Here is a 57671-nt window from a genome sequence, read left to right on the forward strand (position 1 = left end):
TATCAGGCTCCACTTCTGATTTAGATTCCAATGCCATCGATGCTGCTGGCAAAACGAACCTAATTACAATTACTAGCGCACAACCCGATGATCTGACTATCGACCTCGGCTTGTACCCTCGCGGCGAGATCGGCAACTATGTATGGCTTGATCGCAACCGCAATGGGATTCAAGATGAGAACGAGAAGGACGGCATCAATGGCATTCAGGTGAAATTGTACAAGGACAATACGTCAGGCGTACCAATTGCAACGGCAACTACCGCAAATGATGGCAACGGAAAACCTGGCTACTACCTGTTCGACCACTTGCTATCGGGCAACTATTTCGTACAATTTATCATTCCTGACGATTATGAGAAAACGATCGAAGGAACAACCGCTGGATCAGGAAACGATTCCAATGTAACGAACAACAGCGGAATAACACAGCAAATCGTTATTGGGGAATCCACACGCTGGATTGATCACACGATTGACCTTGGATTAGTCGCCAAAGGAACCATCGGCAACTACGTCTGGATTGATCGGGACAGCAACGGCAAGCAGGATGAGAATGAGCAAGACGGCGTCAACGGTATCAGAGTGAAGCTTTACGATCAAAACAAGGTGCTCCTTGATGAGACCGTAACGGCTAATGATACTTCTGGCAAGCCTGGCTACTACTTATTCGAGCAGCTGACAGGCGGCAACTATTTCGTGAAATTCGAAGTGCCGACTATCTTTGATCTTACCAAGGCTGGCGCAGCAGGCACTACGAGCGCTAACGATTCGAATCCGACGGTAGATGGCTTTACCAATGTTATTTCCATAGGCGCGACGGCTCCTAATGGCTGGCATGACCTAACCATTGATTTAGGACTAATCGGTATCGGTCGCCTTGGCGATTATGTGTGGCATGACCGCAATCGTGATGGCATTCAAAACGAAGATGAGTCAGATGGCATCAATGGCGTCGTAGTTAAGCTCTACAAGGATTCCCCTACTGGAACTCCGATTGCTGAAACGACTACAGCCAATGATACTACCGGCAAGCCTGGCTATTACAGCTTCAAAGAACTGCTTGAAGGCGACTACTACGTACAATTCGTTCTACCGACTGACTATGTGAAAACAAAAGCGGAAAGCGGCGGTAATAACGGAACCGATTCGAATGCAACAGACAGCACCCACACCACTGCAAAAATCGAAATCGGTGAGGCATCGGGCTGGATCGATGCCAGCATTGATTTGGGTCTAATTGCAAAAGGCGAAATCGGTAATTATGTATGGCTGGATCTGAACCGTGACGGCATACAAAACGAAAATGAAGCACAAGGCATTAACGGCATTGAAGTAAGACTATTCAAAAACAATGCTTCCGGTACGCCATATGCTGTAGCTACTACTGCAAATGACAAAAACGGAAAAGCTGGTTACTATCTTTTTGAAAATCTGCGCGAGGGCGACTATTATGTTCAATTCGTCATTCCTGTTGATTACGAAAAGACAGCTGCTGGTAAAGATTCTGACAAGGCTGTTGATTCTAACACAACGGATACGATGGGCATCACATCTGTGATAACCATTGGTCACGCCGCTGGCTGGATCGACCATAGTATCGATTTAGGCTTGATTGCTAAAGGTAAAATCGGTAACTACGTATGGTTTGATTCCAACACCAACGGAAAACAAGATGAAGCTGACAACCGCGGAATGAACGATGTTTTGGTGAAACTGTATGATGCTAACAAAACATTCATTACAGAAACCAGAACAGCAAATGATGTGGACGGCAAACCAGGCTACTACTTGTTCGATCAATTGATAGGCGGGCAATATTATGTCCAATTCGTTATTCCAGCCGGCCATATGGCCACCTATGCTGAAGCAGACGGAACTACGCCAGCAAATGATTCAAACAAAAGGGTAGACGGTTATACCGAAGCTATCATTATTGGAGAGAGTGCTCCTAACGGATGGGAAGATTTGACGATTGATTTAGGCCTGTACTTTACGCCGAACCCACCTGTCATTCCTACAATTCCTCCAGTGCTTCCTCCGGTAACGCCAGGACCTGATCCTGTAGATCCTGAGATTCCTGGAGAAACGGAAGAACCTTCAATACCTCAGCCTAGCCAGCCGCCAGTTGAGCACGAGACAACTGAGCAGGACAAACCTGTTGAAGGCAGCGTCGATGTTCCTAAAGACAGCAAACCAAGCATCGGCCAAAAGCCGGAGCATGGCGTTGTTACGATCGACGAAAATGGCAAATGGGTGTATACTCCTAACCCTGGTTACACCGGTAAAGACAAGTTCTCCATCATTGTGAAAGACAAAGACGGAAATGAAGAAGAAATCTTCTTTGAAATTGATGTCGAAGTTCCTCTTGGCGGTGTAGACAGCAGCACACCTCCAGTTACTACGCTTCCAAAGACCGGCGAGCAGAGCTATCTGCTTATGCAGCTGCTCGGATTTGCCTTCATTCTACTAGGTGCAGCACTTGGCTTCAAACGCAGAAAAATGTAATGCAAGCAAAAACGCCTTCGGCGTCCTTTAGACGCAGAAGTAGCTTTGACGGTGAAACGGCTGTCGCCGTCCTTTGGCGGCGCAGCGCGTTTCATTCCGAGAAATGTAGAGAAAGTATGGCCTAAGGCTATACTTTCCCAGATTATAAAAAGCCCGTTGAACGATATCGTTCAACGGGCTTTTTATCTTTTGACAGCTTTTTTTCAACAAAACCTGTGGCAGTATTGTCCATGCGATCACTTGAAGCTTTCTGCCCTCTCAGCCCGATCACCGCGCCTGTTTGAGGCATGATAGCTTCTGAGCAGCTCAAGCAATGAAGCTGGTCCAGCAGAGGCATAATAGTTCGCCTGCTCGTCCGGAGCTAATATAACGCCAAGCTGATGATGCTCACCTGTAAATCGTGCGCGCTGCGCAAACTTGATTTCTCCCGCTAGATTCAGTACTTCCAGCTTGCAAAAGGCAGAGTTTTGTACAAGAGCCTCATACAGCTCTTCTTTTGTTTTCACACGTATACCATTAACCTTATGCACAATCTCGCCTGTAACAAGTCCCATTGCTGCAGCCGGCGTTCCAGGCACAATGCCCAGGATACGCAAGCCACGGGAATCATGAACGTACAATGGAGACTGAGCCGCTTCTATGGCACGACTACGCCATATAATCGCTTCATGCAGCAATAAGGAGGCGACCCCTGCGAGCGGCAGGAGAAGAGGCTGCCACCAAGCTAAAACAGCCGCAGCCGCCAAGCCTATGCTATATAATAGCAATCCTTTAGCCGCATGATTGGCTTTATCTCTTGGCAATAAGGAACGCGTCATCTCTGTAAACCCGATAATCATCGGTAAAGCCACAAACGTCCAGCCCTGCGACCCATCGGCGCCAAACAGAGGTGTCCAAGGCAGCGTTAATGCAGATGCACTGCCTGCAACACTAGGTACCAACATTAATAGCGGAACAGGCCAAAAGCCTTGCAGCATATAGCCTCCGATCAACTTTCCTCGCTTGCCTTCAAGAAACAAAGGCGTTGCCAGCTTCGCTCCTTGCCAGCGTACAAGAATCGCTTCTGCCAAATGTAAGATTGCAACCAGCACAAGCAATCCCGCTGCATCAATTCCCGCAAGGGACGCTGCCATTGATCCTAGCCAATCGGTTCGATCGGACAAAGTGGTCCAGCCTATCAGCCATTGCAGCAGCGTGATGACACCCGCACTGTAGGCAAAGCATAAATATCGTATTCGTGCGAGCATGAGAACAGCCGCTGTAGCCCAAAGCCAAATGACAGCTTCGCCTGTCAAGGCTGCACCAATGAATACTCCGGCAGCGGAGACGAAAATACCCACCAATAAACCAGCAGCAAGCGCTTTAATAACTAAGCTCGGCCAATGGTGCAGCTTTACCGCAAACATTTGCCTCTCCATCCTGATCTGCCTTGTATACTGTAAAATAATAAATAACACCGCAATATAATAAAATGGCTGTGCCACCAATTGAACAGCCGCTTGTCCGAGCCTCTCCAGCACTTCCATCGCCGTTTCCAAAGCTAACACTCCTTCTTACGTTCCGCATTTCCTTCCAAGCGCAAAAAAATAAAAGGCCGACTCCCTTAAACAGAGTCAACCTCTTATTCATTCGACGTGCCTGTATCATTTCCTGCCTACTGCCTTAATTGCTTCATGAAGCTGCGTATCATTTTTCTCATCCTGAATCCAACCAATGACCGCTTTCTCCAGCGCTTCACCAGTCAGCTTATCGACCTGTCCCGTAGCCGATAAACTGTGCTCCGTCTGAAATTTCTTAACGGCCTCTGTCGTTTCCACGCCGTAATAACCATCCTCACGCTTCGGCTCGTAGCCAAGGCCGTGCAGCATAATTTGTATGCTGCGCACTTGTTCACCCAGCATATCCTGCTTAAGCGTGTCCGGCAGGGTCAACCTAGCCACGGTGTATAAATCAGGCGGCTGCACAGTGATATCCGGCTTAATCCCATTTTGATGAATCCAATTGCCGTTTGGCGTTAGCCATTTGGCAATAGTCATTTTCAAGAGGCTTCCGTCACCAAGCGCCTTATTATAGCTCACCTGTACCGTACCCTTGCCGAACGAGGTTTCGCCAACAAGTTTGGCGCCTGCACTTTCCTGCAAGGCTCCTGCCAATATTTCAGAAGCGCTAGCACTTCCGTTATTCATCAGCACCGCTATCGGATAGTTCTTGCTTTGTCCCTTGGACAGCGTCTTCTCCCGATTCCCGTCGCGGTCTTCGACTTGAACGACTGTCGCTCCCTTAGGCAGGAAGTTCTGTGCAATATCAACAACAACAGGCAGCACCCCGCCTGGATTGTTGCGCACATCCAGCACAAGCCCCTTCAATCCTTGCTCCTCCAGTTTGGCAAGCTCCTGCTTAAAGCGCTCTGCCGTATGCAAGGAGAACTGCCTGATTTCGATAACACCTGTTCCATCCGGACGCAGGCTGCTATATACCGTCTCCACATCGATATCATCACGGATCAACACGAGCTGAATCGGATCTGAGAAACCTACCCGCTGGACTTGAATTTTAGCTTTGGTTCCTTTGGGTCCCCGGATTTTAGCTACTGCATCCTGTAAATTCAATCCGTCAAGCTTCGCACCGTTAACCGTAAGCAGAATGTCCTTGGCAAGCAAACCTGAACGCTCCGCCGGTGAGCCTTTAATAGGGGAAACAACGACAATTCGACCATTCTCCAGCGTAACCTCTGCACCGATGCCCGTGAAAGAGCCTTCGATGGACTCTGAGAAATGCTGAGCTACATCCTTCTCCATATAAACAGAGTAGGGATCATCCAGTGATGACATCATGCCACTAACTGCGCCGTCGAGAAGCTCGAGGCGATCGACTTTTTGGTAATATTTTGTTTCAATTAATTCCAGTACCGCGTTAAGCTTCGTCAGCTCATCCTCTTTCAGCCTGAAACGCTCACCCTCGCCAGCAGCGGAAGCCGTGAGTGCAGCCAGCGATGGCTTGTCCGGTTTAATAATCTGATCCGCAATCGTCAGTGTCACGAGTACGGATGCAATCATCGTCAGCATAACGAACGCGAATACTGTGCGTCCTTTGAAATGCACCTGTCTACACCCCCTTCTCAATTACATGGTCTTTGATTTAAGACCACCTTAGTATATGACAAATGGGTTAGAATTATTTGTATTATACGGTAAAGATGATCATTTCCCAGGTTGACGTTCTATAGTTCAAACAAGGCAGCCACAAGGGCTGCCTTTGATCTTGCGTTATGAGTTAGAACTATTTCAGATAGCTGCTTGGGTTTACAGGCGTTTGATTGACGCGCACTTCAAAATGGAGATGCGGGCCCGTAGAGTTGCCTGTACTGCCAACCTCGGCAATTTTCTGGCCTTTCTTCACCGTCTCGCCTTTTTCAACTTTGATCCCGCCATTGCGAATATGCCCGTACAGCGTCCAAAGCCCGTTGCCATGATCGATAATGACACAGTTGCCGTAGCTGCTCCACGTTTGGGCTACCAGCACTACGCCGCCCTCAGCCGCATAAATGTCGGTTCCTTGCGGAGCCGCAAAATCAATGCCAGTGTGCGTATGCTTTTTACCCGAAATCGGGTGAACCCGCGTACCGAAGTTTGAGCTAATTCGATAACTGTCCTTGATTGGCATGCCAAGCTTGCCACCGGTATAAGGGTTCGAAATTTTATTTTTCTCGGCATTCAGCTTCGATACCTTGGAAGCAAGAGCCATGAGCAGCTCCTCTTGTTCCTTGCTGATGCCCTCTAGCTCTTCAAGCGTACTGTCGATCTGCGACAGCTTATTGTCGAGCTCCTTAATATTAACGTTGTAGCTGGCAATCATCGTTTCCTTCTCTTGTTCCTTCTTCACGAGATGTGCCTCATAAAGCTCAAGCTTCGCGTAGATTGCCTTCACTTCTTCAAACTGCTTCTCTACCTCAACTTTTTTGAGGGAAACAAGCTCCTTCTCTTCTCTTTGCTCTGCCAAAATATCGCGGTCCTGCGATAAAATGGACTGGAGCGCATCGAAGCGGTCAATAAAATCAGTAAAGCTCGTCGCGCTAAGCAATACGTCCATATAAGAGACAAACCCATTCGTATACATAAGCCGCATCCGGGATTGCAGAAGCTCATCTCTCGTTTTCACACGCTCCTCTGCCTGTTCAAGCTCCAATCCGGTTTGCAGAAGCTCTTCTTCCTTGGCGTCGCTTTGTGCTTGCGTTTTTGTTTTATTAATGACGACATTATCAATCTCCGCCATCAGATTTTGAATAGAAGCTTCCGCTTCTGCTTTTTTCGTAACGATATCGCCTTTTTCGCTCTTTGCGTTCACGGCTTGCTTCTGTGCATTCGCTGCCTGCTGCTCGGCTTTCGCTGCGCGCCGCTCCGCTTCCTTCATTTCGGCCTTGGCAGCAGCAATCTGCTTCTTGATATCACTAAGAGAAGCTGCTTCTCCTCCGGTCGGCTGCAATACAAATACCGTCAGCATCATCATTACTGTTAATAATAACCATTTCCTCTTCTTCACGTTCGCTTCCACCTACACTTTCAAATACTTTCGTATCGAAATCGTACTGCCCCAAATGCCGATCAAGGTTCCAAGTACAATGAGCAGAGTTCCAGTCATCAAACCAGACTCTTGTATCGTGACGAGCTTTATCATCATGAGTGACAATTCCATTTGTGTAAATTTCACGAGTTGTGAATAGCCCGTTAATACAGCCGCCGTCGTAAGGGCCGAGCTTATAATGCCGATCAAGGCACCTTCAATAAAAAACGGCCAGCGGATAAAAGAATTGGTTGCGCCAACAAGCTTCATAATGCCAATTTCCCGGCGCCTTGCGATAATCGTCATCTTGATCGTGTTAGAGATCAGGAACATCGCGGTTACCGATAAGCCTATAACGATGACAATACCTATGTAACGAACAGCATTCGTAATTTTGAATAACGTTTCTACGGTGCCTTGTCCGTATTTAACTTTGGCAATAGGGATAAGCTCATCTGCTGTATTGATCGCTTCGATTTGCTTGGCAGCATCATCAATCGATTGCGGATCATAAACCTCTACCGTAAAGGAATCCGGCAGTGGATTTTTTTCATTTTCATAACCATCCAGCAAATCCTTGTTCTCATCACCCAAGTTTTTGCGCAGCAGCTCAAGCCCCTCTGCTTTGGACACAAACGTTACGCTTCTGACTTCTGTCAGATTTCCGATCTTGTTCTGAAGCTCCGTGATTTTTTCTTGTTCCACATTCAACTGCAGAAATACGCGAATTTGCACTTGGCTCTCAATTTGAGCAGCCATATGATTCACATTCAATGCAAGCAGCAAGAACATTCCGAGAATGAATAAAGATATAAAGATTGAACTCATCGAAGCGAATGACATCCAACCGTTTCGAATAATATTTTTGGCGCCTTCCCTCAGATGCCGAAGTATGGTTCTAAGCTTCATAGCCATACTCCCCTCTAGCCTCGTCACGAACAACGTTTCCATCCTCGATGGCAATGACGCGCTTGCGTATGGAGTTAACGATGTCCTTGTTATGAGTAGCCATTACGATTGTTGCGCCTCGAAAGTTAATCTCTTCCAAAAGATTCATGATACCGAGCGACGTTTCCGGGTCAAGGTTTCCTGTAGGCTCGTCCGCTACAATAACCGATGGGTTATTGACAATCGCGCGTGCAATTGACACCCGCTGCTGCTCGCCGCCTGAGAGCTGCGCCGGAAGGCTTGCATGCTTATGCTTTAGGCCGACGAGATCCAGCACTTCCATCGTCCGCTTCTTGATTATGCGTGTGGGTGCTTCGATAACCTCCATGGCAAACGCCACGTTTTCAAAAACCGTTAATTTGGGTAATAGTCTGAAATCCTGAAAAATAACGCCAATATTACGCCGGACAAAAGGAATTTTGCGCGGCTTCAGCTTGCCTATATTAAATCCGTTGACTGAAATTTGTCCTTTGGTCGGTACTTCCTCGCGATAAATCAGCTTCATGAATGTTGATTTGCCCGCGCCTGACGGTCCTACGAGGTAAACAAATTCGTTGCGATCTATACGAACAGAGACGCCTTTTAACGCATGCGTTCCGTCGATGTACGTTTTCCATATGTCTTGCATCTCAATCACATTATCACATCCTGTTTATAGTCAGTACTACTATTTCGACAGTTTGTGCTGAATTCCTTCATAAGGAGCAGCCTTTCCTCATTTTTCACAAATCTCATAATCAAAGGCTTTGTCGAATCGAGCTTCTGTTGCCCATTAGACAAATATGAGCAAGTCTTTGCATATACATGTAAGACTGTCTTTTTCAACCTATCGAAATAGGTTATTTTCTCAACGGAATGGAATTCTCTATTTCACCGCGAAACGGGCTTTTAACAGAAAGCTCGGCCACCGTCGTAGCGCCTAACACGTAGAAAGGAGTGATTCGTATCGTCAAACGAATACACATTACGATTATCCTCGTTGCCTCCCTGCTGCTCATAGCAGCTGTCGGCTGGGGATTTGTCTGGAATTACGCGCATCAAAAAACCGTCCCCAATGAGGTCGTAGCCGGAGGGATACCCCTCGGAGGTCTGCCGATTAATGAAGCGCTGGAGAAGCTTGAGAATTATGAAGATTCGCTGCTGCAGCGTACGATTACGATTCATACCGAAGCATCCGCAGATGACAAGAAACAGTGGACCGTAGAAGAACTTGGCTACAAAACTGAGTTTCAAGGCATCCGCGAAGCTTTAGCCAAGCTGGATGAGGGAGATAGTTGGGAACGTGCCCAATATCGCTACCATTTTCAAAAAACATATACGATTAGCCAACGCTGGAACCCTGATGCCTTTGATGCCGCAGTTCGAAAGCAATGGAGCTATATCGAAAAAAATGAAGCCAAAAATGCCACCCGTGCCATTACGGATGACGATAAGGTCGTTTATGAGCCGCATCTGGATGCGTACCGCCTTAATATCGAACCGTTGAAGGTGCAGGTTGATGAATGGGTCGTCATTAAGCAGGAGAAACTCGGAGCATCCGTGGAAAAAGCCTTTAAAGGCGTGCTACCGATTAAGGCGATTCATCCCGCCATAACGCTGGAGAAGCTGAAAGATGAGGGCATTGATCGTAAAATAATCGAATTTTCCACCGACTTTCGGACGAGTGCGGAAGGACGGGCACATAATGTCACCGTAACCGCCCAGGCGCTTAACGATTGGGAGCTCGCGCCTAATGAGATTTTTGACTATAGCAAGCTGATTGCAAAGGCTGAAGAGCTCTATGACTACCGGGAAGCACCCGTAATTCTAAACGGAAAACTGGTACCGGGGATAGGCGGCGGTATCTGTCAGGTATCCAGCACACTGTATAATGCTATATTGCGCACCGGCCTGGAGATTGTGGAACGTCGCAACCATTCCCTGCCTGTTGCCTATCTGCCCATTGGTCAGGACGCCACCTACGCGGGCGGGGCTATTAATTTCCGTTTTAAAAATACAACCGGCAAGCACCTCATCATCCGAACGGAAGTCGCAGACCGCAAGCTCACCATTAAACTGTTCGGCACTATGAACGAAAACGAGCGCTATGACATTGAATCGGTCACGCTCAAAACCATTGCACCATCCGTGCAGGAAAGCAGCAGTAACCGTTTATCCCCTGGCCAAAAAGTCACCATTGAAAAGGGCAAGCCGGGATATGTCGTCGAAACCTATCGGACACTGTTGCGTGATGGGAAAACCGTTTCTAAAGACCGCGTGTCGCGCGATACATACAAGGCACAACCAACGGTCATTGAAGTCGGTTCGATGAAAGGTGGCAACAGCCCTGCAGCAACCCCTACGCCACCCGCTCGTTCGCAAGAGCCTTTGCTTGAAGATGGGATTTAGCCGTAATGCTTAAGTATTCGGATTAATCTCCGCATTATGCTAATTAACGACCAATCCCTACAAAACCACTTTTATTGCAGAAAAAAAGCAGTTCAGCTTGGCGCCTACAAGGCGCCTCTGAACTGCTTTCCTATTTAAGATTGCTGAAAATGTATTATCTGCTGCGCTCCAAGTACTCGGTTACCCATGCAGCCGTTTGCTCTAATGCAAGCTCAGCGCGGCCAATAGCGTCCTGCACCTGCGTTTTCGCTGTACCGCCATAGACGTTACGGGCATTAACAACCTGCTCTGGCTGCAGCACGGCGTAGATCCGATCGTCGAACAGCGACGAGAATTTTTTGAATTCCTCCAGCGTCAGGTCCAGCAGGTATTTGTTTTGCTCGATGCAATACAATACCGTTTTGCCGATAACCTCATGCGCTTGGCGGAAAGGCAAGCCTTTGCCAACGAGGAAGTCCGCGATGTCCGTTGCGTTCGAGAAATCCTGATTCACCGCTTGGCGCATCCGGTCTTTGTTCACTTTCATCGTTGCGATCATTGGGGCGAACAATTGAAGTGCGCCTTGCAGCGTCTTCACGGTATCGAACATGCCTTCCTTATCTTCCTGCATGTCCTTATTGTACGCCAGCGGCAGCGACTTCAGTACGGTCAGCAAGCCAACAAGATCACCGTAGACCCGTCCGGTTTTGCCGCGCACAAGCTCGGGCACATCCGGATTTTTCTTCTGAGGCATAATGCTGCTGCCTGTACAGAAAGCATCATCAAGCTCTACGAAGTGGAACTCCGTGCTCGACCAAAGAATAAGCTCTTCGCTCATACGCGAGAGATGCATCATAATAATGGACGCATCAGCAAGAAACTCGACGATAAAATCGCGGTCGCTTACCGCATCTAGGCTGTTCTCATAGACACGGTCGAATTTCAACTGGCTCGCTACAAAATGACGATCGATCGGGAACGTCGTTCCTGCCAAAGCGCCAGCACCTAGTGGGAGCACGTTGATCCGTTTGTAGCTGTCCTGAAGACGCTCGATATCACGTCCGAACATCGATACATATGCCATCAAATGATGGGCGAACAAGATCGGCTGCGCACGCTGCAAATGTGTGTATCCCGGCACAATTGTATCAATATTCGCTTTGGCTTGCTCGATAAGCGCAAATTGCAGCTTATAGAGCATATCCACGAACTCGACTACGCGTTTGCGAAGCCACAAATGCATATCCGTCGCCACTTGGTCATTACGGCTGCGTCCTGTATGCAGCTTCCCGCCAACGGAGCCAACATCATCGATCAGCGTTTTCTCGATATTCATATGAATATCTTCATCCCCGATAGAGAACTCGATATCGTTGCGCTTGATGCGTTGAAGAACGCGGTGCAAGCCGTCTTTAATTTTCTCAACGTCATCAGCAGGCAAAATACCTTGTTTGCCAAGCATTGTTACATGAGCAATACTGCCTTGGATATCCTCTTCGGCAAGCTCCTTGTCGAACATAATCGATGCCGTATATTCCTCTACCAATTGGTCTGTTTTCTTCGTAAAACGACCGCCCCATAATTTACTCACTGGTTCGTTACACTCCCTTGTAAACCTTATTTATTGCTGACAGCAGAGGACACTTTCAAGCGCAAAGCATTCAAACGGATGAAGCCTGTCGCATCACCTTGATCGTACGCTTGTGAAGGATCGGCCTCCATCGTTGCAATGTCAGGATTGTACAAGCTAACTGGACTTTGCACGCCTGCACCGATTACGTTGCCTTTGTAGAGCTTCAGACGAACAACGCCGCTTACGTTCTTTTGGGATTCTGTTACGAGTGCTTGCAAAGCAAGACGCTCAGGAGCAAACCAGAAGCCGTTATAAACAAGCTGGCTGTATTTTGCAATCAGGGAGTCACGAAGATGCATCACTTCGCGGTCCATCGTCAACGATTCCATTTTGCGGTGAGCCGTGAACAGGATCGTTCCGCCCGGTGTTTCATACACGCCGCGGCTCTTCATGCCGACGAAGCGGTTCTCAACCATATCCACACGGCCGATGCCGTGCTTGCCGCCAAGCTCATTGAGCGTATCCATAACCTCAAGAGGGCTCAGTTCTTTGCCGTTAATGGCTGTACAGTTGCCTTCTGCAAAAGTAAGCTCCACGTATTCCGCTTGATCTGGAGCGTTTTCTGGAGATACGCTAAGCACGTACATGCTTTCGTTCTCTTCGGAGCTTGGATCGAACCAAGGATCTTCCAGCATGCCGCTCTCAAAGCTAATGTGCAGCAGGTTGCGATCTGTCGAATAAGGCTTTGCAGCAGATGCTGTAACCGGAATGTTATGCTTCTCTGCATAAGCGATCATTTCCGCGCGGCCCGGGAATTCTTCACGGAACGCTTCGGAACGCCATGGCGCTATAACGCCAATCTCCGGTGCAAGCGCAGCAGCTGTCAGCTCGAAACGAACTTGGTCATTGCCTTTGCCTGTTGCGCCGTGCGCAATGTAAGTCGCGCCTTCTGCACGGGCAATATCAACCATGCGCTTAGCGATAAGCGGACGGGCAATGGAAGTACCTAGCAGATATTGACCTTCATACAGTGTTCCAGCCTGAAACATCGGGTAAATAAAGTCTTTCGCGAACTCTTCGCGAAGATCGTCAATGTAAACCTTCGATGCGCCTGTCGCTAGTGCTTTTTCTTCCAAGCCGTCCAATTCATCCTTTTGTCCGATGTCTGCCGTGAAAGCGATGATTTCAGCGTCATACGTTTCTTTCAGCCACTTGAGGATAACCGATGTATCCAGGCCTCCCGAGTAAGCAAGTACGATTTTTTCTTTTGCCATGGTAATGATAACTTCCCTTCAAATGAATTGATCTATATCAACAATTTATATTAATTGAACTAAACATCTACGTTATGGTCGCTGCGCGAGGTGATCATTCTTACGATCGCGGTTGTAGCCAGATTCTTTTATTGAATTAAACCTTAAAAGGTATGAATCAGACTACAAAGGCGAACAATTCGTTTCTACAGAACGATCTTCTCGCTTCGCTAAACCTTTAAATCTTTTGCTCAACTTATTTATTTCCAAAATCTAAATTAAGCCATAATGGCTGCCATGATTGCTTTTTGCGCGTGGAGACGATTCTCAGCCTGATCAAAAATAATCGAACGATCGCCGTCAATGACTCCCTCGCTCACTTCTTCACCGCGGTGCGCTGGCAAGCAGTGCATGAAGAGGTAATCCTTCTTAGCATATTTCGCCAAAGCTTCGTTCACCTGATAAGCTGCAAAAGCAATCTCGCGTTCTTTCTGTTCCGCTTCTTGCCCCATACTCGCCCATACATCCGTATAAACGATATCCGCATCCGCGATTGCTTCCTTCGGATCACGGCAAATGTGGATTTGCGAGCCCGTCTCAGCCGCATGGTCCTTCGTCTGTTGGATAATATCAGCATCCGGCTCGTAGCCTTCCGGTGTGGCAACCGACATATGAAGTCCCAGCTTGGCAGCACCCATGAGCAAGGAATGCGTCATGTTGTTGCCATCGCCGATATAAGCGATTTTCAGCCCTTCCAGACGGCCCTTTTGCTCCAAAATCGTCTGGTAGTCCGCGAGTGCCTGGCATGGATGCGAAAGATCCGTCAAGCCGTTAATGACCGGAATCGTTGCTCCGCGAGCCAGCTCAACCACTTTACGGTGCGCAAATGTACGAATCATGATGCCGTCCAAGTAACGGGACAACGTTTGGGCTGTATCCCAAATGGTCTCGCCGCGTCCGATTTGCAAATCATTACCGCTTAGGAACAAGCCTTGGCCGCCCAACTGGTACATGCCTACTTCGAACGAAACGCGCGTGCGTGTCGACGACTTTTCAAAGATCATGCCCAGCGTTTTCCCTTTAAGAACATGATGGGTTTCGCCAGCTTTTTGCTTTTGTTTCAAATCAATAGCCAAATCGATCAAGTAACGGATTTCCTCCGGCTTGAAATCAACCAGCATTAGAAAATCGCGCCCCTTCAAGCTTTGCGCTAATTCCTCTTTTACAGCTCCTTGCATAATAGAGCCCTCCTTCAGCTAAAAACCTTCTGCTTGCTTATTTAAACAACTGGCTGTTGCTTCTCCAGTAGATCTACCAATATGGAAACGGCGATGTCGATTTCTTCATCTGATACGAGCAGATTCGGCAATAGGCGAATGACATTCGGACCTGCCGAAATGGCAATCAACCCGCGTTCCTGCGCTTGATTCAAAATCTCGCCAATCGGCTCCGCGCATTCGATGCCAACGAGCAGTCCCAAACCGCGAACCTCACGCACAAAAGCATTTCCTGCTAGCTTCTCACGAAGCTGCGTCATCAAATATTCGCCCTGCTGAGCCGCTCGTGCTGAAAGGCCTTCTCCGACAATCGTCTCCAATGTCGCCTTGACGACTGCAGTAGCGATCGGCGTGCCGCCAAAGGTCGAGCCATGGCTTCCTGCCGTAAAGCCTTCGCGAAGCTTCTCTTTCGCAGCCATGGCGCCGACCGGGAACCCGCTTCCAAGCCCTTTAGCCATCGTGAAAATATCCGGTTCGATGCCAAAATGCTCATAAGCAAACAGCTTGCCCGTACGCCCCATTCCGGTTTGAATCTCGTCTACGATCAGCAGGATTCCCTGCTTCTCGCAAAGCGCCACAAGCGATTTCAAATAATCAGGATCAACCGGATAAATACCGCCCTCTGCCTGAACCATCTCCAGCATAACCGCTGCCGTCTGGTCAGAAACCGCTGCTTCAAGCGCAGCCAAATCGTTCAACGGGATTGTTTTGAATCCGGCTGGCAATGGAGCGAAGCCTTCCTTCACTTTCGCTTGGCCCGTCGCTGTAAGCGTTGCAAGCGTACGCCCATGGAAGGATTGCTCGAAGGTAATAATCTCAAATCGGCCGTTGTTCAGCACTTTCTGGTTATAACGACGGGCTAGCTTAATGGCTGCTTCGTTAGCTTCCGCACCCGAGTTGCAGAAGAAAACTGCATCCGCACAGCTGTTGTCCGTGATAAGCTTGCCCGCTTCCGCCTGGTTTGGAATATGAAACAGGTTGGATACATGCCAAAGCTCATCTAACTGCTTAACAAGAGCTTCCTTGATTTGTTTAGGAGCATGCCCAAGATTCGTAACGGCAATCCCGCTCATAAAATCAAGGTATTTGTTCCCTTTATCGTCCCACAGCCAGCTTCCTTCTCCCTTGACCAAAGCCATTGGATATCTTGCATAGGTTGGAAATAGGGATTCATCCGCAGCTGCCGCTGTTTTGATTTCACTCATCGCCTTCTACACCCGCCCTTCATTCGTCTGAACAATACGCGTACCAACGCCGCCCTCGCGAACCGCCTTGGTCAGTACGCCCGGCTCCTCGCCGCTTACGATAACCACTTCGCTTACACGTCCTTGTATGCATTGAATCGCTGCGCGCACTTTCGGAATCATGCCGCCGTATATTTCGCCGCTCGTGATCATTTCCTCGATTTCCGCAACCGAGACAACAGGAAGCACCTGCTTTTGCCCGTCCACCGTTTTCAAAATGCCCGGCACATCCGTCACAACGATCATTCGCTCTACGCCCAGATGGGAAGCAACCGCTCCCGCTGCCGTATCTGCATTGATATTGTAGCGCTGGCCTTGTTCATCGATGCCAATTGGAGCAATAACAGGGATATATCCCATCTCCATAACGCCTTCAATAATGGCTGCATTCACGTCCGTGACATCGCCGACAAAACCGATCTCTGCCGCATTGGCAACAGGACGCGCTTGTATGAGCATACCATCTACGCCGGATAGTCCTAGCGACTTAGCTCCGTTGATTTGGATTTTACGCACGATTTCCTTATTGATCCGTCCCGCTAGCACCATCTCTACCACGTCAAGGACCGCATCATTCGTCACCCGCAGCCCGTTCACGAACCCCGTCTCGATTCCAAGCTTGCCCAGCGTTTCGGAAATAGCGGGACCGCCTCCGTGTACGATAACCGGAAGCACGCCGGAGAGCTGCAGCTCCCTCAGTTCGTCAAAAAAGCTGTTCGGAAGCGCCGCTAGCGTGCTGCCTCCGCATTTCATTACAAATCGTTGCTCCGTCACTGTCTCATACCCTCCAAGCCTCTTCTTTGCTTACGTCCGATAAGCCGCGTTAATGCGGACATAATCATAGGTCAGGTCGCAGCCCCATGCCGTCGCTGTTCCCTCGCCGTTATGAAGGTCCACGCGGATAACGACCGTATCGCCCTTCAAATAGTCCAAAGCGAGTTCCTCGTCGAAGCCGACAGGACGCGATTGCTCCAATGTCACAATATCGCCTAGACGGATATCAACCGTCTCCGGGTTCACGGGCTGGCCTGCACGGCCTACTGCCGCAATAATCCGTCCCCAGTTCGCATCCGCTCCAAACACAGCCGATTTGACAAGTGATGATCCGATAACCGTTTTCGCAATGGCTTGAGCTGAATCGTCGCTTACCGCGCCGTTCACCTGTACTTCAACGAGCTTCGTCGCGCCTTCGCCGTCACGGGCAATTGCCTTCGCCAGCACCTCACATACATAACGAATGGCAGCTGTGAATGCATCCCAGCCCTCATGCGCTGCCGTCAGCTCGTTGTTGCCTGCAAGACCGCTCGCCATAGCGACCAGCATGTCATTCGTGCTCGTATCGCCGTCAACTGTAATCATATTGAACGTCAGATCCGTAGATTGGCGCAGCACCTGTTGAAGCGCCTCACTGCCGATCGCTGCATCCGTCGTCACGAAGCCAAGCATCGTTGCCATATTCGGGTGAATCATGCCTGAGCCTTTTGCCGCGCCGGCCACATACACGCGCTTGCCGTCTAGTTCGAGCTCGACGCAGACCATTTTCTGCACCAAATCCGTTGTCAGGATCGCTTGGCAAAAATCATCCGCTCCTTCGCGGCTTCCTGCCAGCTTAACAGGCAATCCGTCAATGCCGGTGCGTACCTTATCCATTTTCAATAGCTCGCCAATCACACCCGTTGAAGCAACCGCAACTTGATCAGCCGCTACGCCGATGGATTCTGCGAATCTGGAACGCATTTCATAAGCATCCGCATCACCTTGCTTGCCTGTGCAAGCATTCGCGTTGCCGCTGTTCACAAGCACAGCGCGAAGCAAACCGTCAGAGCCGATGCTCTCCCGCGTCACTTGCAGCGGTGCTGCCTGGAAAACATTCGTCGTATACACACCTGCTGCTGCCGCCGGTACCTCGCATACGATCGCACCCAAATCGTTGCGCGTCGTTTTTTTGAGACCGCAATGCAGTCCGCCTGCCTTAAAGCCTTGGGGAGTCGTTATCGAGCCGTCCGTGACGACTGAGAACGAGGTAGCCATAGTATCCTGTCCCATCGTAAAATCGTATCTCCTTCACCTGTATAAGTATGGATGATAAGTTCAAAAGCTATGTTTGCTGCTTAAGGGTAAACGGGAACAAATTGCAGACCGAGCGTCTCGTCCCAGCCCATCATCAGGTTCAGGTTTTGAATGGCTTGACCTGCCGCGCCTTTAACCAAGTTATCAATAACGGAAACAATCGTCACACGGCCCGTACGCTCATCAACCGCAAAGCCGATATCGCAATAATTGGAGCCCCAGACTTCCTTCGTAGACGGCCATTGTCCTTCTGGACGGATACGCACGAATTTGCGGCCTTCATAGTAGGAACGGTAAAGCTCGATAAAATCATTCGTGCTCCTATCGCCTTGCAGCGTCGCATACATCGTAGACATAATGCCCCGTGTCATCGGTACAAGATGGGTCGTAAACGTTGTAACCACAGGCTTGTTCGCTGCGTCCGAGAGTACCATTTCAATTTCCGGAATATGTTGATGCTTATTTAATTTATAAGCTTTAAGATTTTCATTCAGCTCTGAATAATGAGTGCCTAGTGAAGCTCCACGCCCTGCGCCAGACACACCCGATTTTGCGTCAATAATGATGGTAGCCGGATCGATCCAGCCCTCTTTGACTGCTGGAATAAGGCCAAGCAGCGTCGCGGTCGGGTAACAGCCTGGATTGGAGATGAAAGGGGCGTTTACGACCTGATCCCCGTAAATTTCAGCCAAGCCAAAAACCGCTTGCTTCAGATAAGCCTCATCCGCAGCTGGTTTTTTGTACCATTCTTCATATAATGCAGGCGATTTCAAGCGGAAATCACCGGATAAATCAATCACTTTTAAACCAACCTCAAGCAAAGACGGCACCAATTTAGACGCGACACCGGCAGGGGTTCCAAGGAACACTACATCTGCCTTGGCTTTAATGGCTGCTGGATCTACGTCATCCAGCAATTCCTCGCGAATGCCCAGCAAATGCGGATAGCCCTCTGTAATTGGAGTGCCTGCTGCGGAGGAAGAAATGACCGAAGTTATCTCTGCCAACGGGTGGGATGCGAGCAATCGAATGAGCTCTACACCGCCGTAGCCGGTTGAACCGATTATTGCTATTTTCACCTTTGTGCTCATGTTAATCTCTCCTCGAAACTAGATGCTGCACGCTGAGTTCGGCTCGCGCTGCAGCTCTCTCTATTGCTCTTTCCGCACGCGGAAAGGTTGTCATCTTCTTCAACTTATAATTGTACAACATTCGGCAGTTGATGGAAATACGCACATTCTTTCGTATTATTATACATTCGAATTCATAATAATACAACGGACAAATCATGATGTATTCAAGGCCTTATCTCCATACTCACAACTACTTAACTCTCCAGCTTAAACCCTTGCCCAAGCACCTCGGCCGTATTGCTTATAATGACGAAGGCACCTGGATCAATTGCCCGCACCAGCTGTTTGAGCTTCGGCACCTCATTTTGCCCAACGACGACCATCAATACCGTACGCCCTGCTCCCGTGTATCCCCCATGTCCATCCAAACGCGTCAAGCCGCGGTCCAGATCATTCAGAATCGCTTCGGCAACCAGCTCGGAATGCTCGCTGATAATGAACGCAACTTTCGACAGCTGAAGTCCGCTTTGCACAAAATCAATCGTCTTGCTCGTGACAAACAATCCGATCAGCGCATAGAGTGCCACCTCAGGCGAAATAATGATACCCGCCGCAATAATCACGCACCCATCAAAGCAAACGATCGCCAGGCTAAGTGGGAGGCCTGTATACCGGTGCAAAATTTGCGCCGCTAAATCCAGGCCGCCTGTCGATGCCCCACCACGAAAAACAAGGCCCAATCCAAGCCCAACGCCGATCCCACCGTAAATCGCTGCAAGCAGTGGATTATCTGTTGGCGAAGGCCAACCATCCGTTATCAGTACAAACAACGGCAAAATGATCGAGCCCAGCGCTGTTTTGACAGCGAAACGTTTGCCAAGCAGCCACAAGCCTGCAATAAACAAAGGTATATTAATCGCCCATTGCGTAAGCGCTGGCGTAATACCCGTTACTCGCTGCACGAGAATAGACACCCCAGACACTCCGCCCGAAGCAATGCCATTTGGAACCATAAACATATTAAAGCTAATGGCAACGATGGCCGAGCCGATCAGCAGTTGAACGATGCTCCACACTGACTGAGCGCGCGGACTCAAAACACGGCCACCTTTTTTTCTTTTTAAAGCCCCCTCGTTCATACCACCGATCCCCCCGTAAGCTTATTTTCGCAAAAAGAAGAGCTCCACACGTCTCTCGTGTCGGAACTCTTCCCCGTAGCTATTTATTTAATCATGACGAATCTGATGGCGCAGATAACCATCGATAAACGCATCGATATCTCCATCCATAACCGCGCCTACATTTCCTGTCTCCACCGAGGTACGGTGATCCTTAACCATACTGTAAGGATGGAACACATAAGAACGAATCTGGCTGCCCCAAGCAATCTCGGATTGATCGCCGCGGATTTCTGCAAGATGCTTAATCTGCTCCTCGATCTTGCGCTCATACAGCTTGGAACGAAGCATCTTCATCGCCCGCTCCCGGTTCTGGATTTGCGAGCGCTCCTGCTGACACGCCACCACGATACCGGAAGGAATATGCGTAATTCGAATCGCGGACTCCGTTTTGTTGACGTGCTGGCCGCCCGCTCCGCTCGCACGGTACGTATCAACCTTTAAATCCTCAGAACGAATCTCGATTTCAATACTGTCGTCAATTTCTGGTACAACATCGCAGGAGGCGAAGGATGTATGGCGACGGCCCGCAGAATCGAAAGGAGAGATACGGACGAGCCTGTGCACGCCCTTCTCTGCCTTCAAATAACCGTAGGCATTAAAACCCTTAACGAGTATCGTCACGCTCTTGATACCGGCCTCATCACCCGGCAAATAGTCGAGCAGCTCCACCTTGAAGCCACTTTTCTCCGCCCAGCGCGTGTACATCCGATAAAGCATTAAGCCCCAATCCTGCGACTCGGTACCGCCAGCTCCAGGATGCAGCTCCAGTATCGCATTAAGCTTGTCATAGGGCTGGTTCAGAAGCAGCTGGAGCTCAAACTCACTGATCTTCTTCATAAGCTTCTCTACGCCGCTTACAACGTCTGCAGCAACCGATTCATCGCTTTCCTCTTCCGCAAGCTCTAACAGCATCTGCAGGTCTTCCTGCTCGCTATTAAGCCCAGCGTAGTGGTCGACGACCGACTTGACCGCATTCATCTCCGAAATGACGCCCTGTGCCTTGTCATTATCATCCCAAAAATCAGGCATCGTCATCTTCTCTTCGAAATTGGCGATAATCTCTTGCTTAATATCTAAGTCAAAGAGACCCCCTGAGCTCTTGGAGACGCTTAGCCATTTCACGCAGGTCTTGTTTAACCGTTATGTCTATCATAGCTTCGCTTCACCTCAAAATCATTCTTCATTCCATATCGTATGCCGTGCTGCCCAGCATCGCAACTTACTTGCCGTGGCACTGCTTGTATTTCTTGCCGCTGCCGCATGGACAAGCATCGTTGCGTCCTACGCGCTCTTCACGCTTAGCCGGACGCTTCTCGATCGCTTCCCCGCCGCCGCTCGTCGTCGTCGTTTGCCCTTGAGCCACTTCCTGACGCTCCAGGTTGCTCTCTACGCGCGCCTTCATAATATATCTGGCAACTTCCTCTTGAATGCTCTCGATCATTTCCTTGAACATCTCAAAGCCTTCAAACTGGTACTCACGAAGAGGATCGGTACCGCCATAGGCACGCAAGTGGATACCTTGACGAAGTTGATCCATCGCATCGATGTGATCCATCCATTTGCTGTCTACGGCGCGAAGCACAACAACCTTCTCGAACTCGCGCATCGTCTCCGCTCCAAGCTCTTCCTCGCGCTCATCATAAGTAGCAACAACTTCTGCCAGGATATACTCAACGATCTCGTCCTTCTCTTTGCCCCAAATCTCATCCTTGGACAAAGCTCCTTCCGGCAGGAAGGTTGCAAGTGCGTAATCCACGATCGCTTGAAGATCCCACTCCTCCGGAATATCCTCCGAGGTATGTGCTTCGACAATACGCTCAATGACAGGCTTCAGCATGTCCATAACTTCCTGGCGGATGTCTTCCGAGCCAAGAATATCACGGCGCTGCTTATAAATAACCTCACGCTGTTGGTTCATGACATCATCATATTGCAAAACGACTTTCCGAATGTCGAAGTTGTTGCCCTCAACACGCTTCTGTGCCGATTCTATCGCTCTGGAGATCATCCGGCTCTCGATGGGTTGATCTTCATCTAGCCCTAGTTTGTCCATCATGCCCATAATATTTTCAGAACCGAAGCGGCGCATCAATTCATCTTCAAGCGATAAATAGAACTGGGAAGAACCAGGATCGCCTTGACGTCCAGCACGTCCACGCAACTGATTATCAATCCGTCTGCTTTCATGGCGCTCTGTACCGATAATGTGCAAGCCGCCAAGATCTGCAACCTGGTCGCCAAGCAAAATATCCGTACCACGGCCTGCCATGTTTGTAGCGATCGTTACCGATCCCGCCTGGCCAGCACGAGAGATGATCTCTGCTTCCTCCGCATGGAATTTCGCATTAAGCACCTTATGCGTTACGCCTCTGCGTTTCAGCATCTCGGATAGCTTCTCTGAATTTTCGATAGAAATCGTACCGACAAGGATCGGCTGGTTTTTGCTATGACGCTCAACGATTTCTTCCACAACCGCTTTAAACTTGCCCATCTCGGACTTGTAGACCACATCCGCAATATCCTTACGGATCATGGAACGGTTGGTTGGCACTTGAATAACATCAAGACCGTAAATCCGTTTGAACTCTTCTTCCTCTGTTTTGGCAGTACCGGTCATCCCGGCAAGCTTGCGATACATCCGGAAGTAGTTCTGGAATGTAATTGTTGCAAGAGTCATGCTCTCGTTCTGAACCTTCAGTTCTTCCTTCGCTTCAATCGCTTGGTGCAAGCCATCACTGTAACGGCGACCCGACATGAGCCGGCCCGTAAACTCATCGACAATGACGACCTCTTCGTCTTCAACAACATAGTCCACGTCGCGTTTCATAATGAAATTTGCTTTCAACGCTTGCTGAACATGGTGGTTAAGCGTGACGTTCGCATGATCAAAAAGATTTTCAATATGGAAAGCTTTCTCCGTCTTCTCTACGCCTGATTCAGTCAGCATGACGCTGCGAAGCTTGATATCAATCGTAAAGTCCTCTTCCGGCTTCAAACGGCTAATAAAGCGGTCAGCGGCAAAATAAAGCTCCGTCGATTTCGCAGCTTGTCCTGAAATAATAAGCGGCGTCCGCGCTTCATCGACCAGAATGGAATCCACTTCATCGATGATGGCAAAATAAAGGGGACGCTGTACCATTTGTTCCTTGTAAAGCACCATATTGTCACGTAAATAATCGAACCCGAATTCATTGTTCGTTCCGTACGTAATATCACAAGCATAAGCTTCTTGCTTCTCATCATGCGACAAGCCGTGCAAGTTACAGCCAACGGTCATGCCAAGGAAACCATACAACTCTCCCATCAGCTCACTATCACGTTGTGCCAGATAGTTATTGACTGTGATAACGTGTACGCCTTTGCCTAGCAGTGCATTCAAATAAACCGGAAGCGTCGCAACGAGCGTCTTACCTTCACCCGTTCTCATCTCCGCGATCTTGCCTTCATGCAGCACCATACCACCCATCAATTGTACATCAAAGTGACGCATGCCGAGCGTACGCTTGGATGCTTCCCTTACTGTTGCAAAAGCTTCGGGCAAAATTTTATCCAAGGTTTCGCCTTTTTCAATCCTTGCTCTGAATTCCTCTGTTTTAGCACGAAGCGCTTCATCGGATAATCCTGTAAATTTCGATTCGATTGCGTTGATTTCATCTACCGTCCGTTGGAGCCGTTTTACCTCGCGCTCGTTATGGTCACCAAATATCTTTTTCACTAGTCCGAGCATGGAATTCCCCTTTCGTAATGACGCCTCTTTGCATTAAATTGTATCAGTTTGTCGACACCGCCGCAACGAGGATGGTTGGAAAAGAAAAAGCCTCTCTCCAAAAAGGAGAAAAGGCTCTTCGATTTAAGTATAATTGCTGCTAGCCCTGCTCGATTAGCCCATATTTTCCATCGCTTCGTTTGTATACAACACTCACTTCTTTGTTGTCTACATTCGAGAAAACGAAGAAACTATGTCCAACCATATTCATTTGCAAAATCGCCTCTTCCACGTCCATTGGCTTCATTGCGAAGCGCTTGGTACGTACAAGCTCCAGATCGTCTTCTTCCTCCAGAACGCCCACTGCGGAGCCCTCTTCCTTAAATAAGGCACGAACGCCGCTGCCTTGGCGGAACTTGCGATTCACTTTTGTTTTATGTTTGCGTATTTGTCGTTCGAGTTTGTCCGCAACCACATCGATCGATGCGTACATGTCCTCGCTTTTCTCCTCGGCTCTTAGCATAACGCCGGTGAGTGGAATGGTCACCTCTACTGCATGTTTTCCTTTGGTGACGGATAGTGTTACGTTGATATCGGAGGTGATTGGTGCTTCGAAATATTTATCCAATCGGCTGAGTTTCTTTTCGACGTAGTCTCTCAATGCGTCTGTCACTTGAAAGTGTTGACCTCGAATGTTGTAGTTCATGGGGAACTCCTCCTTTACATGTGCTTATTATATCATATGTAAGCGCTCGAATCAAAATAGTTTTTAATTAATTTAGAATTTTCAGATAAATTAATTCATAGATGTAATAGAATGTTCACAACTGGCGGGGCATCTGGCCTTACAAATGTATGTGCAATAAAACTTACAAAAAAAAGCCCCGGTTTCCCGGAGCTTTGTGTAAGTGACATGAGTAGTGATCCAAAATATAGGTTGGCTGGATCAGCCGAATGATTACAATTTAACTACGTTAGCAGCTTGTGGTCCGCGAGCGCCTTCTACAATATCGAATTCCACGGATTGGCCTTCTTCAAGTGTTTTGAAACCTTCAGTTTGGATTGCGGAGAAATGAACAAATACGTCGCCGCCTTGCTCAGTCTCGATAAATCCATAACCCTTCTCTGCGTTAAACCATTTAACTTTACCTTGCATGTGCAAACATTCCCTTCATCTTCAAATACTGTGAGGCATCTCATCGTATAACCCACAATTTGACTATAACACCCACTTAACGGAATTGTCAAACAATTTGTTGTAAGCGGATTCAATTCTATTTTGAGCCAATATATTGCACACAGATGCTCTCGCTTGCTTAAGATTAAAAACATTCAACAACTACGAAAATCCAATTCAGCTGTTCCATCCTCTTTTCTCCGATTTTCATCTTTATGCTGTGGTAGTCAATATATACAATTGGTTTTTCTAGTTAATTTCTATTTAGTAAATAAAAATCCGCCCAGAGGGCGGATTAAGAAATTGATAATTAACATTCTCATCGTTTTGTATCGAAAAACATACTTTCATCCCCATAGGATCCGGTATCATACATGGATTTTGAACGTTTCCCTATATTAATCTTCTCAATCTCCTGATTGGCATTATTCCGAAGTTCCATCATTCTGCCCATGATGACGACGTCTTGCTTCAGAATAAGTTCAACAAGAGGGCGAAATGCAGATACTTGCGTTCGGTCTGGAGTAGTTTGTTGAAGCTTAGCAAACAACTCATCCCTCTCCTCCATATATAAAACAAGTTCCTCCATCTCGCAATTACCCAACCGCTCAATTAAATTATACGACAGTTGATTGAGTTTGTTTAAAAGTGTTTCCACTTGCTTGTCCTGCTAACTGGTTATATTGTTTGGCAGCTTGAATCCAAGTTTCCTTAAGCTCCTGCAAATGACCGAGTACCTCTTCAGCCGGTTCACTGCTCTTCTTCATATTTGCCTCAACTATTCGCATATTGAAATATTCATAGAGCTTCAATAAGTTATCCGAAATCTCAGATGTACGATCTATTGTAATAATAAACTCATTAATAATGTCCTGTGCTCTCAAAAAACTTGTATTAGCAACAGCAAAATCTTGGTTCTTTATAGCTTCTGTTCCTTGTCTCACAAACCTGATTGCACCATCATAAAGCATAATAAGAAGTTGCTGTGGGGTTGCGGTTTGTACCGTTGTCTGTAGATACTTATTGCGCTGTTGGGTTTGCATGTATTACCTCCTATGCGAATTGCTGGGAAAGCCATGCGCTTTGTGAATTCATTTTATTTAACACTGTTTCCATTGCTGTAAATTGTTTATAGTAACGAGCTTCCAAATCTTCGAGCCTTCTTGTCATACGAGTGATCTGTTCATTAATATCTTTGGTCGTTTTACCTATTTCGTAACGATCCTCTATAGCATTAGCAGTACCTGCTTTCTCCGTTACCTGTGCGAACAGAGCTGAAGCTTTATCATATAAACGTGTAGCAATTCCATCCTGTGAAGAAGTCTCGCCATCAGTCTTGAATAAATTCAATACTTCCTCGGGCTTCTCCGACAATGCCTTTTTGAGCTTCGTTTCATCAATATAAAGCATACCACCATCTGCAAAGCTTCCACTGATTGTTTTGCCATTAACGTTCGCATTTGAAATTCCTATATCTGATAAGTTTCTTAGTTGGCCTTCTGGAAGACCACTCACAGTACTTGACATGGCAAAACGAAGATCGCTTAAACCTTTTAACAACAGGTTTTCACCTCTAAGCGTACCACTTTTCGCTTTTTCCTCCCACTGCTTAATCTCATCTTCTTTCAAATCTTTCCTTTCATCTGCCGTAAGCGGTTGAAAATCACGATATTTCTTTTCATTGAGCTTTTTATTCACTTCACTTATCAATGAATTATATTTATCTACAAACTTAACGATTTTGTCAAATGCGGCATCCGTATCTTTCGTAACCGTAATATTAATTGGTGCTGTCGTTTCCTGTTTAATATTGTAGGAAATACCCGCTACCGTGAAGTTGTTTGATGAGAATTCATCGATAGATGCACTGCCATTTAGCCTAACCTGAGCATTTACACCGTTCGCTGATGCCACATTTCCACTACCAACCTTTAATAATGACTGTAGAGAGGGTGCAGTTCCGTTCTCATCTTTAAGCACTACATCTTTTAGCTCCAGCTTTATGCCATCATCAGCTAGTTTACCTGATTGAGTAGATGTAAAGTACATCTTTTTAGTACCAGGATCGTAAGATGCTTTCATACCAGTTGCGTTTGAAACAGTATTAATATCGGCCACCAAGGAAGCCAAAGTTGTAGTCTCACCAACCGTTATTTCTTTTTCGCCTTTCGCTCCTGTAATTACAATTTTACCTGATTTAAAATTATTATCTAATTCTTTGAGCGTTGTAATGTCTTGTCTCACTGCATTCAATGCTTCCGATGTCATTGATGCCGTTGATGCTAACTTAACAACTTCAATTGAGTATATCCCTTCATTAGCCGACGCACCTGCTGAAGCACTTACAGAAGCATCCTGGGATGATGATACTTTTTTGGATAAATAAGATGATTCCAATCTCATGTCTGTCGTCGAATTACGAAACTCGAGAATCTTATTGTTTAGAGCACGATAATCATCCCGCTTCCATTCCAGCAATTGCTTCTTTTGAGCTAGTTTATTCATCGGCGCACGCTGCGCAGACATCAACTGCTTTATTAGATCATCCGTTTCCATGCCTGAAGCTAAACCACTCACTCGCATAACCATCGAGATCACTCCTTTATTTCATTCTTAGTTGTTTAAACACTAACCTTTTTCATCAATTAATATGCCGGCCATTTCCCATAGTTTTGCTACAAAATCCAACGTTTTCTCAGGCGGAATTTCCCTAATAACCTCACCTGATTCACTATCTAAAACCTTTACTGCAATCATTTTTGTTTTTTCATGGACTGAAAATTCGAGGTTTGTCGCCTTCCCCTGCATTCCTTTTATCGCTCGTTCAATAGCCTTAACAATTTGTTCATCACTTACCGTATAGTTTTCTCCACGCATCTCCGCTTTTTTAAGCTCACCAACATTCGTAAAACTCGCCGTTGTTCTAGTTGTATGTGGTGTTGTGACCTGTAATGCTTCCATTACAACCTCACTAGATTTGCTGCTTGAGACTACTCGATCAGAACCTGTTCCTGCGCCTGTTATCGATGTATTCACATTCATTACAAATCATTCCTCCAACGTTGATATTATAATATAGTTATCGGCATGGAACGGATTTAATATTAGGTGAAATTGACTGCATTATATAAACATACTTTTAAAATTATATATAGTTTTCATAATTAAAAGTAAAATCATTGCACTATGAAAAAATTGATCTAAAAAACAAACACCTTTGTTTCTTTTTTGGTAGGTTCTCAAAAAAACAAAGATGTTTATATTATGTAAACTCTTAAACGTACCAATTATTTTCATTTAATACTTAGATATCATTTCACGCCTGTTGATTAACCAGAATATGTAACTGGAAGATGCCCGTACTTATAATTAATCATGCGATATATGCGCAACATCCATTCGACAGGTAAGCCATCCAGAAGCAGCAACCGAGTAAATCGAACAAAAGAAAGCTCCGCATGTCGGGGCAACGTGTGCTTCGCGCCATCAAACAGCCATTTGAGCAACACAAAGACGAGCAATGCGGAGAAAAGTTGACCATAGACGGCATTCTCTGTCGTACCAAATAATGTCGGGATATTTAAATGTTGCTTGATCCAACGAAAGAAAACCTCTATTTGCCAACGGGCTTTGTAAATCAGGGCGACTTGCTCCGCCGTTATTCCTATTAAATCTGTAACGACACGAATTTCTCTACCTTCAAAATCACGAAAGATGACCACACGGTGACGCATCTCAGAACGACACTGAGATGTACCGAGTTGACAGGTGATATCCCGAATTACAGAAGAATCGTTGAAAACTTGACGTCGTAAGGCTCGTGGTTTTTCAAGATGTACATTGTCACGAAGTCGAATGACGAAGGATTGTCCATCTTTTTTATAGCGATCCAAACGCTCCAATTTACCGTAAGCGCGATCCATAACCATAATAAAATCGATGCTTTCTAACGATTCACTTATCGGTCCATCATGCTTGGAGCCAACCGTTTCCGTAACTTTAAGTGGCTGCATGTTTCGGTCCTGTAAGGCTACATGTAACTTCACAGCAGAACATTCTCCGTGGTATGGAGCCCAAGGCAACCGTGTTTTCCCCACAGTCATAGTAGTGGAGTCAATGAGTAATAATTCTTTAGGAAAAGCTAACTTCCGCCTCGTTTCCCGATTGCATTTGCGGATAAGCAGATGAAAAAGTGCCTTAAATACCGTAAACGGTACATCAGCTGCTTTGCCTGAAAAGGAGGAATAGTGAACTTCGGGCAAGCCGATACGGGAGGCACGATCCGCACCGAAACGATAACCGGGCCATTCTTCACTTGCTGCAGCACACCAATATTGTAACAAATGATACACTGTGAACTTTCGAGCTGTATCCACGTAACCGACGGCTTGAACGACGAGTGCGACTTCTTCAGGTGTTAGTATGGATTGAAGGATGGATGGAATCGTGATAGACTTTCTCATGGAGTCGTCACCTTTCGGTTGGTTTGTAGGGGTACAAACATTTTACCGAGTTGACGACTCTTTTTCTACCATTTAGTGGTAAATCAACAGACCTGATATCATTTAAACAATAAAGTTGAGTTGTCACAATTTTCAGGTATTTCAGAACGGATTGAAAACTATATTTTTGCTAACAATTATCCAAACAATCATAAAATTTAGTTTTTATATTTCTATAAGTTGCTTTCATCAGAAAAATATTCAAAAAATAAGCTCACATCTTTTAAATATCTAGCCATCTCAACAATTTTATCGTCCTCCCAGTCCCACCATTTCACTTTGTTTAGTATTTGGATCTCTTTTTCGTTAAAACGGAATTTTATAATTTTAGCCGGTACTCCTGCCACAACAGCATAATCTGGTACATCCTTAGTAACAACAGCTCCCGCCGCTATTATTGCTCCATTCCCAATTTTTATTCCTGGCAAAATAATAGTTCCTGCTGCTATCCATACATCATTTCCCAAAACAACTTTATCATTTTTAGTGACTTCGTCTTGTCGGAGAAGTTCTATATCCTTGTTAGTGAATAAATCATTTGGAATAAGTTCATTCCCCCCTAAATGACTATATGGATAATAAATAAAAGGATGTGTTGTAATTTGTTCAGTTGGATGATTATGCAAGCCTATCATCGCAGTATAATTAACGGAACAAAACGCTCCTACACTTTCGATATGTGGTACAGGATAGCAGTATTTCTCCACCCCGTAACTATATTTCCCGACAAATACTCCGTTTATATCTCTGTTATGTCTAGCTTTAATATTAATTGTGGGCTCTTCTTTTACATTTATAATAGGCGTTTTAAATAAAGAAATATAATTTAGGTCTTCTTCGAATCCCATTTCGTTTAATTGAGATGCAATTTCATTATAAAATGCACTTGATATAATAATTACTACATCCTTTTTATTCTCCATGGATAATACACTTGGTTGTCTTATATTAATACCAAACAATGTTGCATCTATATTCTCAGAATTATTATCCGTAAAATAGTTTACCTCTAACGATAGAATCCTTAGACCAGCTAAAACTAGTCTCCCTCCTTTACCACTACCAAAGAGAACGATTTTTTTATTTTTAGTTAATGGTTCTATGTCAATTAGTTTTTCTATTACGGTTGTTAAATGCATAGTATCCGCCTCCCTAACACTTACAAATGCCGATAATATTTACTAACAAAAATCCGATAAAAGTTTAAGATATTCAATTTAGAATATAACTGTGCCTAAGAGACGCAGCTTAACACAGTAAATAAATCAGAGTGTTCCATTATCTACATGTATGACCGTACCTGTAATGGAAACAGATTGTTCTAATAATAAAAATAATGCAGTACTTGCTACACTATTTACACTTGTTTCTTTTTTCATGGAAGTTCTTCTATAGATACGCTGTTTTTGTTCCAAGTTCAAAGATGCATTCATAGTTGTTTCCATAAACCCAGGAACGATACAATTAGATCGAATCCCCTTCTCTCCCCATTCTCTTGCGACATTTATCGAGAAAGCCTCTAAAGCTCCTTTTGTTGCTGCATACATGCTGAGCCCTTTATAGCCAGTATGTGCACTAACTGACGAAATGTGAACAATTGATCCTTGCACCTTATTCAGTAACATATCTCGTATAACATATTTAGTTAAGTTCATAGGTGAATACACATTTACCTGAAACATTTGATCTAAGAGTTTATTATTTAAATTTGATACAATATCATCATATGCAAACGCCGAATTATTCACTAAACCGTATATGGGTCCAATTTTTTTTATTTGATTTATATATAGATTTTTAATTTCTTTTGAATTTGCTAAATCATAAACTAAATGAATATACCTACCTGGGTAATTTGAGATTATATCACTTGTTTCGTTCACATCTGAACGGCTTATTCCGATTACACCGTATTGTGTTTCCGACAAAATCTGAAGTGTAATCTCTTTGCCTAATCCTCTGGAGTCCCCTGTGACAATAATCCACTGCATATTCTTGCCTTCTTCCCTGTGCGAGTCGTCTTAATTTCTTCCACAAAATTAATTAATCTTGGTACTTTCCATTCCTGTAGATGCTCTGATGCATGTGCTTTTATTAACTGTTTTAAAATTTTATCGTCCACTAACTTCTCCTTGACAACATTAACAACAATCAATTGACCTGTAATCTTATTCTCTCTTCCCATAACTAAACAATCAAGCACACCAGGCACTTGCATTATAACAGCCTCAACATCAATTGGATTAACTTTGTATCCACCTACATTTATCATTTCATTACCACGCGAAACAAACCTAAATAATTCTTCCGTCACTCGTTCAACAAGGTCTCCAGTATTATACCAATCTCCGTCTAGATGAATATGATCTGATTGACCAAGCAACGATTTATGAAGCCAAAGTTCATTTAATTCATTTATTCGAATAAGTTGAGAAATATTTGAATTAACAATAAAATCTTCTCCTCGGGAAGAGAATAGGCTGCCACCTTCTGTTGTAGCATACACATTTGTTACTTTAGCGTTAGGAAATAATTGATCAATAGAAATCTTTAGACTTTGATCGAACTTTTCACCGCCAAAAGTTATATTTTTCACATTTTCATGAATCTCTTTGAAATTCGATAACACCATTCGATAATATGTAGGGGTTGCAGAAATACTAGTAATTCCATATTTCACAATTAACTTTTCCAAATCAATTTGGCCTAAGTTAAACGCATATATTAAGCTATTTTTATTAAATAGGCTTTGAAAAAACACTTGAATACCTGCTATGTGCGTCGTATTATAACACATAGCCCATACGTCTTTTTCGTACTTTTCACCTTGTTTAACAAATCTTGTGATTGTATCGAATTTGTGAGTTATTTTTTTAGGTTTACCCGTCGTACCCGATGTATATAGAGCAACATTCCAATCAACTTTGTTTTTTATTTCTTCATTTACTTCATGCATACTTCTATATACTTTAACATTATCAATAGTATATGTTTTAGTCACTTCAATTAGATTTAAGCCTAATCGTTCTAACTCGTATTTAGAAAAGTCTCCATCTAATATCACAGTTGACTGTTGGTATAGAATACTATGAATAATTCTAAGAAATATTTCATAAGGATCGTTTTCTTGAACATAAATATACGGTGAATAGCTAATCATATTATTCAAATCATTAATTAAATCAGAATAAGAATACTCTTTTAGACCGCACGCTAAGAATAATTTTTCCATAATTTAACTTCTTTCTATCTTTGCTAATACTTCAGCAACTGTACGAACAATACCGTCCTCAAATAAATCCACTTCAAATTCATCTTCAATGCGCACTGTTAATTCTGCAAGCATTAATGAATCCATTTTTAAATCGTCGCGAAGACTCATTTCTTCTTTTAACTCTTCAATTGTAGAAGTACCTGCTTCCTCCATCATTTCATTAATTATATCCAATAACTTATTCTTCATATTATTATCTCCTCTCATGAGCTATAAAACTGTCTATTTCGCCTATTTTTTCAACGGGAATATATCCATACAATCATAGCGGTTAAGCCAAAAGTTATTTAAGCCTTGATTCAGACCAATTGATGTGGTGAATCCTCCTTTAAACCCATTTTCTTTCAGTATTGGTTCTAACTCATTAATCATTTGTTTAGATTTCTCTCCTCCGCCAAATGCTGGAGTATACCATTCTGTTTTAATGTTTATGCTTTTTTCAATAAATGAAACGCACGGAGCAATCTCGTTACTATAAAACGCCTCAGGATCTTCATTATATGGTAAATGGTCTACGCAATGAACACCTAAGGTCATACCAGCTTTACTCATTTCTACCCACTCGTTTATACTTATATAGTATTCTTGAATAAATTTTTGTTCACTCTCATAGTTCTCAAGCAGTTTCTGTAATAAATAATTTCTACTATCCTGTTCCCCGAGAAAGAAATTGAATATATATTTATTGTATCTACGAAATTCATTTTTTTCATAAGAATAATACTGGTTACTTCTCTCTTTTATATCTGGTAAAACAAACTCTGTATTAATATCTTCCCATATCTCCTTATCAGAATAAAAGGATAGGATAGCATGAACTAGATGGAATGTGGGGATTCTCATTTTCTGCAATGGACCTGACATAACTGTGAAATAGCCTGGAAGTCCCTTTTGCTTTAGAAATGCAAAAGCATTTTCATATTGATCTTTTGTCCCATCATCGAATGTCAATACACATCGGGGTTTTAGTTTCTTTGGTTTATGCAGGTCGTCTAAACTAACAATATCGTATTTTGTTGCAATAAATTCAATTTGTTCTTTAAATTCATTTGGAGTTAATGGTACTATTCCATTCCATTTACGATCACAAATGTAATGATACATAATTGCGATATCCAATTCATTCACCTCCCCCTAGTTCGGCCTGTCTTGATCAGAATCACCCTTTGTTACATACCATGCTTGATCGCACAGTATATCTACATTATTTAATAATGATGGTTTTAAATACACTGATGCCATCATATTATTGACCTTGTAATCAACAGGTTGAAAGTTCGTTGGTAGAACAGGCTGCTTCATTTCTTTTTTAAAACCTATCGATTCCAAACCTTTTGCAGTTTCAGCAGAAAAACAATAAAAGTCGATAAATAATACATCCGAACAAAACTCAGCGATTTTATTAGCTAGAAGGATAGAAGCTACTTGATCTTCAGCAATAAACTCAACAATCCTGCCAACTGTCAAATTTGAGCTCTCTATTTTTTCCTTTCTTACTACAGCCAAACCTAGATATTGTCCAATGATGCTTTCACAGATGATGATTTCATAATTGAAATATGGATGATCTAGATATCTCCAGTTCAAAAAATCAAAATCTCGTGCAAATCCTAGTGTTTTTTTTGCAATTCCATTCCAGTAAAAGTCGTTCCATTTGTCTTTATCTAATTTATTACTTATTCGAATGTTTCCTTCTTTATTATTAGACGTTATCTCATTGAATAATTTTAATGCTTCCGCGTTTACGTTAAACATCTCCAAAGTTTTGTTTCTATCAACCAGCCCAATCCAACGAGGTACATTTTGGAAAACTTTCCATTTCATAAGTTGATATAGTTTTGCTACCGAACGATTGATTCCTAAGGATAATATCATGCTTGGATTTGATTCTATAACTTTATCTAATAAAGCCATTCCCGCACCAGTATTACGGTATTCAGGAATAACGATCCAATTTGTTAAACAAGCACCGAGTTCCTTTTCACCTCGCACATTTACTTCAAGAAATAATACACCTAAAAGCCCTATTATTTTCCCATTATCCCATGCTCCTAAAAAACTAACTTCATTTTTTCCACAAATTTTATTATGGGCAGGTGATTTTTTAAACATATGTTCTATTAATCTATCTTCTTTACTTAATATATGGTTCTTTGCCCAAATATCATTAATTGCTAGTTTCAATTCATCTATATTACTTTCTTTAAAGAAACTAATTTGCATGCGCAGCTGTTCCCACACTTTCCGTAACAGAGAATTATATTTCTACTTGTAGTATTTTTGAATACCATTTCTTAGTCATTTGAATATGATTTTCAATTCCTAACAGATGCTCTGTACAATTATTCAGAAACGCGTTCGTCTGAAACCAAAGACCTGGCTTGAATTTCTTATCAATTCCATTATTGATACTTAAAGGATTAATTTGAGTTGATCCAATTTCTTGATACCAAACTTCTTCTAACGGCCTTAATATATAACGAGTTTTATTGGTACATAGTTCTATTCCCCATCTTCCTGGTGCATTCCAATCTGCGAAATATGAAAAAACAATTCCTTCATTAGTTATTCCCGCACCAGTAAATCTAGCAGCACTTGAATGCCAGTCTAATGCTCCTGAAACGAAACTTGCTAGTTCCTTTGGAGTACCACCTAAAAAAAAGGCCAAATCTATTACATGAGTTGAGTTTCCAAAAAACCAGTTTTGCAAAACAGAAGCTGGTTTTTTCAAATGCTTAATTTGGTGACTCCACTCAGTGAACTCAAAATGAAAAGATAATAGCCCTTCATCTTCTATTAAAGTTTTCAATTGTTGCACTGATTGGTAGAAACGACGATTATAAGCTACGAAAATACTTGCATTTCTTTTGAGAGCTAATTGTGTCAAAGTTTCTAATTCCTCACTGGTCATAGCAGCAGGCTTTTCAACTAGAATTCTTTTAAAATCGTTTTCCAATAATATACATGTCACACTATATAGCTCTTCCATACTAACTGCTACAATAGCTATTTCTAATTTACTGATTTTTGCAATGCTACTTGCAATTCCACCACTGTAGGGCTTTATCCCAACATTTTCAAAGAAAACGTTACAAGATTTTTCACTTCTACCAACTACCTGGAATTGAGCTTGTTGATTGATTAGTACTTTTGCATATTCTTCGGCCATTTTCCCTGTACCTACAATAAGGACTGAAGATGAAGTTAAGTAATCATACATTGGCTCAACTCTTTTCCAGTAATAGTTACCAAATGGTCCAAAAATTCTTTCAAAAGCTGTTTATGCAATATCATTGATTTATCATAATCCGGTAACCCAATGCTCTTATTTTCTAATGTGCTTTCTATTAGCTCATTAGTCATTTCACTTTGAAAGGGAATTCTATATGAGTATTTCTCAACATTCCAGTTATCGGAAGACTTCATAACCGATGCTTCAAATTCACTTTCATTTATCACACATTTCACTTGACTACTGCTAATTTCAATAAGAGTTGGACTTCTTAACTCATTTTCTGAATAAGATATGAGTGAAAATTGATCCCCAGTTTCAGTGAAACCAAATAATTCTCCAGTGAACTCAATAAAGCCGCTACGTTTACTTTGTAAAATTTCATTATCTAAGCTGCTTGAAATTGATATGGCTTTATCATTGACCATATAAGAAAACCAATCTAAAAAATGAATTCCATTACATCCAATCCCTAGATTCCATCCTTCAACTTTAAAATGAATTGATTCTGCATTTTGAAAAAGAGACTTTATCTCCTGATAGAAGTCTATGATTCTTCTTCCACAGTTTACAAATACCTTTGTTTCTTGATTTTCAAATAAAACAGCCGCGTTATCAAATTCCAATAATGATGGAAAAAGAAATTTTTCCATCATTAAATACTCAATTTGAAAATCATTTTCAAATAAGTAGTTTATAATTTCATATCGCACCAATGAATTTGTTGAAACCACTAAAAAATAAATGCTTTTTGGTAATTGATCGAGCGTTTGTAGTAAATATAGTTGATGAATACCATTTGTAGATTCCTCAAACCGTGTTTTTGCCATATTTAAAGATCTACTATTAGGATCAACAATAAATATATTTAATGGTTGCTTGACCTTTCCAATGGCTTGAACATGCCTACTTCCTAATTCACCCGCACCAATTACACATACATTCATAAAATACCTTCCTTATAAACTAACCTATTGCTATATGAGAGCAACTGTTTATTTATTTTCAATAAATTTAACTATTTCATTATATACAAGCATATTACCTGATTTATTCAAGTGATGGTCATCTGATAATATATATTCGTATAAATTATCTTGATTGATAAACTTTGTCATATCTAGATAGTCATGTCCTTTTTTTAAACACATGCTTTTTATAACTTCGTTATAGTCATTAATTTTACTCAACAAATCTATGAATTTCTCATCCATCTTTGTTGATGTTGGACTTATCCCAATACATATAACCTTTACATCGGTCAATTTTTCAATTGATTCGAATACCATTCTATAATAGTATGCAAATTCTTCAATATTTAAATAACTTCTAAATTCCAGTGTCTCTCTTGGCCAAAGATCAACGATTCCGATGTGAAGAATAATAACATTCGGTTTAAGAAGAAAAATATGATCCAACTTATCTCTTTCATATATCAATTTAATAGTGGACGATCTCACTGCGCGATTAATGACGTAAGCACTCTCTTTATATCTCATTTGTAATAAATACCCGTATGTGTCTTCGAATTCAATTTCTAATTCCAAACTCTCATCAGGATTATAATCTCGAAAACGAATCGGTCTCGGTAACGCAAGGGAATCACCAAGAATAATAATTTTGTTCATGATATCCCTCACCTTTCAAATAAACTAATATTATTTTTCATATCTAGTTACTCACTACGTTCTCTGCTCTTCATAATTTTTTCACAGATATAAAAATCAATATTTGAATCTATGTCATGCGAGTCCTCTTGTGTCATTACATATCCTATCGTTTCTGGTCCTATAAAAGTTTTATTGTCATTTAACCATTCTATGCTTGATATATATATGGCGCCATTTGTTTCGTATGTCGGCGGGATATCCTGTCTTCTTAAATAATGTGTTTCTGAAAACAATGGCACTAGTTGCTTTTCTTCATTTATTTTATACATCCAATATGGACTTTTACTTGCTAGCGAAACTGAAACCATAATTTTATTTTTATTATCGATAGCTTGCTTTAATGCCTGATCAATATCTTGTACCCTTCTAAGTGGAGAAGTAGGTTGCAATAGGATAACATAATCATAACCAGGTATCTCTTTTATAGCATGCAATACAGGAAGGACTCCAGGAGTATCATCAGCAGCCAATGCCATAGGTCTAATAAATGGTATTTTTGCACCATATTTTTCAGCTACCTCAGCAATTTCATAGTCATCAGTAGAAACAATTAGATGGTCAATATAATTTGATTTCTGCGCTTCCTCTATTGTCCATGCTATTAAAGGCTTATCATATAATAACTTTATATTTTTCTTCTTTATTCCTTTAGAACCACCACGAGCAGGTATTATAGCCAATATTTTAGTATTGTTATACATTATTTCACCTATTCACACTTAAGAGTCAATAAATTGCTTTTGATATGGTATTTTCCAAATCTCTGCAGATTGGATTGTTTTTAAAAACACTTCTGAGCTCTTTTCTTCTATATCAAAAAAACTTTTTGGTTCAAAAATCAGGTTTTCAACTTGTTCAAATGCACTCAAAATTAAATCTTTTTGTTCAGAAACATGTATAATATCTTGATTAAGTGAACGATTTTTCTGTCTATTACCCAAATTGATAGTTGGGGTCCCGTACACTTCCGCTTCTCGTATACCAGCGCTGGAATTTCCTAAAATAAAATTCGCATTTTTTAATAACGATAAAAAAAACTCAAATCTCATTGAAGGTAAAATCTTGAACCGCTTATTTTTACGTAAGCGCGAGTACTCATTTAGAATGATATCTGAGCCTTTATCATTATTCGGATAAATTACAACAAAATTATATTCTGAAGCTATCATTGCATCAACAGTTTCTTTTATGCAACGACGCAATTGTGATAATTCAGTAGTTACAGGATGATATAATAAGATTCCATAGCGATCAAACTCAATATTATATCTTTCCTTCACGTCAACTATTTTGGGTAGATTTTGAGATCTCATAATTTCAATATCTGGTGACCCAATAACAAATATTGAAGTTAACTCTTCTCCCATAGATAATAGTCGTTTTTTTGCTTCATCATTTGAAACAAAGTGTACATGTGATAATTTAGAAATGGCATGTCTAATCAGTTCATCAATAGTTCCAGATATCTCTCCACCTTCAACATGAGCAACAAGGATATTATTTAATGACCCTACGATAGCGGCAGCAAATGGCTCAATTCTATCTCCATGGACAACAATTAAATCAGGCCGAAGCTCATGTACATAGTTACTAAATCCAACGATAGTATTGGATAGTGCAATATCCATCGATGTATTGCTTGTTTGATTGATGTATTTGTAGATTGTTGCACTTACTGTTCTCTCTACCTCCTTAACAGTAGAACCATATTTAGATAGTAAGTGCATACCTGTAACAAAAACATGGATTTGAAAATCTTCTTTCTCTTCAAGTATCGTAATCAATGGCTTTAATTTCCCGAAATCTGCACGAGTACCCGTAATAAACACAATTTTTCTCATTACTTAATCATATCCCATTTGAGTTGAGTATTTATTTCAATGGACGTTTTTGCAGATTTATTTAGCAATTTATTATAATCTTTAGCTTTTATCTCACCAGTTCCTGGTCTTTTAACCCATATATTATCACTTGTAAGCATCTCACCAACTTGAATATTCTTAGTAGCAACGACACAAGCATAAGCAAAATCAATTGTTGGCTTTTCTTCAGGAAGAATACTTTTAGTTCCTCCAAGTGCAGCGTGTATTGCATTTGTACCATTGATTAATTCTTTTAGTTCCTTTGGATCAATTGATATAGATACATCAGGTCCTGGCCAGGATTTATCTGACGTAAAATGTTTCTCTAAAATACTAGCACCTAATGCTGAAGCCGCATAACATGTATAATTACCATAAGAATGATCACTTAAGCCCACAATTGAATTTGGAAAAGAGTTTTTCAGGTCATTTATTGCCCCTAGGCTTACAAATTCATATGGGGTCGGATAAATTGAAACACAATGCAATAAAGCATAAGAAACGTTATACCTCTCTAGAATCTCAACCGCCGGTTTTATACTCGCTATGTCATTCATTCCTGTACTTAAAATTATAGGCTTGCCGAATGATGCAATGACTTCTATTAAAGGATAATTATTACATTCGCCCGATCCTATTTTATATGCTTTAACATCCATTTTTTCAAGGTGATACGCAGCTGCGCGAGAAAAAGGAGTGCTTAAATATATCATTCCTAAATCATCGACCATTTTTTTTATTTCATAATCTTCTTCTATAGTCAAAGCACATCGTTTCATGATGTCCCAGATTGACTCATCTGCGTTTCCTGGTATAACGTTGTTAGGTATCATTTCGTCTTCAATAATGTGTGATTGAAATTTAACACACTCTGCACCTGCATGGTATGCATCTAAAACCATTCTCTTAGCTTTCTCAATACTACCTTCATGATTAATTCCAATTTCCGCTATAACCAATGGGGGATAATTTACTCCTATATCTCTATTACTAATTCTCATTTTCCGTCTCCTCTATATCTAGAATTATTGCTTTATAATAAAAGATGGACTCATTGCATATGGAAATTTTTTAATTATCACATCTTTATTTTCAAAATAGTCATCTACTGCTTTTGTTTCTCCAGGAAAAGTTCCATAATCATCAAGTATCAAAACTCCACCTTTTACTAACCTTGGATAAAAGTTTTCTAATATGGTTACTGCTGGCTCATATATATCAGTATCTAGGTTTAACAGAGAAATCTTCAATTCCGGGTGTTTTTCTAAGTATTCTGGGACTGTCAATGTTATATCTCCTTTAACAAGATCAACATTGCGTTCTACCCTCTTATTTTTCAACACTTCAAATAATTGATCATCAGAAATACTTATCGCTCCAGCTTCATTGATAAATTTTTGCCTCATAACTATATCATCATCGTATTTTGTCTCAGGAAACTCCCCAAAAATATCGAAAGCAATCATTTTCTTTGCAAATGGGCTGTTAAGTAACTCTCTAAACATCGCAAATCTTGAAAACGATGCACCTTTAAATACACCACACTCAACTAATGCACCAGGAAGATCTACAACCATTTTATACAACTCATAGTGTGCCATCATCTTGCTCATTCTTGTAATATCGCATGATAAATAGAAATTGTTCTCATATTCAAATGATTTTGAGAAATCCGGCATAGAAATCATTATTACTCTCCTCACACTTAATTATTTTGTATTATATTTTTGTATTTTTCAGTAGGTCTTTTATAATCTGTTTGAAATATTTTATTACCAAAATGTTTATACTCAACTTTTAATTTTTCATATTCCTCTTGTAATAGCAGTCTAGTACAGATATGATTTAATTCATTATAATCATTAAAAATTGTTGATAATCCTCCGCAAATTGAATTTACAGCTGGATGGTAATCATACACGAGTGCAGGGATATATTCATAAATAGCTTCGTAAATTATTACACTACTTGAAGTTATAATAAAATCAATGTTTTTAAGTAATCCTCTAATATTAGTATGAGTTGTAATTATCTCTTCACAATTATTATGATTGTATTGTAGTTCTGACAAGCTAATATTATTTCCAGGGTGCACCTTTAGTAAATATTTCCAACCAAATTCCTCACATAATCGATCACTGAATGTTAATATATCTTGATTTATTTCTTTCTCCCTATTACCTGGACCCATAAAAGCTATCAAAAAGGTCTTATTTTTAACAAACTTTTTTCTATGAGTCAACAACCCCTCCCTTTCAACATCAGTTAAGTTATATTTAGCTTGACCTATCACTAATATTTCACTATTATCTAATTTAATTTCATTTAAAATTTCGGCTTGATGTACTCCCCATACAAGCATTTTATCTACAGTTGGATATTTGTATACATGGCTGAACGGAACGCTATTATACTCATGTTTTCTTCCAAAAGTACCGTGTTGTAATCCTAATGTTTTCACACCTTTCCCTTTTGCTACTTGAACAATAATATTCTCCTCAGAATTATTTGAAAACGCAGTAACATATTTTTTTATTGGATATTTACTCAATAGTACGTGTGAAAAATCAATAAAATGTAAGAAATACACCGTGAAATGAATTAACCATTCGATTTCAATACTTGACAAACAAAATTTTTTTTCATTTAATACGAGACTAAGCTTTTTAACCAAAGCTTTGAATTCTAGTTTACTTGCAGTATACTCAAATGTTTCTTGACTAGTATATTTTCTATCATCATAGTACGATTTAAGTTCCATTTCCATATATGAACTAGCAGGAAGTTCTTTCAGAGTTTCTTTCATTAGTTCATAATGATCTGGCCTATGATCTTTATGCCAAACATAGCTAATTAAAATTGATGCTGCACCTTTCATATGATATTCTCGTTTTAAAGGAATTGGAAATAAATTTTTATATACATCTTCTTCGTACAAGTAACTTGTCAATAATGCTATATATGGCAATAGCACCGGGACCAGTTCGACCTCTCTATACTTAATTCCACTTATTCCCTCGATAATACCCTCAATAAACTCTTGCATAGAAAGTGAAGTTTCTGATAAAAACTCTACTCTTCTTAAAAGCCTAGTTTCATGGTTTATTTTCCTTTCAAGCATCTTCAAAGAAACTATATTCTTATCTTTAAAACCTAACTTCAATAATTGTTTACTTATTTCTTCAAAGAAGTAAGACAACACAAATATAACTGTTTTTTCTTTCTCTTCATAGTTCAGTACATCTGGTGACTTAATTTTCACTCCATTTACTTCTTCGTTCCATCTCTCTTTATTATTATCTATAATGTAACTTGCATGAAAATCAATTTGTTGGCTCCATTTTAAATAACCAGAGCCACTACCCCATACAATTATTTTTTTATCATTTTTATAGTATTCTCTTATTGAGGCTTTCACTACTATTTCACCTCTTGATTGATATACACTTTTATAACTGGGCGAAAACCTGTTGCTTCATTTTCATTTGTATAAGTACCATATGTATATTGGTTATCATTCTCCCCTGAAACTTTTTTCCTATATACGCCTATACCTCGAACAACCTGAAGATTTTCAAAATTCGCAACCTTTTCCGGCTTATCTTTAGTCCAAGTTGCAGCAGGACCTTCTAAGAACCAGTCTTTTTTAGAAAATAAATGCGATTTATTTCTAATTCCATCCATGATGTAGGCATCCCAATCATTAGCTTTGTCATTACTTGTAATTCCACCTGTTGGTATGCTGAGATAAAATTCGTTATCATAGTTTTCAAAAGATATTTTTTTCTCTTTCTGATTTTGATGTAGAAAATTCATAATTGTTTTAGCAGAGATGTAAGTTTGAATCACCCGGTCTGCAATTAAAAATATTTCTTTATCATCTCTCTTAACACAAATGAAATAAAAGTCTCCTTCAGGCATAACTGTTTGTGCTTCGTTTATAAATGTAGAAGTTTGCAACCCTAATCGGGAAAACAAACCCACTTTTTTACTACCAGAAGCGTAATGACATCTTATTTTTTTTCCAATATCAAGATCTTTAATGTGAGAAACTTCTTTCACATGATAAGCCCTAACAATATTCTTCACTAATACCACTGCCTTATTATTATAATATATTATTCAATCTGGATTCCTTCGAAGAAAAAAACATCATTATCGATTGTTTCTATTAATATAGTATGGAGTTCTTCACTTAGCTCCGCCTCAAAGATAATCTCTCCATTTAACAAAGTCTTAAAATCAGGAATATTAATTATGTTTTCATTTGAATCAATATTTATTTTAATTCTTTTAGTTGTATGTTGACTAATACCACCTACAATTCTTATCTTCTTCCCAAAAAAGCTAAACTCTATTCTGTTACAACTATTGGTTGATACACATACTCGAAGTTCTCGATGAATAGTTCCCCATATGTTAGATAAATAGCTGTTTACATTCCAATCTCCTACATAATTGAAAACCCCATCATTTGCTTTATATTCAATAAAATTCTCATTCTCTTCCTCTATTTGTTTTTTAATCTCTCTTAGGTACGAATGTACACTAGATGACAGCTCTGTGCCATCCTTTATAAATTCCCTCATTTTATAAATTAGATTTTCAATCTCCATTTGTGTTATACTTTTATTGTTTATTCTGTTTTCATACTTGTTCAAATAATAAACCTGTGTTCTCAACATTGGTGAAATAAAGTCAATATAGAATGATTGATTTATTAACTCGTTATAAATTATTATCATTTTTTTTATTTGATCTAGCTCTATAGAGTCTCGCTGAGACAATTGCTTGTACAATTTATCTAAAACATAATTCAAATTTTGAATAATAGCAATTGAATAATAATGGGATTCTGAAACATTTTTCAAACTTTTATTGTAAATGCTCTTTGAGTACTTATTTTTTGTTCCTTTATACCAGTTTTCCTGAACAATTTTAGATTTAAGATATTTATTAATAACTTCGTTTAAACTCTCTTCTACCGTTCCTTCAATTTTTGCCCCTTGTTTAGTTGTATTAATTGTATTTATATTAGGATAGGCCTTAATCATGTATTCAAGCTGTATTCTCATTTGGTTTAGCATTAAATTTGTATATACAGTACTACCTTCAGTACTCTTTATTTCAATTAATGTTTGCTCAGAATCTATAGTTTTTCTAACATCCCCATAGATAATATCTTGCGCATGAAACTCTTTATTCCTATAGGCTAAATTTTGTCCTACCAGTATAATTAATGAGCAGTCTAATTCAGCCAATAAATTATATGCCACTATTGCAATCGATAAATTATCGCGAACATACTCAAATGTTTCGTTTCTTTGTCTTTCCATGAAATAAGTTGAGAATTTATCGTGTTCAGTAAAAAAGTGAACCTTAGGCCCTCTATATTTTTTTATAGTTTCATATCCTACATTAGTTCCATAAATCATTGGTATAGAATCAATATCTGACAAATGTAACTCTTGAAAGACCAATTCATTAGTCCCCTTGGGATCGTACGTAAAAACTCCATTCGGAATAATTTTATTCTTAATTAACGTTTTAATAGCTGATCCCACCGCAAATATATACGCTAAATTATTCTTTTTAATATAATGAAGATTAATAAGTTCTTCATCTAATGAGGGACCTGCAGACACAATTATTACTGGTTTTTTTAGAAATATTTCTTTATAATCCTGCAAAAAATTAGAGGTCTGAAGCGTAGTCTTCAGATTCACCAAATTATTGATTGTCCACCGTTTCTCATATGCCATATATGCTGCAGTATTTACCACTTTTAATTGGTAAAAATCTCTAACTTTCATTTGAAAATCAGTTAATTCTTTCTCAAATATCCTTTCGTAACTTGGTAGTACAAAATAATGTATCTTGTCATGATTTTCAATAATATCATTTATAAATGGATCTAGAAGCAAGTCATTATTACCCACATTTATAGTTTTACTAGAATCTCTTATAATATCTTTTAGACTTCTCTGTTCTAAAAATCGATAAAAAATTTCGGCGCTAGGCTCATATATACTAAATGTAATATTAGGATAATTACAAACCAAGTAATCAATGTGATATCCAAGTCCTATCCCAAAAAATACAATATGTTCATAAGAATATATTTCTTCTCGAATATCTTCATACAGTTTTTCTACTTCAAGCATGGGGTTATATTTACTATGAAGTAAAATAGTATTATTTTTTTTCACTTCCATTGTTTTCAACCCGTTTTTTGTATCTACAAGACTCACAAGACTTAGCTCTTGAGCTCCAATATTATTTAAATCATTTAAAATCGTTGGGTATTCTTTTTTTAATAGAGTTTGGTTTTCGATTCCAATCATTGATTACCCTCACAATTTCTAATTATTTATATTTTCTAGTTGTTTCAATATGATTGAGTAGTAAGGTTTAATTTCGTACATTAAAATATCTGCCATTAGAATAGAATCATGATTTTCTACTGCTGTATTTAGCTCTTTTAATACATCAAGTAATGAGTTTCCTTCACTTAATTGTACAGTACTAGTTATAAATTCTATTGCTGTGATTAACCAGCTCGCACCTTCAATAAAATCAGTAAACAGATCCCATCTTATTTCAATTCCTGATTTGTATAGATTATTTATCAATATATCCATCGCTGGTAGAGCTCTCTCTAAATATTGTATCATCTCAACGATCATCTCAGTTTCTAATTCTTTCTTTGTCCTTACATCTAAGATAATTGAATTGATTTTTCCGAGATTTTTTAAAATTGTTTCATCATAATTGTCACTAATATGTATTCCATCTATATTCATACTTGTTAATATGTAATCTTTTTCTACGATTAACTGATGAATAGCTGATATAACTTTATCTACAGAAACAGATTCTTCTAACATTACAATTTCTTTATTTTTACAAAAGATGTTCACTGTTTCAATCACCTGACTTATCATATTTTATAAATATTCATTAGTAATATGAGAATTTTACATTCTACTAAACAAGTTGTTATTCTTTCTATTTTAAATCAAACAACCTGTATAGATAAATTCTATACAGGTTGTTTTTACTGCGTATTCCTTGAAAAATAACTAAATTTAATTATCTTAGAAGTTGTAGAACGCCTTGTGGTTGTTGGTTAGCTTGAGCAAGCATAGCTTGTGCAGCTTGAGTAAGGATGTTGTTCTTCGTGAACTCCATCATTTCTTTCGCCATATCTACATCGCGGATACGGGACTCAGCAGCAGTCAAGTTCTCAGAAGCAGCACCCAAGTTGCTGATTGTGTGCTCAAGACGGTTTTGCATTGCACCAAGTGAGCTACGTTGCGATGAAACTTTAGTCAACGCATTGTTAACTGTTTCAATTGCTGTTGCAGCGCCAAACTTAGATGAGATATCAATATCCTTCACACCGATAGCTTCAGCACGCATATCTCCAACGGAGATGAATGCTGTTTGACCTGAGTTTGCGCCAATTTGAGTCATAATTGAGCTATCCAAGTCACTGCTAGCAACTTCTGCTTTACCGAATACCAATGTAATGCTTTCTCCAACCTTCATGTTTCCAAGGCCACCAACTGCTAGAGTTACTGCTGCAGTTTTAGTTGTTCCAGTGCCGCCACTCACTGTTGCAATACCGCTACTCGAAAGAGTCAACTTTGTAGTATTAGTTCCTGCAAGTTCTGTTCCATCTGGTCCAATGATTTTAAAGTCTGCTGCAGTAAATGTACCGGAAGTAGCTTCAGCAGTTTTCACGATCATATAGGCACCATTTACACCGGATTCTGTATCAAGTGCTGTGTTAAAAGCATCAATATTTGCTTTAGTAATATTAACCGAAGAGTTGTTATTAACAGATCCTGTACCTTTAACTGCATCCGTTACACCCTTAGCAGAGCCGTCAAGCAATTTCTTTGTATTGAACTCTGTAGTGTTACCAATACGGTCAAGCTCAGTGATCAGTTGCTTAACTTCAGCTTGAAGCTCTTTACGATCGGAATCCGTGTTTGTATCGTTGGACGATTGAACAGAAAGCTCACGCATACGTTGCAAAATGCTGTGAGTTTCGCTTAGTGCGCCCTCAGCTGTTTGGATCAATGAAATGCTGTCTTGCGCGTTTTTGGAAGCCATGTCCAAACCGCGGATTTGACCACGCATTTTTTCGGAGATAGCAAGACCTGCTGCATCGTCGCCTGCACGGTTAATACGAAGACCGGAAGACAATTTTTCAAGAGATTTTTGTGCTCCACCATTGTTGATTCCCAGTTGACGGCTAGTATTAAGAGCCGCGATATTGTGATTAATACGCATTGTTATTTCCTCCTTGAAATAGGTTCGATTATCCGCATCCTTGCGGAAGCTTACGATAATAGTTCGGCCGCCCTATCATCGTGCTAATATATATATCGGCTGTATTTTTCATTTTTTTATAGCTAAACGGTAAAATACAGATTATTTTTTAAATAATTTGGACATGTTCTCTAATGTTATTGAGCTTGCTGCTGCTGCACGGTTTTCCTCTTGAATGCTGAGGTAAATTTCTTTCCTATAAATATTAACTTCCTTTGGCGCTCGAATGCCTAATTTCACATTTTCGCCTTCTACGCCAAGTACCACGATCTCAATGCCACCATCGATCATAATGGACTCATTGCTTTTACGGGATAAAACAAGCATGTCGTTTAACCTCCTTATTCTCTAATGAGTGGGGTGCGTGGACTGTATGTAGAATCATGAAGAATGAGCTGTTTGCCTTGATTATTTTTTGTATTTAACACGATTGGAGCCATCAAATTAATCGTCGCTTTTGATGGGTCCTCCAATACCGTTACAATCGTCCATATTTGAATATCTCCTTCTACCTGTAACTTCAACTCTTCCTTAGAGGACTCCGGTAAGTCCCACTCATATTCCGGGTAGAACAAAAATGGGCTTGTCACTAATAATGAAACATCCTGATCATCAACAGCCTTCATTAACTTCATGGGAAGATCATCGCCAATCTCTACAAACACAAATTGCTGCAAGTGCTCAAAACCAGGTATACCTTGTGAAAAATGATACGCTACTGTTTCAATTCGCATAATAAAGCCTCCTTATATAAACATCAATAATTTATTAAAATAAAAACTATAGACCACCTGCGTGTTACGCAACGGTCTATAGTTTTTTTAAAATATTCTTTATAACAATTGATCGATTTGCGGGGGGGTAATTTCAACCTTTGGATATTGACTCATATAAATATCTAACTTGCCGCGCTCATATTCAAGTATAGGTTTATTAACCTGTACATTAATATTCACTTTCCCAGGTGATGTTTCTATTGAAAGTTCTGCTGGTGTATAGTTCATATCTATATTATCAAATGATGCTGGTCCACGGAAATCAAATTCCGGAAATGTCCGTTGCCATTCTCGTGCCATCTCTGCAATAGGATTTCCACCTAAGTGGATAGATGCCATTTGATCGCCTTTTTGTACAATTCGCGCAATCCCTTGTAAAGCAATATCTGATGCCATTGAATAAATCTTACTCATGGTTTCTAAATTATTGCCCAAACCCAAGGCATCCCATACACGATCCTGATTAATATCCAACCGTCCTCTTGTAGTAGACATTTGTAGTTGAGACTTAGCTTGCTCAATATCCACAGTAGGTCGAGGCTGCTCTATTTGTTGCTTTCCAATATCTGCATCGATTGACAAAACAGCATGTTGAAGATGCATTTGAATAGAAGGGATCTGCATATCATCGCCGTCCTATCTTAAAAAGTCAACGAGACTCGGACGAATAAGCTGTGCTCCAACCGATAGTGAAGCTTGATATACATTTTCCTCTGTTTTAAGATTTGTAATCACTTGCGTGATATCGGCATCTTCTGTCTTTGCTTGAACAGTTTGTAAATTCAAGTCAATGTCGTTCAAACGATTTTCAATAATTTCTACTCGATTTATCCGTGCCCCAACCTCAGCACGTTTCGTAAGCATCGTATTCATACGCGTATCGATTTGACTTAATAAGCCGGTTATTCCTTGCTGATCACCAGAGTTCAACATGTCATGAGCCCTTTGGAGCAGTACAAAAACATTATCACTTGCTTCAATTTCCGCTTGGGTAGCGGTTGGGGAGAGATTATCACCAAACACTTCATTGCCTGTTGTATTGATTTTCAGACTCATTCCCGCCGAAAGTTCATATTTAATAACACCATTATCCGTGCTCGTGTGATAAGCCTTGAGTTTAGGAGGATCTGCTGATAGATCCACAGCTTCATCCAATGCTGTTGCAGGATAAGGCTTCACTCCTGTAAATTCACCATTAAACACTTGCTTTCCATTAAACTGGCTGTTTCCAATCTCAACCATTTGATTATACAGTTGAGAAATCTCAGTTTTAATCGCGCTAAGACTAGTTTGCTCGAGTGTTCCATTTGCTCCTTGAACTAGCAGTTCTCTTGCCCTCTGCATAATATCACCCGCTTGGCCGACAGTCGTGTCTGTATATTGAAGCATTGAAATGGTAGCATCCACATTTCGAGTGTATTGATCATTAGCGTCCAGCTCACTTCGATATCGAAGCGCAAAAGTAATGCCCACAGGGTCATCTGAAGGCTTATTAATTTTCATTCCGGTTGACAGCTGATTTTGAAGATTGTTCATACGTCCCATATTGTTTGAAATGTTACGAAGCAGTTGAGTATTCATCATCGATTGCGTAACGCGACTTGACATTATTCTTCACCTCCAACTTTTATAGTCCTACTCGTCCCATCCCGTTAATAACCTTATCCAATATTTCATCAATCATTGTCATATTACGAGCTGCGGCGTTATAAGCATGTTGGAATTTAATCATATTGGACATTTCCTCATCTAGAGAAACTCCGCTTACCGATTGCCTGCGAGATTCCACTTGGTCAACGATAATTTGTTGATTCGTCTGCAAGCGTGTCGCTTCAGCAGCTTGTACACCAAGCTGTCCAACAACTGAACGAAAATAGGCATCTACCGTATTTTTATTTTCTCCAGTTCCCGCGTCAAAGTCGAACCGCGTGTCTCTCATCTGGGAGAACAATACCGCCAAGGAGTTATTACCACTCACAACAGATTCCGAGCCGTCTGCATTTGTAACCACACGCATGGAAGAAGCAATTAGATTGGAATTTGCAACAATAGCTGGATTGAGCGTAATATTTCCTGCGGTCAGACCCGTTGTTCCGCCTGCCTTATTTGTGAAAAACGGTAAGCCCGCGTCTTGACCCGCCAAGGAGTAGCCAAGCTGGTGTAATCCATTCAAACCCTTCACAGTAACCGTCGTATCGTCAGCTAATGTACGATTTGTTCCTGTGTACGTGACATTATTCAATACAGTACCCTCTGGCAATACGGAACCCTTAGGCAATGTAATTTCAAATTCTCCACTCGCCATCGTTTGAACAAGCTTATCCAATTCGTTAATATACCCATCAACAAAGTGATCTCTTGAATATATTGTTCCATAAATGGCTCCACTATTTAAATCTCCTGAAGCCACTGCAGTAGTAACCGACGCCATATCCAATTCTGCTGTTGCTGTGCCTTGAACAAGCTCAGTACCGCCCATTGTGATTCTATAACCGTTTGCGTCCTCTTCTACTCGAATATTTATCAGGCCAGAAAGCTGATCCGTAATGAGGTCCCGCTGATCCCTCAAGTCATTTGCATTATCGCCTAAGCCTTCTACACGACGAATTTCACCATTCAACTGAGCAATACTGGTGGTTATCGAATTAACAGTATTCAAATTAATTTGCGCATTCTCCGTCAAATCAGTTTTCAAATCAGCAAGCTGCTTGGATGTGTAGTTAAAAGAATCTACTAAAGCCATCGTTTGTTCCATAACAACTTTGCGGCCATCCGCATTTTCCGGGTTTTTACTAAGATCCGACCATGAATTCCAGAAGTTCGAAATCACCGTTCTTAATCCAGTATCACTGGGTTCGTTTACAATTCCTTCTAATTTAGAGAGTGTATCGAGTTGTACCGTAAAATTTCCATGGGATTTATATTCATTTCGATATTGATTATCCAGAAATTTCTCTCTGATCCGTGTAATTGAAGATGCTTCAACACCTGTACCCAGTTGACCTGCTGCTGTCGATTTCGAGAAGCCAACTGCCTCTATAGGCCTGGAAGCCGTCATATTCACGACTTGCCTTGAATATCCAAGCGTGTTTGCATTTGCAATGTTATGTCCCGTCGTATTTAAAGCCGATTGCGTTGTAAAAAGGCTCCGCCGCGCTGTCTCCAAACCATGAAATGTCGATGCCATCGTTCTACACTCTCCTCTTACAATTTCATATTAAAGCGATTGCCACGTTTCAAAGCCATCCCTTGTACAGCCCGATGATAAGTCGCTTCGTCCTCTGTCGGTCCAAGCAGCAAATCCTCTGTAAAATGCAAATGCTCCAGCGTCATCCTTACAAGCTGTTGATTAAACTCGTTAATATCCTGAAGCTGCTGAAGAGCGGCCGATAACTCTTGCCATAAAGTTTGTAGTTGCTGCTTCTCATTGGCATGGTAAACAGCTTGTATAAGCTTCTCCATTTTAAAAGAACGATGACTGCTCAGCTTTTGGTCCAGCATATATTTTCCGATCAGAAAGACCCGCCGTTGCTCAAGCTCCAAAATGCGCTGAAGACATTTCTTTTCCTTGTTTGAAATGTACGAAATCGTCTCTACATTGTTCACGGTAATTGCTGTTGTCTTCGCATTGCCGTATTCAATCAGCTGCCGGTGCTCGTCTAGTAGCTCTTGCAAAATCTCGATTATTTGCTGGATGTACTCATTCATTTAGAGAACTACTCCTTCAAGTAGGGAAGCAGCTTCTCGGCGATCTTGCCGGCTTCCACATGGTATGTGCCCGATGCCACCGAGCTTTTCAACTGTTCGATATGTGCCGTTCTGTCTGCCCCGCTTATTTTGCTCGTCGTCAGCATCTCCTTGGCAGCAGCCGATATTTGAACTTCATCCTTCTGCTTAGCCTTGTTTGCCCCGCTCGCTTTCATCTCGTTTTGCTTCTGGTATGGATTAAGCGCTCCAATACGATTCGTCTCATTTATTTTCATTTTATCCACCTCATTATTTACAAGAACTAAAAAAGCCGATTACCTTTACAAGTATTATCGGCTTCAGTCAAGTGAAATTTTATAGTCGAGAAAATATTAGCTTAAAATCAATTATTTATCCTTATATCTGTCAAGCCCTTTATATACGCCAGTTGCTTTATCGAAGCCTCTTAATTGCTCTTTCTTCGCCAAATCTTCAAACATGTTTTTCTTATCCTTCTCAATGCGGTGACGGCAATTATCACATAAATGGTGCTCACGGATGAGCGTTCCACAGGATTCGCAAGGATAAGACATATTCGGAGCATTCATAATGGAGATGCGACCCTCACGGATGAATTTAGTAATCTGCTTAATAGATACGCCAGTAGCATCAGATACCTCGGTAATAATCGAACCCTTGAATTCCCGCAAAAAATTTGCGCAAAGCTCGTACTCTTTATCAATGTCACGTAGGCATGACGGGCACACATCTCTAAAATTTTTGGCAAACAGCTTTCCGCAGCGAGGACAATTGTCTAAATTCATCGCGCTGAGCCCCCCTTTTTCGTTCAAACTAGTGATCTATTATTCTCATTCTAATCGATAGTGTTAACTTTTTCACTACCTATCTATCTGTTAACCTTCTACATCATCAATGCGCTAGGAGCGAGCCCATGTTAAAACGTAGATCTTCAAAGGAGCTTCTATCTCTCGTTTTAATATCTGAGCGCAAGCCTCTGCCGTGCTTCCTGTTGTATATATATCGTCAACCAACAGAATTCTTATGAATTCGCTAACATTATGCGACTTCTCCGAGGAAGCGGAGGACATTATCCGAATACGATCAAGCTCCACCTCATTTAAGCTAAAAAGAGCTTTCGTATCCCGCATTCTCTCCGAACGCGACTTGAAGCTTTGCTTCTCGGAGTGTCTGGCCCGCTGCAGCAGGTGTACAAGAGGCACACGGTAATGCCCACCCAAGTGGCTCGCCAACTGCTCCGCTTGATTAAATCCCCGCTCTATCGCCCGCTCTGCGCTAACTGGCACGTACGTGACGGCATCCCAGTAGTCGGCTGGGTTTCGCTTGGCTGCCTTGCTTTTAGTTGCGGTGCAAGCTTCCATGGGCAATTCAGCGGTCATAGCTTCAAAGACCGGAAACAGCATATCGCCTAGCAACGGCGCTAATTGCTCGTTTCCCCGGTATTTATAGAGGGCGAGCATCTCCTTCATGGCTGGGTTATAGCGGACCGCGCTGCGGTTGCAGACGAACGCACGCTGCGGACTGCGGATGCAGTCATCGCAAGGGATGCCTCGCCCGCAGCGAGTACATGCGATGCGGGTGAGCCATGGGATTGCGGAGAGGCACGCTCCGCAAAGGGACTGCCGAAGCTGGGAAGTCAGCTTCGCTTGGCTCGCAGTGGCCGCGCTGCGAGCCGAGTCATGCGGTTTGCCGCAAAGCAGGCAAACCGCTGAACGTGGAGCGAGCAGCTGCGCGGCAGTGGCGAAAGCGGCCGGAAGGCGCTGAAGCCAGCTTATAGGCGAGGCTTTCATTTGGCCGAGCCTCCTTTGCTTGTAGGGAGCAGGAAGCCCTGCTTGCGAGCCATGCGGTTCATGGTTTGGATGTGACGCACGGCTGAGAGCTGCGCACGGTTGCGCTCCCGGCTGCAAAAATACACCTGCCCAAACGGATCATCCGCCGACCGTCCAGCTCTACCTGCCATTTGGACTAATGAGGCCTCGTCAAATAAAGCGCCATCTGCGTCGAGAATATAGACATCGCTTTTTGGAATGGTGACGCCTCTTTCTAATATTGTCGTCGTAACTAGCACTCTAATTTCGCGTGAGCGAAATCGCCTCACCTTGTCCGTACGCTCTGCGTCCTGCGAAGAAGTCGCTTCTACAAAAGAGTGCTGTAATCGATTGCGCAGCATCGCCGCCATAGGCTCGGTCTGGGCAATTTTCTGCACGAATACGAACAGCTGGGCACCACGTTTCAGGGAACCCAGCATCGCCGCCTGCAGTTTGACAGTCAACTTCTGCTGCTGAAGCATTTGCAAAACCGTCGGCGTTTGATATAACTTCGGAACGGGCAGCGGATGACGATGATACCGCACCGGTACCCTCGCATGCTGGAGCTTACCGCGCCGGGCCGCGCGCTGCAGTTCGCTTGGCGGCGTGGCAGATAGCAGCAGCCTTGCAGCTCCGGGTGCACAGCTCTTGTCCGCTGCGTAATGAAGAATTTTGTCTCCCACAAATGGAAAAGCATCGAGCTCATCTACGATAACCAAATCAAAGCAGCGATAAAAGCGAAGCAGTTGATGAGTGGTAGCGAGCGTAATATCCCCACTTTCCCAGCGCTGTTCGCTGCCGCCGTAAAGGGTAACGACTGAGGCATCAGGAAAAGCTTTTCGGATTCGCGGGTCCAGCTCAATCACAACATCGCGGCGTGGCGTAGCAATGAGCGCTCTCCCGCCCCGCAGCAACACCGATTCCACCAATGGAAATATCATTTCCGTCTTTCCCGCTCCCGTAACCGCCCATAGCAGATAATCCCTTGCTGGAGCAGCTTCATCCCAGCTGGTTTGCATCGGATTGGGAGCCTGTTTTTCTACAAAGCTTAGTGCCGTTGCCGCCGCAGCGGTCTGCGCAGGGCTAAGCCCCCACTTGGCTAGCCGCTGCTCCACCGAGGTCTGAAGCACCGGCGGACGGCTCTCCAATTGCAAGCTGCGATGCCCCGTCGCGAGCAGCTCACACTCCCGGCTCCGCCCCATCCCAATGCACGCCGTACAATAGGCGCACTCCCGCCCGCACGCAGCACATGCCGTGCGGTGCAGCAGCGCCTCACCGCTCCCGCAGCGCTGGCACCTGCGCTCGCGCCTGCGGCGCCTCAAAGCGTCCGATCGCCCGCCAGCACCGGCGGCGACCGATCCGCTGAGGCGGACCCGCCCGAGCAGCGCGGCCAGCTGAAGCACTCCGCTCCAGCCTGCCGCGGCGCCGGGACCGGCCGCCCTGAGGAGCAGGGCGTGCGCCTCGCTTCGCAATAGCGCACGTCCCTGCATCACATCTGCGGCAAGCAGCGCCCATCCCGCAAGCTCTTCAAGCCCAAGGACCTCCCTCCCCCTATCGAACTGCTTGTCTCCCGTTCCCTCTCTGTTTAACCTCGCCTCTCCTGGCAATTGACTTGCCAAATAATCCTCACTCACACTTCCCCCTCTAGTCTCATGCCCCTGAGTCACCCACATCTCACCTAATGGCAGCAAGCTCTCCCTACTCGTCTCCATATCGCGCGGCCCTCCTCGCTGCCACCACCTGTTGTTAGTGGTTCCGCCAACCTGAGCAGCCTCTCGCCTCACCTCCTCGGAGCAAGCCAGCAGCTGCTTAACGGCTCGGAGTAAACTCTTGTCACCAGCATAAGTAAGCCTACTTCCTTGTTCGTTCCCGCTCCTCCTCTTACTAGCCATGCCCCAAAGCTCAACGACACGACAGGCATCACCAAGTGGCAGCTCCTCTTTCATCATCCAACCGGAATCGGCAAGCTTACCATTCAAATTTCCATAATGCCCGTAGCTCCCCACTAACCAATAATGCTTGTCTACCACTGAATTAATCGTCAGCCGTGCTTCCCATGCTCCGCTTAACTCCACGATATATACTTGAGCCTTCATTTACGCTCACTCCCCTTTCATCATTTCAACATCAGAAAGTTAATCGGAGCTCTTGCCATAACCACGAAAGACAGCGAGGGGCACTTTGTTTTGTACAATTTCAAACAAAAAAGACACACCCAACAACGCAGCCTGCGTTATGGAGTGTGCCTCACCCTGAATATTGAATTACCCAAATTATATCTTAAAATGGCATCTTCGACAAATCCGTTGGGTTTTGCAAATCAACGAGCACCGCATGGTCAGCCTGCGAAACAATACCTTCAGCCTGAAGCATCCACAGCAGCTGCGTCCCGTCTATATCTGCTACTTGTGAGCGCTTACCATCCTTCTTCGATGCTTCCGGTATTAGCTCCTCGTGATGTACATTGACCTCTCTGCCGCCCCTCGCCAGACGTTCAACAATCGCGCGTGTTTCCTCCGTGACTCCCCGATCCACGATGGTTAAACGAACATTCCTGCCCATCCGCTTCGAAAAAGAAAACAACGAGCGTACGTACCATTCGATATTTTTGTGGCTAACGTCCGCAATCAGCACATAATGCTTGCTGCTTTGCTGTTTTCTCCGCCAGATGCGATAAGCCAGATGCACGGATAACGCAGCCAGAACATAGCAGCCGATGACTAAAATCAGAAGCTCAAACATAGCGGCCACCTCCTCTTTGTGACACTATATGCCGCAAAGAGCCCATCGGTTACGCGATCCGTGGACAAGACGACAAAATGTGCAGAATACACCGAGAAATGCCCGCATAGATTTAAAATTAACAGTCAAATTACGACAAAGAAACACCCTTGAGCAATTCACAATATATGTTATTATCTTACTACATCCTTGCAATCCGTACGTTTGCGAGCAGATAGAACGGGGAGAAGGTGGACATCAAATATCTTTAACAGCCAGGGAAGCGATGATATATAATCTGCAATTTGGACACTTAGATTATATGGAGCGAGTAGTGTAACCGGCCCTCTTAGAACCACACACCTAATCTAAGAGGAGAGTGTATCATGCGTGATTTAAAAAAGCGGATATCATTAAGCTTGGCTTTTCTGTTATTGTTTTCACTGGCGCTCGGCTCTCTCGCTACAGCAGAAGCCTTAAATACCGGTGGATCTGCCGTTACCGAACCTCCAATAGAAAACAGCTGTTCGGAGTACTCGACCAACCGCGATTTTGTTATTGCGAACCATTCCAATATTGTAGTGAATGGTGACGGAACCGCAACAGCAACGTTTCAAACCACACAAGACTGTGTAAGAGTCAGCTTCTCTTCCTATGAAGCCGCACCCGATTGGATCGCCGGCCCTAATGATCTTACCATCCCTTATAACAAGCAAACTCATTTTGACGGGCAGTCCATAATTTACCCAAAAGCTGGAACCCATACCGTCACCATCAATATTCCCAAGTGCCTTCCTTATCAATTGGATATATACAGCGGTTTA

Annotated in this window: 54 protein-coding genes and 1 riboswitch (2 of these 55 cut by a window edge); of the genes, 3 read left to right on the forward strand and 51 right to left on the reverse strand. The window is 42.4% G+C overall.

The window, feature by feature from the left end; all coding sequences use genetic code 11:
- A protein-coding gene (locus E0496_RS34600; protein ID WP_206669942.1) for an SdrD B-like domain-containing protein crosses the window boundary here: on the forward strand, positions 1–2507 show its 3' portion. Its footprint begins 4453 nt before the window's first position; only the last 2507 of its 6960 coding nucleotides appear in the window; the start codon falls outside the window, past its left edge; it ends in the stop codon at positions 2505–2507.
- A 236-nt stretch (positions 2508–2743) separates the two neighbouring features.
- Here E0496_RS34600 and E0496_RS34605 read toward each other — a convergent pair whose 3' ends face one another.
- The 5 genes from E0496_RS34605 to ftsE form a co-directional block, all read right to left on the reverse strand.
- Positions 2744–4045 carry a PDZ domain-containing protein gene (locus E0496_RS34605; protein WP_141506443.1) on the reverse strand — a complete coding sequence of 434 codons (1302 nt, stop codon included), beginning with the start codon at positions 4043–4045 and terminating at the stop codon, positions 2744–2746.
- Between the two features lie 105 nt (positions 4046–4150).
- On the reverse strand, positions 4151–5572 hold the full coding sequence (locus tag E0496_RS34610) for a S41 family peptidase (protein WP_141506580.1): 1422 nt from the start codon (positions 5570–5572) through the stop codon (positions 4151–4153).
- 214 nt (positions 5573–5786) lie between these two features.
- Positions 5787–7046 carry a murein hydrolase activator EnvC family protein gene (locus tag E0496_RS34615; protein WP_241675096.1) on the reverse strand — a complete coding sequence of 420 codons (1260 nt, stop codon included), beginning with the start codon at positions 7044–7046 and terminating at the stop codon, positions 5787–5789.
- A 12-nt stretch (positions 7047–7058) separates the two neighbouring features.
- A complete protein-coding gene (ftsX, locus tag E0496_RS34620) occupies positions 7059–7976 on the reverse strand; it encodes a permease-like cell division protein FtsX (RefSeq protein ID WP_141506444.1) in 918 nt (305 codons plus the stop codon).
- A complete protein-coding gene (gene ftsE, locus E0496_RS34625) occupies positions 7966–8652 on the reverse strand; it encodes a cell division ATP-binding protein FtsE (protein WP_141506445.1) in 687 nt (228 codons plus the stop codon). The genes ftsX and ftsE overlap by 11 nt, the downstream gene beginning before the upstream one ends.
- Before the next feature lie 299 nt (positions 8653–8951).
- On the opposite strand from ftsE, the gene E0496_RS34630 reads away from it, so the two are divergent.
- Complete coding sequence (locus tag E0496_RS34630) at positions 8952–10403, forward strand: VanW family protein (protein WP_241675097.1); 1452 nt, start codon at positions 8952–8954, stop codon at positions 10401–10403.
- Between the two features lie 154 nt (positions 10404–10557).
- Here E0496_RS34630 and argH read toward each other — a convergent pair whose 3' ends face one another.
- The 46 genes from argH to E0496_RS34860 all read right to left on the reverse strand — a co-directional run bounded on the left by argH (position 10558) and on the right by E0496_RS34860 (position 56868).
- Positions 10558–11973, reverse strand: a complete 1416-nt coding sequence (argH, locus tag E0496_RS34635) for an argininosuccinate lyase (protein WP_139996984.1) — start codon at positions 11971–11973, stop codon at positions 10558–10560.
- Between the two features lie 26 nt (positions 11974–11999).
- Complete coding sequence (locus E0496_RS34640) at positions 12000–13229, reverse strand: argininosuccinate synthase (protein ID WP_141506446.1); 1230 nt, start codon at positions 13227–13229, stop codon at positions 12000–12002.
- A 257-nt stretch (positions 13230–13486) separates the two neighbouring features.
- Entirely contained in the window at positions 13487–14446 is a 960-nt protein-coding gene (gene argF, locus E0496_RS34645; RefSeq protein WP_141506447.1) for an ornithine carbamoyltransferase, read from the reverse strand.
- Between the two features lie 41 nt (positions 14447–14487).
- On the reverse strand, positions 14488–15690 hold the full coding sequence (locus E0496_RS34650) for an acetylornithine transaminase (protein ID WP_141506448.1): 1203 nt from the start codon (positions 15688–15690) through the stop codon (positions 14488–14490).
- A gap of 6 nt (positions 15691–15696) precedes the next feature.
- Complete coding sequence (gene argB, locus E0496_RS34655; RefSeq protein ID WP_141506583.1) at positions 15697–16482, reverse strand: acetylglutamate kinase; 786 nt, start codon at positions 16480–16482, stop codon at positions 15697–15699.
- Positions 16483–16533: 51 nt separating this feature from the next.
- Positions 16534–17775, reverse strand: a complete 1242-nt coding sequence (gene argJ / locus E0496_RS34660; protein ID WP_175598169.1) for a bifunctional ornithine acetyltransferase/N-acetylglutamate synthase — start codon at positions 17773–17775, stop codon at positions 16534–16536.
- Positions 17776–17840: 65 nt separating this feature from the next.
- Positions 17841–18890 carry an N-acetyl-gamma-glutamyl-phosphate reductase gene (gene argC, locus E0496_RS34665; RefSeq protein WP_141506449.1) on the reverse strand — a complete coding sequence of 350 codons (1050 nt, stop codon included), beginning with the start codon at positions 18888–18890 and terminating at the stop codon, positions 17841–17843.
- A gap of 236 nt (positions 18891–19126) precedes the next feature.
- A complete protein-coding gene (locus E0496_RS34670; protein WP_141506450.1) occupies positions 19127–20011 on the reverse strand; it encodes a YitT family protein in 885 nt (294 codons plus the stop codon).
- An 87-nt stretch (positions 20012–20098) separates the two neighbouring features.
- Positions 20099–21206 (reverse strand): peptide chain release factor 2 gene (gene prfB / locus E0496_RS34675; protein WP_141506451.1). Its coding sequence is split into 2 segments (ribosomal slippage): positions 20099–21133 and positions 21135–21206, totalling 1107 coding nucleotides; the frame shifts between segments, so codons are not numbered across the junction.
- A 66-nt stretch (positions 21207–21272) separates the two neighbouring features.
- Positions 21273–23780: a preprotein translocase subunit SecA gene (gene secA, locus E0496_RS34680; RefSeq protein ID WP_141506452.1), complete on the reverse strand. Its 2508-nt coding sequence runs from the start codon at positions 23778–23780 to the stop codon at positions 21273–21275.
- Between the two features lie 139 nt (positions 23781–23919).
- Complete coding sequence (gene hpf, locus E0496_RS34685) at positions 23920–24465, reverse strand: ribosome hibernation-promoting factor, HPF/YfiA family (RefSeq protein WP_141506453.1); 546 nt, start codon at positions 24463–24465, stop codon at positions 23920–23922.
- 252 nt (positions 24466–24717) lie between these two features.
- Positions 24718–24915, reverse strand: a complete 198-nt coding sequence (locus tag E0496_RS34690) for a cold-shock protein (protein WP_028608231.1) — start codon at positions 24913–24915, stop codon at positions 24718–24720.
- 340 nt (positions 24916–25255) lie between these two features.
- The gene (locus E0496_RS34695) at positions 25256–25594 is read right to left on the reverse strand and encodes a hypothetical protein (protein WP_141506454.1); all 339 of its coding nucleotides are present in this window, start codon (positions 25592–25594) and stop codon (positions 25256–25258) included.
- Complete coding sequence (gene fliS / locus E0496_RS34700; RefSeq protein ID WP_141506455.1) at positions 25554–25979, reverse strand: flagellar export chaperone FliS; 426 nt, start codon at positions 25977–25979, stop codon at positions 25554–25556. Before fliS ends, E0496_RS34695 begins: the two co-directional genes overlap by 41 nt.
- A gap of 10 nt (positions 25980–25989) precedes the next feature.
- A complete protein-coding gene (gene fliD, locus E0496_RS34705) occupies positions 25990–27525 on the reverse strand; it encodes a flagellar filament capping protein FliD (protein WP_141506456.1) in 1536 nt (511 codons plus the stop codon).
- Positions 27526–27564: 39 nt separating this feature from the next.
- A complete protein-coding gene (locus E0496_RS34710) occupies positions 27565–27978 on the reverse strand; it encodes a flagellar protein FlaG (protein WP_338325895.1) in 414 nt (137 codons plus the stop codon).
- A gap of 287 nt (positions 27979–28265) precedes the next feature.
- Positions 28266–29399, reverse strand: coding sequence for an IS4 family transposase (locus E0496_RS34715; protein WP_141506457.1), 1134 nt, complete (start codon positions 29397–29399; stop codon positions 28266–28268).
- 212 nt (positions 29400–29611) lie between these two features.
- Positions 29612–30577 (reverse strand): CatB-related O-acetyltransferase, encoded by a 966-nt coding sequence (locus tag E0496_RS37045; RefSeq protein ID WP_277755906.1) that lies wholly within the window; start codon positions 30575–30577, stop codon positions 29612–29614.
- A gap of 126 nt (positions 30578–30703) precedes the next feature.
- Positions 30704–31429: an SDR family NAD(P)-dependent oxidoreductase gene (locus E0496_RS34725; protein WP_141506458.1), complete on the reverse strand. Its 726-nt coding sequence runs from the start codon at positions 31427–31429 to the stop codon at positions 30704–30706.
- Positions 31390–32670: an ANL family adenylate-forming protein gene (locus tag E0496_RS34730; RefSeq protein WP_141506459.1), complete on the reverse strand. Its 1281-nt coding sequence runs from the start codon at positions 32668–32670 to the stop codon at positions 31390–31392. The genes E0496_RS34725 and E0496_RS34730 overlap by 40 nt, the downstream gene beginning before the upstream one ends.
- 3 nt (positions 32671–32673) lie before the next feature.
- A complete protein-coding gene (locus E0496_RS34735; RefSeq protein ID WP_141506460.1) occupies positions 32674–32901 on the reverse strand; it encodes an acyl carrier protein in 228 nt (75 codons plus the stop codon).
- A gap of 42 nt (positions 32902–32943) precedes the next feature.
- The gene (locus E0496_RS34740) at positions 32944–33831 is read right to left on the reverse strand and encodes a polysaccharide deacetylase family protein (RefSeq protein ID WP_141506461.1); all 888 of its coding nucleotides are present in this window, start codon (positions 33829–33831) and stop codon (positions 32944–32946) included.
- A 15-nt stretch (positions 33832–33846) separates the two neighbouring features.
- Positions 33847–34935 carry a GNAT family N-acetyltransferase gene (locus E0496_RS34745; protein WP_141506462.1) on the reverse strand — a complete coding sequence of 363 codons (1089 nt, stop codon included), beginning with the start codon at positions 34933–34935 and terminating at the stop codon, positions 33847–33849.
- 34 nt (positions 34936–34969) lie between these two features.
- A complete protein-coding gene (locus E0496_RS34750) occupies positions 34970–35932 on the reverse strand; it encodes a Gfo/Idh/MocA family protein (RefSeq protein WP_141506463.1) in 963 nt (320 codons plus the stop codon).
- Positions 35917–36891 (reverse strand): hypothetical protein, encoded by a 975-nt coding sequence (locus tag E0496_RS34755; RefSeq protein WP_141506464.1) that lies wholly within the window; start codon positions 36889–36891, stop codon positions 35917–35919. The genes E0496_RS34750 and E0496_RS34755 overlap by 16 nt, the downstream gene beginning before the upstream one ends.
- A 48-nt stretch (positions 36892–36939) precedes the next feature.
- Complete coding sequence (locus tag E0496_RS34760; RefSeq protein WP_141506465.1) at positions 36940–37572, reverse strand: SGNH/GDSL hydrolase family protein; 633 nt, start codon at positions 37570–37572, stop codon at positions 36940–36942.
- A gap of 47 nt (positions 37573–37619) precedes the next feature.
- Complete coding sequence (locus E0496_RS34765) at positions 37620–38315, reverse strand: acylneuraminate cytidylyltransferase family protein (RefSeq protein ID WP_141506466.1); 696 nt, start codon at positions 38313–38315, stop codon at positions 37620–37622.
- Between the two features lie 18 nt (positions 38316–38333).
- Positions 38334–39455 carry a UDP-N-acetylglucosamine 2-epimerase gene (gene neuC, locus E0496_RS34770; RefSeq protein ID WP_141506467.1) on the reverse strand — a complete coding sequence of 374 codons (1122 nt, stop codon included), beginning with the start codon at positions 39453–39455 and terminating at the stop codon, positions 38334–38336.
- Positions 39455–40477, reverse strand: coding sequence for an N-acetylneuraminate synthase family protein (locus tag E0496_RS34775; protein ID WP_141506468.1), 1023 nt, complete (start codon positions 40475–40477; stop codon positions 39455–39457). Before E0496_RS34775 ends, neuC begins: the two co-directional genes overlap by 1 nt.
- Positions 40478–40501: 24 nt before the next feature.
- A complete protein-coding gene (locus E0496_RS34780; protein WP_141506469.1) occupies positions 40502–41164 on the reverse strand; it encodes a TylF/MycF/NovP-related O-methyltransferase in 663 nt (220 codons plus the stop codon).
- A gap of 17 nt (positions 41165–41181) precedes the next feature.
- Positions 41182–42894 carry a hypothetical protein gene (locus E0496_RS34785; RefSeq protein WP_141506470.1) on the reverse strand — a complete coding sequence of 571 codons (1713 nt, stop codon included), beginning with the start codon at positions 42892–42894 and terminating at the stop codon, positions 41182–41184.
- 2 nt (positions 42895–42896) lie between these two features.
- Positions 42897–43565, reverse strand: a complete 669-nt coding sequence (locus E0496_RS34790) for a hypothetical protein (RefSeq protein ID WP_141506471.1) — start codon at positions 43563–43565, stop codon at positions 42897–42899.
- A gap of 29 nt (positions 43566–43594) precedes the next feature.
- Positions 43595–45820, reverse strand: coding sequence for a motility associated factor glycosyltransferase family protein (locus E0496_RS34795; protein ID WP_141506472.1), 2226 nt, complete (start codon positions 45818–45820; stop codon positions 43595–43597).
- 18 nt (positions 45821–45838) lie between these two features.
- A complete protein-coding gene (locus E0496_RS34800) occupies positions 45839–46408 on the reverse strand; it encodes a hypothetical protein (RefSeq protein ID WP_206669943.1) in 570 nt (189 codons plus the stop codon).
- 160 nt (positions 46409–46568) lie between these two features.
- Positions 46569–47777: a flagellin N-terminal helical domain-containing protein gene (locus tag E0496_RS34805; RefSeq protein WP_141506474.1), complete on the reverse strand. Its 1209-nt coding sequence runs from the start codon at positions 47775–47777 to the stop codon at positions 46569–46571.
- Between the two features lie 141 nt (positions 47778–47918).
- On the reverse strand, positions 47919–48143 hold the full coding sequence (gene csrA / locus E0496_RS34810) for a carbon storage regulator CsrA (RefSeq protein WP_141506475.1): 225 nt from the start codon (positions 48141–48143) through the stop codon (positions 47919–47921).
- Positions 48144–48157: 14 nt separating this feature from the next.
- Positions 48158–48550, reverse strand: coding sequence for a flagellar assembly protein FliW (fliW, locus tag E0496_RS34815; protein WP_141506476.1), 393 nt, complete (start codon positions 48548–48550; stop codon positions 48158–48160).
- 99 nt (positions 48551–48649) lie between these two features.
- Complete coding sequence (locus E0496_RS34820) at positions 48650–49216, reverse strand: DUF6470 family protein (RefSeq protein ID WP_141506477.1); 567 nt, start codon at positions 49214–49216, stop codon at positions 48650–48652.
- A gap of 12 nt (positions 49217–49228) precedes the next feature.
- Positions 49229–50200: a flagellar hook-associated protein FlgL gene (gene flgL / locus E0496_RS34825; RefSeq protein ID WP_141506478.1), complete on the reverse strand. Its 972-nt coding sequence runs from the start codon at positions 50198–50200 to the stop codon at positions 49229–49231.
- Positions 50201–50219: 19 nt separating this feature from the next.
- Complete coding sequence (gene flgK, locus E0496_RS34830) at positions 50220–51779, reverse strand: flagellar hook-associated protein FlgK (RefSeq protein WP_141506479.1); 1560 nt, start codon at positions 51777–51779, stop codon at positions 50220–50222.
- Positions 51780–51796: 17 nt separating this feature from the next.
- Positions 51797–52300, reverse strand: coding sequence for a flagellar protein FlgN (locus E0496_RS34835; protein WP_141506480.1), 504 nt, complete (start codon positions 52298–52300; stop codon positions 51797–51799).
- Positions 52301–52308: 8 nt separating this feature from the next.
- Positions 52309–52575, reverse strand: a complete 267-nt coding sequence (gene flgM / locus E0496_RS34840) for a flagellar biosynthesis anti-sigma factor FlgM (protein WP_141506481.1) — start codon at positions 52573–52575, stop codon at positions 52309–52311.
- A gap of 111 nt (positions 52576–52686) precedes the next feature.
- Entirely contained in the window at positions 52687–53103 is a 417-nt protein-coding gene (locus E0496_RS34845) for a TIGR03826 family flagellar region protein (RefSeq protein WP_141506482.1), read from the reverse strand.
- 114 nt (positions 53104–53217) lie between these two features.
- The gene (locus E0496_RS34850) at positions 53218–54108 is read right to left on the reverse strand and encodes a ComF family protein (protein ID WP_141506483.1); all 891 of its coding nucleotides are present in this window, start codon (positions 54106–54108) and stop codon (positions 53218–53220) included.
- Positions 54105–56222 (reverse strand): ATP-dependent helicase ComFA, encoded by a 2118-nt coding sequence (locus E0496_RS34855; RefSeq protein WP_141506484.1) that lies wholly within the window; start codon positions 56220–56222, stop codon positions 54105–54107. Before E0496_RS34855 ends, E0496_RS34850 begins: the two co-directional genes overlap by 4 nt.
- Before the next feature lie 184 nt (positions 56223–56406).
- On the reverse strand, positions 56407–56868 hold the full coding sequence (locus E0496_RS34860; protein WP_141506485.1) for a hypothetical protein: 462 nt from the start codon (positions 56866–56868) through the stop codon (positions 56407–56409).
- 249 nt (positions 56869–57117) lie between these two features.
- Positions 57118–57202: riboswitch (cyclic di-GMP riboswitch) on the forward strand.
- A gap of 31 nt (positions 57203–57233) precedes the next feature.
- On the opposite strand from E0496_RS34860, the gene E0496_RS34865 reads away from it, so the two are divergent.
- On the forward strand, positions 57234–57671 hold the 5' end (the start) of the coding sequence (locus E0496_RS34865) for a SpaA isopeptide-forming pilin-related protein (protein WP_141506486.1). Its footprint extends 1242 nt past the window's final position; only the first 438 of its 1680 coding nucleotides appear in the window; the start codon lies at positions 57234–57236; its stop codon lies beyond the right edge, outside the window.

This window comes from Paenibacillus luteus (assembly GCF_006542765.1).
GTDB classification, from domain to species: domain Bacteria; phylum Bacillota; class Bacilli; order Paenibacillales; family Paenibacillaceae; genus Pristimantibacillus; species Pristimantibacillus luteus.

Bases quoted from the DNA above. Each gene is read 5' to 3' on its own strand.
- E0496_RS34610 (WP_141506580.1), bottom strand. From the start codon at position 5,572: ATGCTGACGATGATTGCATCCGTACTCGTGACACTGACGATTGCGGAT.
- ftsX (WP_141506444.1), bottom strand. From the start codon at position 7,976: ATGAAGCTTAGAACCATACTTCGGCATCTGAGGGAAGGCGCCAAAAAT.
- E0496_RS34640 (WP_141506446.1), bottom strand. From the start codon at position 13,229: ATGGCAAAAGAAAAAATCGTACTTGCTTACTCGGGAGGCCTGGATACA.
- argF (WP_141506447.1), bottom strand. From the start codon at position 14,446: ATGCAAGGAGCTGTAAAAGAGGAATTAGCGCAAAGCTTGAAGGGGCGC.
- E0496_RS34650 (WP_141506448.1), bottom strand. From the start codon at position 15,690: ATGAGTGAAATCAAAACAGCGGCAGCTGCGGATGAATCCCTATTTCCA.
- argB (WP_141506583.1), bottom strand. From the start codon at position 16,482: ATGAAATGCGGAGGCAGCACGCTAGCGGCGCTTCCGAACAGCTTTTTT.
- argJ (WP_175598169.1), bottom strand. From the start codon at position 17,775: ATGGGACAGGATACTATGGCTACCTCGTTCTCAGTCGTCACGGACGGC.
- argC (WP_141506449.1), bottom strand. From the start codon at position 18,890: ATGAGCACAAAGGTGAAAATAGCAATAATCGGTTCAACCGGCTACGGC.
- E0496_RS34670 (WP_141506450.1), bottom strand. From the start codon at position 20,011: ATGAACGAGGGGGCTTTAAAAAGAAAAAAAGGTGGCCGTGTTTTGAGT.
- secA (WP_141506452.1), bottom strand. From the start codon at position 23,780: ATGCTCGGACTAGTGAAAAAGATATTTGGTGACCATAACGAGCGCGAG.
- hpf (WP_141506453.1), bottom strand. From the start codon at position 24,465: ATGAACTACAACATTCGAGGTCAACACTTTCAAGTGACAGACGCATTG.
- E0496_RS34690 (WP_028608231.1), bottom strand. From the start codon at position 24,915: ATGCAAGGTAAAGTTAAATGGTTTAACGCAGAGAAGGGTTATGGATTT.
- fliS (WP_141506455.1), bottom strand. From the start codon at position 25,979: ATGCAAACCCAACAGCGCAATAAGTATCTACAGACAACGGTACAAACC.
- fliD (WP_141506456.1), bottom strand. From the start codon at position 27,525: ATGGTTATGCGAGTGAGTGGTTTAGCTTCAGGCATGGAAACGGATGAT.
- E0496_RS34710 (WP_338325895.1), bottom strand. From the start codon at position 27,978: ATGAATGTGAATACATCGATAACAGGCGCAGGAACAGGTTCTGATCGA.
- E0496_RS34715 (WP_141506457.1), bottom strand. From the start codon at position 29,399: ATGAGAAAGTCTATCACGATTCCATCCATCCTTCAATCCATACTAACA.
- E0496_RS37045 (WP_277755906.1), bottom strand. From the start codon at position 30,577: ATGCATTTAACAACCGTAATAGAAAAACTAATTGACATAGAACCATTA.
- E0496_RS34725 (WP_141506458.1), bottom strand. From the start codon at position 31,429: ATGCAGTGGATTATTGTCACAGGGGACTCCAGAGGATTAGGCAAAGAG.
- E0496_RS34730 (WP_141506459.1), bottom strand. From the start codon at position 32,670: ATGGAAAAATTATTCTTAGCGTGCGGTCTAAAAGAGTATTCTTATTCT.
- E0496_RS34735 (WP_141506460.1), bottom strand. From the start codon at position 32,901: ATGAAGAATAAGTTATTGGATATAATTAATGAAATGATGGAGGAAGCA.
- E0496_RS34745 (WP_141506462.1), bottom strand. From the start codon at position 34,935: ATGCAAATTAGTTTCTTTAAAGAAAGTAATATAGATGAATTGAAACTA.
- E0496_RS34750 (WP_141506463.1), bottom strand. From the start codon at position 35,932: ATGTATGATTACTTAACTTCATCTTCAGTCCTTATTGTAGGTACAGGG.
- E0496_RS34755 (WP_141506464.1), bottom strand. From the start codon at position 36,891: ATGAATGTATGTGTAATTGGTGCGGGTGAATTAGGAAGTAGGCATGTT.
- E0496_RS34760 (WP_141506465.1), bottom strand. From the start codon at position 37,572: ATGAACAAAATTATTATTCTTGGTGATTCCCTTGCGTTACCGAGACCG.
- E0496_RS34765 (WP_141506466.1), bottom strand. From the start codon at position 38,315: ATGTATAACAATACTAAAATATTGGCTATAATACCTGCTCGTGGTGGT.
- neuC (WP_141506467.1), bottom strand. From the start codon at position 39,455: ATGAGAAAAATTGTGTTTATTACGGGTACTCGTGCAGATTTCGGGAAA.
- E0496_RS34775 (WP_141506468.1), bottom strand. From the start codon at position 40,477: ATGAGAATTAGTAATAGAGATATAGGAGTAAATTATCCCCCATTGGTT.
- E0496_RS34780 (WP_141506469.1), bottom strand. From the start codon at position 41,164: ATGATTTCTATGCCGGATTTCTCAAAATCATTTGAATATGAGAACAAT.
- E0496_RS34795 (WP_141506472.1), bottom strand. From the start codon at position 45,820: ATGATTGGAATCGAAAACCAAACTCTATTAAAAAAAGAATACCCAACG.
- E0496_RS34805 (WP_141506474.1), bottom strand. From the start codon at position 47,777: ATGCGTATTAATCACAATATCGCGGCTCTTAATACTAGCCGTCAACTG.
- csrA (WP_141506475.1), bottom strand. From the start codon at position 48,143: ATGCTTGTTTTATCCCGTAAAAGCAATGAGTCCATTATGATCGATGGT.
- fliW (WP_141506476.1), bottom strand. From the start codon at position 48,550: ATGCGAATTGAAACAGTAGCGTATCATTTTTCACAAGGTATACCTGGT.
- E0496_RS34820 (WP_141506477.1), bottom strand. From the start codon at position 49,216: ATGCAGATCCCTTCTATTCAAATGCATCTTCAACATGCTGTTTTGTCA.
- flgL (WP_141506478.1), bottom strand. From the start codon at position 50,200: ATGTCAAGTCGCGTTACGCAATCGATGATGAATACTCAACTGCTTCGT.
- flgK (WP_141506479.1), bottom strand. From the start codon at position 51,779: ATGGCATCGACATTTCATGGTTTGGAGACAGCGCGGCGGAGCCTTTTT.
- E0496_RS34835 (WP_141506480.1), bottom strand. From the start codon at position 52,300: ATGAATGAGTACATCCAGCAAATAATCGAGATTTTGCAAGAGCTACTA.
- flgM (WP_141506481.1), bottom strand. From the start codon at position 52,575: ATGAAAATAAATGAGACGAATCGTATTGGAGCGCTTAATCCATACCAG.
- E0496_RS34845 (WP_141506482.1), bottom strand. From the start codon at position 53,103: ATGAATTTAGACAATTGTCCTCGCTGCGGAAAGCTGTTTGCCAAAAAT.
- E0496_RS34850 (WP_141506483.1), bottom strand. From the start codon at position 54,108: ATGAAAGCCTCGCCTATAAGCTGGCTTCAGCGCCTTCCGGCCGCTTTC.
- E0496_RS34855 (WP_141506484.1), bottom strand. From the start codon at position 56,222: ATGAAGGCTCAAGTATATATCGTGGAGTTAAGCGGAGCATGGGAAGCA.
- E0496_RS34860 (WP_141506485.1), bottom strand. From the start codon at position 56,868: ATGTTTGAGCTTCTGATTTTAGTCATCGGCTGCTATGTTCTGGCTGCG.